The 57,671-nt window shown below is 46.1% G+C and carries 43 protein-coding genes (1 of these 43 running past the window's edge); 42 read left to right on the top strand and 1 reads right to left on the bottom strand.

The features are described 5' to 3' along the window. The 39 genes from lonB to ACFVU8_RS21720 form a co-directional block, all read left to right on the top strand. Positions 1–1,680: the 3' portion of an ATP-dependent protease LonB gene (lonB, locus tag ACFVU8_RS21910; RefSeq protein WP_387430199.1), read on the top strand. 30 nt of this gene lie to the left of the window's left edge; only the last 1,680 of its 1,710 coding nucleotides appear in the window; its start codon lies off the left edge, out of view; the stop codon is at positions 1,678–1,680. Positions 1,681–1,855: 175 nt separating this feature from the next. After that, on the top strand, positions 1,856–4,186 hold the full coding sequence (gene lon, locus ACFVU8_RS21905) for an endopeptidase La (protein WP_387430197.1): 2,331 nt from the start codon (positions 1,856–1,858) through the stop codon (positions 4,184–4,186). Between the two features lie 47 nt (positions 4,187–4,233). Next, complete coding sequence (gene yihA, locus ACFVU8_RS21900; protein WP_387430195.1) at positions 4,234–4,890, top strand: ribosome biogenesis GTP-binding protein YihA/YsxC; 657 nt, start codon at positions 4,234–4,236, stop codon at positions 4,888–4,890. Positions 4,891–4,973: 83 nt separating this feature from the next. Continuing rightward, positions 4,974–5,561 carry a non-ribosomal peptide synthetase module gene (locus tag ACFVU8_RS21895; RefSeq protein ID WP_387430193.1) on the top strand — a complete coding sequence of 196 codons (588 nt, stop codon included), beginning with the start codon at positions 4,974–4,976 and terminating at the stop codon, positions 5,559–5,561. Between the two features lie 100 nt (positions 5,562–5,661). Next, complete coding sequence (locus ACFVU8_RS21890; protein ID WP_387430191.1) at positions 5,662–6,444, top strand: tyrosine-protein phosphatase; 783 nt, start codon at positions 5,662–5,664, stop codon at positions 6,442–6,444. Positions 6,445–6,548: 104 nt separating this feature from the next. Beyond that, positions 6,549–8,594 carry an S-layer homology domain-containing protein gene (locus ACFVU8_RS21885; protein ID WP_387430189.1) on the top strand — a complete coding sequence of 682 codons (2,046 nt, stop codon included), beginning with the start codon at positions 6,549–6,551 and terminating at the stop codon, positions 8,592–8,594. An 87-nt stretch (positions 8,595–8,681) separates the two neighbouring features. Continuing rightward, positions 8,682–9,464 (top strand): YveK family protein, encoded by a 783-nt coding sequence (locus ACFVU8_RS21880; protein ID WP_175370303.1) that lies wholly within the window; start codon positions 8,682–8,684, stop codon positions 9,462–9,464. Further along, positions 9,445–10,134 (top strand): CpsD/CapB family tyrosine-protein kinase, encoded by a 690-nt coding sequence (locus ACFVU8_RS21875; protein ID WP_175370302.1) that lies wholly within the window; start codon positions 9,445–9,447, stop codon positions 10,132–10,134. Before ACFVU8_RS21880 ends, ACFVU8_RS21875 begins: the two co-directional genes overlap by 20 nt. Positions 10,135–10,175: 41 nt before the next feature. Further along, a complete protein-coding gene (locus ACFVU8_RS21870; protein ID WP_387430187.1) occupies positions 10,176–12,008 on the top strand; it encodes a polysaccharide biosynthesis protein in 1,833 nt (610 codons plus the stop codon). 32 nt (positions 12,009–12,040) lie between these two features. Beyond that, positions 12,041–12,706 carry a hypothetical protein gene (locus ACFVU8_RS21865; RefSeq protein ID WP_387430185.1) on the top strand — a complete coding sequence of 222 codons (666 nt, stop codon included), beginning with the start codon at positions 12,041–12,043 and terminating at the stop codon, positions 12,704–12,706. After that, positions 12,699–13,754, top strand: a complete 1,056-nt coding sequence (locus ACFVU8_RS21860) for a copper amine oxidase N-terminal domain-containing protein (protein ID WP_387430183.1) — start codon at positions 12,699–12,701, stop codon at positions 13,752–13,754. Before ACFVU8_RS21865 ends, ACFVU8_RS21860 begins: the two co-directional genes overlap by 8 nt. A gap of 91 nt (positions 13,755–13,845) precedes the next feature. Beyond that, on the top strand, positions 13,846–14,478 hold the full coding sequence (locus ACFVU8_RS21855; RefSeq protein WP_387430181.1) for a sugar transferase: 633 nt from the start codon (positions 13,846–13,848) through the stop codon (positions 14,476–14,478). Further along, the gene (locus ACFVU8_RS21850; protein WP_387430179.1) at positions 14,475–15,356 is read left to right on the top strand and encodes an NAD-dependent epimerase/dehydratase family protein; all 882 of its coding nucleotides are present in this window, start codon (positions 14,475–14,477) and stop codon (positions 15,354–15,356) included. The genes ACFVU8_RS21855 and ACFVU8_RS21850 overlap by 4 nt, the downstream gene beginning before the upstream one ends. A gap of 3 nt (positions 15,357–15,359) precedes the next feature. Further along, a complete protein-coding gene (locus ACFVU8_RS21845; RefSeq protein WP_387430177.1) occupies positions 15,360–16,481 on the top strand; it encodes a glycosyltransferase family 4 protein in 1,122 nt (373 codons plus the stop codon). A 66-nt stretch (positions 16,482–16,547) separates the two neighbouring features. After that, positions 16,548–17,672, top strand: a complete 1,125-nt coding sequence (locus ACFVU8_RS21840) for a glycosyltransferase family 1 protein (protein ID WP_387430175.1) — start codon at positions 16,548–16,550, stop codon at positions 17,670–17,672. Further along, positions 17,666–18,781 carry an EpsG family protein gene (locus ACFVU8_RS21835; RefSeq protein ID WP_387430173.1) on the top strand — a complete coding sequence of 372 codons (1,116 nt, stop codon included), beginning with the start codon at positions 17,666–17,668 and terminating at the stop codon, positions 18,779–18,781. The genes ACFVU8_RS21840 and ACFVU8_RS21835 overlap by 7 nt, the downstream gene beginning before the upstream one ends. 23 nt (positions 18,782–18,804) lie before the next feature. Next, positions 18,805–19,890, top strand: a complete 1,086-nt coding sequence (locus ACFVU8_RS21830; protein WP_387430171.1) for a glycosyltransferase family protein — start codon at positions 18,805–18,807, stop codon at positions 19,888–19,890. Between the two features lie 57 nt (positions 19,891–19,947). Then, on the top strand, positions 19,948–21,153 hold the full coding sequence (locus tag ACFVU8_RS21825) for a glycosyltransferase (protein WP_387430169.1): 1,206 nt from the start codon (positions 19,948–19,950) through the stop codon (positions 21,151–21,153). A 118-nt stretch (positions 21,154–21,271) separates the two neighbouring features. Continuing rightward, positions 21,272–22,180 carry an ATP-grasp fold amidoligase family protein gene (locus ACFVU8_RS21820; protein WP_387430168.1) on the top strand — a complete coding sequence of 303 codons (909 nt, stop codon included), beginning with the start codon at positions 21,272–21,274 and terminating at the stop codon, positions 22,178–22,180. Positions 22,181–22,230: 50 nt separating this feature from the next. Further along, positions 22,231–23,685 carry a lipopolysaccharide biosynthesis protein gene (locus tag ACFVU8_RS21815; RefSeq protein ID WP_387430166.1) on the top strand — a complete coding sequence of 485 codons (1,455 nt, stop codon included), beginning with the start codon at positions 22,231–22,233 and terminating at the stop codon, positions 23,683–23,685. 60 nt (positions 23,686–23,745) lie between these two features. Beyond that, a complete protein-coding gene (locus ACFVU8_RS21810) occupies positions 23,746–25,125 on the top strand; it encodes a UDP-glucose dehydrogenase family protein (RefSeq protein WP_387430164.1) in 1,380 nt (459 codons plus the stop codon). A 17-nt stretch (positions 25,126–25,142) separates the two neighbouring features. Beyond that, entirely contained in the window at positions 25,143–26,168 is a 1,026-nt protein-coding gene (locus ACFVU8_RS21805; RefSeq protein WP_387430162.1) for an SDR family NAD(P)-dependent oxidoreductase, read from the top strand. 58 nt (positions 26,169–26,226) lie between these two features. Further along, positions 26,227–26,877 carry a YdcF family protein gene (locus tag ACFVU8_RS21800; RefSeq protein WP_387430160.1) on the top strand — a complete coding sequence of 217 codons (651 nt, stop codon included), beginning with the start codon at positions 26,227–26,229 and terminating at the stop codon, positions 26,875–26,877. Positions 26,878–27,003: 126 nt separating this feature from the next. Further along, on the top strand, positions 27,004–29,226 hold the full coding sequence (locus tag ACFVU8_RS21795) for an S-layer homology domain-containing protein (protein WP_387430158.1): 2,223 nt from the start codon (positions 27,004–27,006) through the stop codon (positions 29,224–29,226). A gap of 373 nt (positions 29,227–29,599) precedes the next feature. Beyond that, positions 29,600–30,997 (top strand): glutamyl-tRNA reductase, encoded by a 1,398-nt coding sequence (gene hemA / locus ACFVU8_RS21790; RefSeq protein WP_379469979.1) that lies wholly within the window; start codon positions 29,600–29,602, stop codon positions 30,995–30,997. 4 nt (positions 30,998–31,001) lie between these two features. Then, entirely contained in the window at positions 31,002–31,826 is an 825-nt protein-coding gene (gene ccsA / locus ACFVU8_RS21785) for a cytochrome c biogenesis protein CcsA (RefSeq protein WP_066376924.1), read from the top strand. Between the two features lie 6 nt (positions 31,827–31,832). Then, complete coding sequence (locus ACFVU8_RS21780) at positions 31,833–32,480, top strand: precorrin-2 dehydrogenase/sirohydrochlorin ferrochelatase family protein (RefSeq protein WP_379469973.1); 648 nt, start codon at positions 31,833–31,835, stop codon at positions 32,478–32,480. A 3-nt stretch (positions 32,481–32,483) separates the two neighbouring features. Continuing rightward, entirely contained in the window at positions 32,484–33,461 is a 978-nt protein-coding gene (gene hemC, locus ACFVU8_RS21775; protein WP_379469971.1) for a hydroxymethylbilane synthase, read from the top strand. A 6-nt stretch (positions 33,462–33,467) separates the two neighbouring features. After that, complete coding sequence (gene cobA, locus ACFVU8_RS21770) at positions 33,468–35,027, top strand: uroporphyrinogen-III C-methyltransferase (RefSeq protein ID WP_387430156.1); 1,560 nt, start codon at positions 33,468–33,470, stop codon at positions 35,025–35,027. A 530-nt stretch (positions 35,028–35,557) separates the two neighbouring features. Next, the gene (hemB, locus tag ACFVU8_RS21765) at positions 35,558–36,556 is read left to right on the top strand and encodes a porphobilinogen synthase (protein WP_175370279.1); all 999 of its coding nucleotides are present in this window, start codon (positions 35,558–35,560) and stop codon (positions 36,554–36,556) included. A 240-nt stretch (positions 36,557–36,796) separates the two neighbouring features. Beyond that, on the top strand, positions 36,797–38,098 hold the full coding sequence (gene hemL / locus ACFVU8_RS21760) for a glutamate-1-semialdehyde 2,1-aminomutase (RefSeq protein ID WP_175370278.1): 1,302 nt from the start codon (positions 36,797–36,799) through the stop codon (positions 38,096–38,098). A gap of 17 nt (positions 38,099–38,115) precedes the next feature. Further along, on the top strand, positions 38,116–39,060 hold the full coding sequence (locus tag ACFVU8_RS21755) for an RluA family pseudouridine synthase (protein ID WP_387430529.1): 945 nt from the start codon (positions 38,116–38,118) through the stop codon (positions 39,058–39,060). A gap of 2,139 nt (positions 39,061–41,199) precedes the next feature. Beyond that, the gene (locus tag ACFVU8_RS21750) at positions 41,200–42,666 is read left to right on the top strand and encodes a LysM peptidoglycan-binding domain-containing protein (RefSeq protein WP_387430154.1); all 1,467 of its coding nucleotides are present in this window, start codon (positions 41,200–41,202) and stop codon (positions 42,664–42,666) included. 525 nt (positions 42,667–43,191) lie between these two features. Then, positions 43,192–45,828 (top strand): valine--tRNA ligase, encoded by a 2,637-nt coding sequence (locus ACFVU8_RS21745; RefSeq protein ID WP_387430527.1) that lies wholly within the window; start codon positions 43,192–43,194, stop codon positions 45,826–45,828. Between the two features lie 5 nt (positions 45,829–45,833). After that, positions 45,834–47,204 (top strand): bifunctional folylpolyglutamate synthase/dihydrofolate synthase, encoded by a 1,371-nt coding sequence (locus tag ACFVU8_RS21740; protein ID WP_175369729.1) that lies wholly within the window; start codon positions 45,834–45,836, stop codon positions 47,202–47,204. 7 nt (positions 47,205–47,211) lie between these two features. Next, positions 47,212–48,588 (top strand): UDP-N-acetylmuramate--L-alanine ligase, encoded by a 1,377-nt coding sequence (murC, locus tag ACFVU8_RS21735; RefSeq protein WP_387430152.1) that lies wholly within the window; start codon positions 47,212–47,214, stop codon positions 48,586–48,588. A 228-nt stretch (positions 48,589–48,816) separates the two neighbouring features. After that, on the top strand, positions 48,817–49,977 hold the full coding sequence (locus ACFVU8_RS21730) for a GGDEF domain-containing protein (RefSeq protein ID WP_387430150.1): 1,161 nt from the start codon (positions 48,817–48,819) through the stop codon (positions 49,975–49,977). Between the two features lie 119 nt (positions 49,978–50,096). Then, complete coding sequence (locus ACFVU8_RS21725) at positions 50,097–51,212, top strand: GGDEF domain-containing protein (RefSeq protein WP_387430148.1); 1,116 nt, start codon at positions 50,097–50,099, stop codon at positions 51,210–51,212. A gap of 265 nt (positions 51,213–51,477) precedes the next feature. Next, on the top strand, positions 51,478–52,659 hold the full coding sequence (locus ACFVU8_RS21720; protein WP_387430146.1) for a glycosyltransferase: 1,182 nt from the start codon (positions 51,478–51,480) through the stop codon (positions 52,657–52,659). Positions 52,660–52,744: 85 nt separating this feature from the next. Here ACFVU8_RS21720 and ACFVU8_RS21715 read toward each other — a convergent pair whose 3' ends face one another. Next, entirely contained in the window at positions 52,745–53,731 is a 987-nt protein-coding gene (locus tag ACFVU8_RS21715) for a diaminopimelate dehydrogenase (RefSeq protein WP_175369736.1), read from the bottom strand. Between the two features lie 267 nt (positions 53,732–53,998). On the opposite strand from ACFVU8_RS21715, the gene ACFVU8_RS21710 reads away from it, so the two are divergent. From ACFVU8_RS21710 to ACFVU8_RS21700, 3 genes are all read left to right on the top strand, one after another. Beyond that, on the top strand, positions 53,999–55,357 hold the full coding sequence (locus tag ACFVU8_RS21710; protein WP_387430144.1) for an SPOR domain-containing protein: 1,359 nt from the start codon (positions 53,999–54,001) through the stop codon (positions 55,355–55,357). Between the two features lie 139 nt (positions 55,358–55,496). Further along, positions 55,497–55,742: a DUF4321 domain-containing protein gene (locus tag ACFVU8_RS21705; RefSeq protein WP_379469949.1), complete on the top strand. Its 246-nt coding sequence runs from the start codon at positions 55,497–55,499 to the stop codon at positions 55,740–55,742. A gap of 361 nt (positions 55,743–56,103) precedes the next feature. Continuing rightward, positions 56,104–57,671: lectin-like domain-containing protein (locus tag ACFVU8_RS21700; RefSeq protein WP_483875057.1), on the top strand; the 1,568-nt coding region annotated here is incomplete at its 3' end.

Below are 57,671 nucleotides of genomic sequence, written 5' to 3'. Positions count from 1 at the left end.
CAGCTCTTTTTCGCGCTGGTTATCGGCGTTTATTTTTGGAATCTGCTGCGGGGACAGAAGACCAATAAGACGGCGGTAGACCGGGAATCGCGAAAAGAGCTGGATAAGCTGCGCAAAATGCGGATGGTCTCGCTGACCAAGCCGTTATCGGAAAAGACACGTCCGGCCTCTATCGGAGATATTGTCGGGCAGAAGGATGGCCTGCGGGCCTTGAAGGCCGCGCTGTGCAGTGCGAACCCGCAGCATGTCATCATTTACGGGCCGCCGGGTGTTGGCAAGACGGCCGCAGCGCGTGTAGTGATGGAAGAGGCGAAGAAGAACGTGCTCTCCCCGTTTAAAAACGATGCCAAATTCACAGAGATTGATGCTACTACGGCCCGTTTTGATGAACGGGGAATTGCTGACCCGCTGATCGGCTCCGTGCATGATCCTATCTATCAGGGAGCCGGGGCCATGGGTGTGGCTGGAGTGCCTCAGCCCAAGCCTGGTGCAGTCACGAAGGCGCATGGGGGGATTCTGTTTCTCGACGAGATCGGGGAGCTGCATCCCATCCAGATGAACAAGCTGCTCAAAGTGCTGGAGGACCGGAAGGTGCTGCTGGAGAGCGCCTATTACAATTCGGAAGACAGTAATACACCTGCGTATATTCATGATATTTTTCAAAATGGCCTGCCGGCCGATTTCCGTCTGGTAGGCGCAACAACGCGCTCGCCGGAGGAAATTCCGCCTGCGCTTCGCTCGCGCTGCATGGAGATCTATTTCCGGCCGCTGCTGCCGGAGGAGATTGCCGTCATTGCCCGTGATGCTATTCAGAAAATCGGGCTGAAGCCGAGCCCTGAGGCGGTCACCGTTATCCAGCAATATGCTACCAACGGGCGGGAAGCCGTCAACATGATCCAGTTGGCGGCTGGTCTTGCACTGACGGAGCAGCGCGAAACCCTAAGCGCGGCTGATGTAGAGTGGGTAGCAAGCAGTAGCCAGCTCCCGCTGCGCACCGAGCGCAAGATTCCCACAGCTCCGCAGGTGGGATTGGTCAACGGGCTGGCTGTTTACGGGCCGGGCATGGGCACGCTGCTGGAAATTGAAGTGTCGGCGGCGCCCGCTACGGGTGGTCAGGGCCGGCTCAACATCACCGGCGTTGTCGATGAAGAAGAGACACGAGGTGGCTCCCGCACGATCCGGCGCAAGAGTATGGCTAAGGGCTCGGTGGAGAATGTCCTGACCGTTCTGCGTACCATGAACCTGGAGCCGGATCGCTATGACCTGCACGTTAATTTCCCGGGTGGCACACCCATCGACGGGCCTTCCGCCGGGGTAGCGATGGCTGTGGCAATTGTCTCGGCTATCCGGGGGCTGCCCGTGGACAACACGGTGGCGATTACCGGAGAGATTGGGATTCATGGCCGGGTGAAGCCGGTCGGTGGCGTTATTGCCAAAGTGGAAGCCGCCTTCCAGGCTGGAGCCACCACGGTTTTGATTCCCAAGGACAACTGGCAATCCCTGTTCGAGGATCTCTCGCCACTGCGGGTCATTCCCGTGGAGACCGTTGAGGAAGTGTTCCGTCACCTCTTCGGCGCACATATCGCCGATGTAAGACTGCCGGCCGTATCCGGGGAAACGTTCTCGGGAGCGCCCTCGCTGCTCAAAGCCGATGCTTCCGGCGAAAGCGCCAATCTGTAGATTTTTTTATTTTGCAGATCCAATATCACCGCCAGTAGCTTGCAAAATAGATTGCAGTACAAACATAGCAAACACCGGCAGGCCGCATAAAAGCGGCCCGTTGGTGTTTTGATGCTGCTTTTGTTAAAATGAATGCATATGACATTACTTGAGAGCCATTGGGGGTGTGAAAGCGATGATACAGAACAAATCGAAAGGTCGTCGTTTTCCTTTATTGCCGCTTAGAGGCCTTCTTGTGTACCCAAGCATGGTGCTTCACCTGGACGTGGGCCGCGAGAAGTCAGTCAAAGCGCTGGAGAAGGCTATGGTTGAAGATAATTTAATCCTCCTTTGTTCTCAATCAGAAGTGAATATTGAGGAACCGGGTCAGGAAGATATTTTTCGGGTGGGTACCGTCGCCAACGTAAGGCAGATGCTGAAGCTGCCAAACGGCACAATCCGTGTGCTGGTAGAAGGTGTGGAACGGGCCGAAATCATTCATTATACGGATAATGAAGAGTATTATGAAGTAATGGCGCGCGAGCTGCCAGAGGAAGAGGGAGCCGATCAGGAGAGCGATGCCCTGATGCGCACTGTTCTGAATCAGTTCGAGCACTATATCACACTTTCCAAGAAAGTTACGCCAGAGACGCTTGCTGCGGTGTCCGATATTGAGGAGCCGGGGCGTTTGGCTGACGTGATCACCAGTCATTTGGCGCTGAAGATCAAGGATAAACAGGAGATCCTGGAGACCATTGATGTTCGCAAACGTCTGGAGAAATTGCTCGATATTCTCAACAATGAGCGTGAAGTGCTGGAACTGGAACGCAAGATCAACCAGCGTGTGAAGAAGCAGATGGAGAAGACGCAGAAGGAGTATTACCTGCGCGAGCAAATGAAAGCGATCCAGAAAGAGCTTGGCGAGAAGGAAGGCCGGGCAGGGGAAGCGGAAGAGCTGCGGGCCCAGATGGAAGAGAAGGATCTTCCGGAACGTGTCAAAGAGAAGATCGAGAAGGAGATCGACCGTCTGGAGAAAATGCCAGCCAGTTCCGCAGAAGGTGGCGTAATCCGCAACTATGTGGATTGGCTGCTTAGCCTCCCATGGAATGACTGGACCGAGGATGATCTTGATATCGTGAAGGCTGAAGAGGTGCTGGATGCCGACCATTATGGTCTGGAGAAGCCGAAGGAGCGGGTGCTGGAATATCTGGCGGTTCAACAGCTCGTCAAGAAGCTCAAGGGACCGATTCTTTGTCTTGTAGGGCCTCCGGGTGTCGGCAAAACATCGCTGGCCCGCTCGATCGCCCGTTCTCTGAATCGCAAATTCGTCCGCATCTCGCTCGGCGGTGTGCGGGATGAAGCTGAGATTCGCGGCCACCGCCGCACGTATGTCGGTGCCATGCCAGGCCGTATCATTCAAGGCATGAAGACAGCCGGCAGTACGAATCCGGTCTTCCTGCTGGATGAAATCGATAAGATGGCTGCGGATTTCCGCGGCGATCCTTCAGCCGCGCTGCTGGAGGTGTTAGACCCGGAGCAGAACAATACGTTCAGCGACCATTTTGTCGAGCTGCCATTTGACCTGTCCAACGTCATGTTCGTCACAACAGCTAATGCGGTGCACAACATCCCGCGTCCGCTTCTGGACCGGATGGAGATGCTGTTTATTCCGGGATACACCGAACTGGAGAAGCTGCAGATTGCTAGTCGATATCTTATGCCGAAGCAGAAGAAGAATCATGGCCTGGAAGAAGATCAGCTGAGCATACCGGAGGAGACCCTGCTTAAGATTATCCGTGAATATACGCGGGAATCCGGGGTGCGTAACCTGGAGCAGCAGATTGCCGCCTTGTGCCGCAAAGCTGCGAAGCAGCTGGTCTCGGCAGAGAAGGAAGTTGTAGTCATTCTTGAGGAAGACCTCAAGGATTACTTGGGGACCTCCAAATACCGTTATGGCATGGCCGAGCTAGAGGACCAGATCGGAACGGTCACAGGTCTGGCCTGGACCGAGGTTGGAGGAGATACGCTGCTGATTGAGGTGACGGTAGTTCCGGGCGCTGGCAAACTGATTCTGACCGGACAGCTAGGGGATGTCATGAAGGAATCGGCGCAAGCTGCTTTCAGCTACACCCGATCGAAAGCGGTGGAGCTGGGGCTGGAGCCTGATTTTTACGAGAAAAATGATATTCACATCCACATCCCGGAAGGTGCCATTCCGAAGGATGGACCATCCGCAGGTATCACGATCGCCACAGCGCTAATCTCTGCCTTGACCAAACGTTATGTCTCGAAGGATGTCGCCATGACTGGTGAGATTACGCTCCGCGGCCGTGTCCTGCCGATCGGTGGATTGAAGGAGAAATCGCTTGCGGCTCATCGTGCCGGGTATAAGAAGATTCTGCTGCCGAAGGACAATGAACGCGATTTGAAAGAAATTCCCGACAGCGTCAAAAAAGATGTAGAGTTCGTGCCGGTGTCCCATATGGACCAGGTGCTGCATCATGCGCTTGTCGAGCATCAGACCTGAAAATCAGCAGTGAGCCACGAAGTAGTGTGCATTAGAAAGGAAGTCCTATGAAAGTTAACAATGCCGAATTTATTATCAGTGCCGTTGGCCCTGATCAATACCCTGATGACGCCTTGCCAGAGATTGCTCTGGCAGGGCGCTCCAATGTAGGAAAGTCCTCTTTGATCAATCGTATGATTAACCGCAAGAATCTGGCCCGGACAAGCTCTACCCCGGGTAAGACGCAGCATATGAACTATTACCTAGTTAATGAGAACATGTATTTTGTGGACTTTCCAGGATACGGGTATGCCAAGGTGTCCAAGACCCAGCGTGCGACCTGGGGCAAAATGGTGGAAAAATATTTGGCCGAACGGGATACGCTGAAGCTTGTTCTGCTCGTCGTGGATCTTCGTCACCCGCCTACGAGCAATGACAAGATGATGTTCGACTGGCTGAAGCACTATGACATTCCACTTTGCGTGGTGGCCACCAAGGCGGACAAAATTCCGAAGACCCGCTGGCCGAAGCATGTCAAGATCATGAAGCAGGAGCTGGGCGTACTGCCTGGTGATCTGTTCATTCCATTTTCATCGGAAATCGGACTTGGCCGTGAGGAGCTGTGGGCACTGGTCGCCGAGTATATCCAGTCTACTGAGCAAGAAGTGGTAGAGGATGAAGCTGCCGTTCAAGAGCCGGATGCTGGTGAAGCTTCCGAAGTGTAGAGCGTGCAGAGTAGATGTGGAATGAAGCTCGTGTTCATTGTATAATCTTGCTAAACAGTGTTACCAAGAATTGAGGGATTAAGATGGCTCAGCGTCTGGCTACGGAATATGTGAATGCGACTTTGCAAATGACGGAATTTCAGATGAATCAGTTCCTACTCTCGGCAGATACCAGTTATATCAGTCACCGTGTGAAAGTGCTCGGCGGCGGAGAACAGGAGATTGTGCTGGAGGAGGCTGGTGGAGAGGAAGTTCATTTGTCCTTTGAACGCAAAGGTAGCATTTATGTCTGCAAGTTATCCTGCAGGGTGGTCAACCCCCATTTGAATAATGCGGTCCGCAAGCTGTTCGTGACCTACAAGGGAACAGGAACGGTGAACCGAATATACAAAGGCTTCACGATGATGTATTACTATGTGGCTGGCTCTGTCCGCCAAATTTCGGAAATTACGTCTAGTGGCAGCAAGCTGATCTACCAGCACAAGCATACGGCTGCGGAAATGCTGAAAATGTATCATTCCAACCTCGTAGAAGAGGAGATTGCTAGCCTCAGGCGGCAAGTGGATATGCTGCTGGATGCACGCAATGCCGCGGGATCGTTGTCCCGGATTGCAGAGATTGATGGTGAATTGAGCGCTGCTGCCGCAAGGTTTTTCCAATTGGAAGCATAATGAAAGTGTTACTGAAAGGTACAATCATTTCCAAGCGAAATGGTTGTATTTTTTTGTCGAAAAACTAAAGATATAGGAAGAAAGGACCGATAGTGAACTTATGATAGATATACATTGCCACATCTTACCCTTCGTGGATGACGGAGCTAGTGACTGGGATGCTGCGCTAGCGATGGCGAGTGATGCCCTGGCGGATGGAATCACCAGTGTAGTCGCCACACCACATCATGCCAACGGACAATATATGAACCCTGCAAGCCATACACTGCTAGCTGTGGAGGAGCTGAATGAGAGACTTCGGCGGGCCGGGAACCCGCTTAACGTTCTTCCGGGCCAGGAAGTCCGTGTCTATGGTGATCTTCTGGCTGATCTGGAGCAGGGAGAGCTTTTAACTTTGGCAGGTTCCCGTTATCTTTTGCTAGAGATGCCATCCTCACGTATCCCCCGCAACATGGAGGAAGTCTGCCATGAACTGATCATTCAGGGAATCGTTCCGATTATTGCACATCCGGAGCGCAATGCCGAGGTTGCGGCAGAGCCAGCCAAACTGCAAAAACTGACTGAAATAGGTGTGCTGGGTCAATTGACTGCGCAGAGTCTCGCGGGTACCTTTGGGAGCAAGCTGCAAAAGCTGTCGCTAGAGCTATGCCGTATGGGGGCTGTGCATATGATCGCCTCCGATGCCCATGACAGCGTGCACCGCCCGTTCGGCCTCAGCGAGGCATACAGGAAACTGGAGGCAGAAATGGGTGTAGAGGTCTGCGACTATTTCCGTGAAAATACGCAGAAAATTGTCATGAATGAGCAGGTATTTCAACAGCATTTTGTAAAAATACGAACAAAGCGTCAGAAATTGTTCGCTTTTTTTTCCCGAAAGGGCTGACCAATTGCTGGAATGATGGTAGAATGGTTTTTATTGGGTTGCAGACACCATGATTTTTCCAGTTGTACCAATTAAAAAAATACATAAGAAGAGGTGGATGAACAGTGACTTTGAAAAAGAAACTGGCAGTATCGACTTTGGCAGTCAGCTTGGCTGCAGCGTCTTTTGCAGGAATTCCGTTTAGCAGCGAGGGGCTGGCTAAGCAGCTTGGATTTACAGGAGTAGCGGCGGCTTCAGCAGTTACCCAAGATACTGTGAAGGATAAGATCAAGAAACTTTATGCCGAGCTTGATGAGGCAGGAAGAAAAAACTTGCTCGCTTACCAAAACGAAGCAAGCAGCATTACTACAACTCAATTTGAAAATATCTTCTCTGCATTCCTTAACAATGAGAAACTGGGCCTGAGTGCAGACAACAAAGATACACTGTATACAGCATTTGTTGGTGTATCCAGCGTTGTCTACGATGTATATGATGGCGATTATAGCAAAATTAAAGAGATTCGCACGAATGCCGAGAACATTAAACTGCTGAAGGAAATTGCAGTTAAAGCAAATGTTGCGGATTTAACTTTTGACGATGTGGTAGATTTCATCTTTGGTGAGAACGGTGTGGAAGCGACACTTCGTAGCCTCGTAAGCAGCAAAACCAAAGAGGAATTGATTGCGATTGCAACGAATCCTGCTGGACAGGAAGAACTGTTTAACGAAGCTATTGCTAAAGTCCTGAACACTAGAACTGGCTCTACCGGTGCAGCAACAGTAAGTCAAGTTGTATACAACCTTAATATCACTTCTGCTGATGTTAAAGCAACTTTGAAGACTTTCAATACAGAGATTAAATCTGCTAAACCTGCAGTACAATCACTAGTATTGGCATATATTCGCGCATTTGGCCTGGGTAATGGTGGACCTGTTGATCCAGGAACTCCTGGAACTAGCAACCCTGGTGGTGGAGACAGCTCCCCGGGTACACCGGCTGTTACAGTTGTTGTTAAAGACGGCGGTGTCTACGATGTGTCCAAGCTGGTATCCATTGTTGACGGCAAAGCTACGCTGAAGCTGGTTGACGCTGATGTACTGAAAGCCTTTGACGCACTTGTTGCAGCAGCTAAGGCCGCAGGTAAAGAAGCTAAGGATCTGACACTGACCCTGGATCTGGGTACTGTGAATGCTAAGACTGTGGAAGTGCCACTGTCCAAAGCAATTATCGATGCAGCTAAAGCTAAAGGTATCGCTAACATTGCAGTAACGTTCAACGGTCTGACTGTGACGATTCCTGTAGGACAATTCGATGCTGCAATTGCGCTGACAGTTTCCAATGTTGACGATGCAGTCGTAACTTCCGTAACCAAACTAAAACTGGCTTCCAGCGTATATGAATTCGGATTGACTGTAGACGGTAAAACCGTAACTACTTTCAAACAACCGATTACACTGAAGCTGCCATTGAAAAATACTGAAGGTCTGGACAAAGAGCTTCTGTCCGTAACCAAGCTGGTATATAACAGTCTCCAATTCCAAGGTGGTGTACTTGACGGAGATTACATCGTAGAACCGCGTGATACGTTCTCTTCTTATGCAGTACTTGAGAACAAAGTCTCCTTCAGCGATATTGCAAGTGTTCAGGCATGGGCTGGAAGACAAATTCAAGTTGTAGCTGCCAAGGGCGCGATTGAAGGCGTAGGCGACGGTAAATTTGCTCCTAAGAGCAACGTGACTCGCGCTGAATTCGCGAAGATGCTTATCCGTGGCTTGAACCTGGAGAACAGCTCTGCTACCCAATCTTTCAGCGATGTAAGAGCTAACGACTGGTTCGCACCTTATGTAGCAGTTGCTGCTGAGAAGGGCATTATCAATGGTCGTGGCGATAACAAGTTCGATCCGAACGCAACGATTACCCGTGCTGAGATGGCAACCATGATCTCCCGTGCGTTGAAATCTGTGAAGGACATCAAGGACACAGCTTCGCTGTCGGCTCTGAGCGCATTCAGTGATGCTGCCAAGATCAGTTCTACTCTGAAGGAAGGCGTTGCTTTTGCAGCAAGCCATGATCTGGTCATCGGCAATGCTGGTAAATTCAACCCTAACAATTCAGCTACTCGTGCTGAAGCAGCTGTAATTATCTACCGCACTATTAACTTCAAATAATATAGTAAATTGGAGAACCTCCTTTCATGCAGATGAGAGGAGGTCCTTCTCTGGGATATTCTAGAAACAACTTGGAGGTAATTTCACTTGTCATCACAAGAATTGGATCTTCGCGATTATTTCCGGATCGTCAGGAAGAGACTGTGGATGATCGTCAGTATTGTTGTAATCGTGTGTGCTCTTGCCGGGGTGTACAGCTTGTATATCAAGAAACCGGTGTATGAAGCATCCACCAAAATTATCGTCAACCAGACTCCGACCCAGTCGGCGATGACGCAGCTTGATCTTAATCAGATCAATACCAATATTCAACTGATTAATACGTATAAAGAAATTATCAAAACACCGGCTATTCTGGATACCGTTATCAAGAATTATCCGCAGTTCAACATTACTACCGAAGAGCTTCTAAAAAAGGTTAATGTCAGCTCCGTCAACAATACGCAGGTGATGACACTTGTCGTTCGAGATAATTCCTACACACAAGCCGCAGAAATCGTGAACGCCATTTCGCTTGTGTTCAAGCAGGAAATTCCATCGCTATTCAATGTTCAGAACGTATCGATCTTGAATGAAGCTAAAGTGAATCCTCCAGTTGAACCTGGACCGGTCGAACCCAATGTGTTGTTGAATATCGCCATCGCTTTTGTAGTGTCGTTGATGATTGGATTAGGCATCGCCTTCCTACTCGAATACATGGACGATACCATCAAGACGGAAGCGGATATTGAGAAATATCTGGGTCTGCCTACAATTGCAATGATTACAAGAGTGGGACAAGAGAATGGTGCCAAGCCCACTTCAAGACAGGCTCAAGTCCAAACTTCTGGAAAGGCAGGGGACCTTGAACATGTCACAGTCACCAAATAATCAACAACGTCACCTCATTACCGTTACCAACCCGCGCTCGCCTATATCGGAAGCATTCCGCGCGCTGCGTACGAATATTGATTTTTCTTCGGTGGATGAGAAGATCCAGATCATTATGATTACCTCCTCCGGTCCGGAAGAAGGTAAGTCCACTGTTTCGGCCAACCTGGCTGCCGCATATGCGCAGTCTGACAAGAAAGTGCTGTTAATTGATGGCGATTTGCGTAAGCCTACCGCCCATAAGACATTTAAGCTCAGCAATCGCTATGGACTATCATCTCTACTGTCCAAGCAAGCTGATCTGGAGGAGGTAGTACAGGAGTCGGGTGTACCTAACCTATCCCTGATCACTTCAGGACCGCTTCCGCCGAACCCGGCTGAGATGATGGCCTCCAACCGCATGACCACCGTGCTTCAGGAAATGCGTGAAGTATTTGATATTGTGATTATCGATACGCCTCCACTTCTGGCGGTGACCGATGCACAGATTGTCGCTTCCAAGAGCGATGGAGTAATTATGGTAGTCAGCTACGGCAAGGTTAAGCGAGATATTGCGATGAAAGCCAAGTCCGGCCTGGATCGGGTAGGGGCGAAAATGCTCGGCGTCGTGTTGAATAACGTCAAACGCAAGGCTAGCGAGGGTTATTACTATTACTATTACGGAAATTGACCAGAGTCGTAGGGAAAATGTTATTTTTGGAGGCACTGAAAATGACAGCGAAAACTAGAATAGTTGTATTATTCCTCGTAGACCTTGCCATCATCTGGTTCAGTATTGTGACATCCTATCTGTTCCGTTTTTATGATGATATGCCTAGGGAATATTACATTCAAATGTATCAATACGGGCTGATCTCTACCGTAACCTTCGGCGGGAGCCTGATTTACTTTGGCTTATATCGGCGAATGTGGCAGTATGCCAGCATCGGAGAAATCATATCAGTCATCAAGGCTATTCTGGTAGGGGCGCTGCTCTCTTACGGCATAGCCTTCATCATTTTACCGGAACGTGTGCCATTTGGCGTAGAAGTTCGTTCGGTGGAGACCATTTTGGTTCTGGTAGGCGGTGTGCGTTTCTTATGGAGGATGTTTCATAGAGAACGAATTAACTATAAGGATACGCAGACACATACCCTCATTGTAGGAGCAGGAGACTGCGGTACACTTATAGCCCGGGAAATGATGGGCCCAATGTTTGCTCACAGCAAAGTAGTAGGATTCATCGACGACAGTATCAATAAGTATCATATGTCGATATTGGGGATTCCTGTCCTGGGCAATCGTTATTCTATTCCTAGCATTGTGAAGGAAAGAAATATTCATGAGATTATCATTGCTATGCCTTCCGTCTCTCGCAAGGAGATTTCCGAAATCATTAACATTGCCAAGAAAACAGGAGCCAAGCTGAAGATAATCCCTGCACTCAATGATCTCATCGCTGGTAAAATATCTGTCAAGAAGCTGCGTGATGTCAGTGTAGAGGATTTGCTGGGGCGGGAGCCGATTGTCGCAGATATGAACGGTATTCTGGGGTATGTCTATGGCAGAAGTGTATTAGTTACTGGAGCAGGTGGGTCCATTGGTTCAGAACTTTGTCGGCAGATCCTGCCTTTCTCACCGGACAAGCTGCTCTTGCTAGGGCACGGAGAGAACAGTATCTATACGATTGAGATGGAGCTTCGCAAGAGCTTTCCCGAGGCACAGATCATTACAATCATTGCGGATGTACAGGACCGAACCCGGATGATGGATGTCTTCCGCAGTCATAGACCGCAAGTGGTCTTTCATGCAGCAGCACATAAACACGTTCCCTTGATGGAGCGGAATCCTTCTGAAGCGATCAAGAATAACGTGTTCGGCACACGCAACGTGGCAGATTGTGCCGACAGATATGGCGCTCAGCGCTTCGTGATGATCTCTTCAGACAAAGCCGTGAACCCAACCAGTGTAATGGGAGCGACCAAGCGGATTGCAGAGATGTATGTGCAGAGCCTGAGTGCGACGAGTCAGACCAAGTTCTCGGCAGTGCGCTTCGGTAACGTGTTAGGCAGCCGAGGCAGCGTGATTCCGGCATTCAAGCAGCAGATTGCAGCAGGTGGACCGGTAACGGTAACACATCCCGAGATGGTACGTTATTTCATGACCATTCCGGAAGCTGTGCAACTCGTCATCCAGTCCGGGGCTTTTGCCAAAGGTGGAGAAGTGTTTGTCCTGGATATGGGAGAACCGGTGAAGATTCTTACTTTGGCTGAAGATTTAATTACGCTATCCGGGTACGAGCCGTATGTAGATATTGAGATTAAGTTCTCAGGAATTCGTGAAGGTGAAAAGCTGTACGAAGAACTCCTGACGGATGAAGAGAATCTGGGTGCGACCCAGCATAACCGGATTTTCATAGGAAAACCGGAGATTATGAACCAGAACCAGCTTGAACTTGAATTCAAGCGGCTGGAGCGTGTACTGCCCGAGGAGCCAGAAGCCATTCGGGAAGTCATTAACCAGATTGTCCCCATGCAGCCGGTCGCACAAGCCGCGATTAGTTGACTAATCTAACTTATAGCAGGGGGAACCCCATAATGGTAAAGAAAAAGAAGTGGAAGAAAATTGTATTCTGGACTCTCTCCATAATCATTGTACTAGGTGTTGGTGGCGCATTCGCAGCTAATTATGCCGTTGACAAGCTTATGAATTCCATGGCAGATGGATTTGATCTGGATGCAGAAGACCCTGTTGTAGCTGATGGATCAGGTAACGATAAATCACCAGATGTGCCTGACTCTGCTAACACTGTTCCAGCACAGGAAACAGACTCTTCTAATGCAAGCCCTTCCGAGGGAGGAAATGGAACTGCGCCAACGAAGAAGCCTGCTGAAGGTGCTTCAGGGACAGGTTCAGCTGGAGACAAAGCTACTACTGGAACATCTAAAGATGGCTATACCGCGGAAGTCTCCAAAGACAAGGCTAAGGAAATTCAACAGAGTATCACTGTGAAAGATAAAGCAGATGTCGTATCTATTGTTCTCGGTCAACTCAGCGCCTCAGATATTAAACGGCTGCAAGAGCTTGCACAAGGCGGCTTAACCGTCGAAAAGAAAAAGGAAGCGCGCAGCATTATTCTTGGCAAGGTAAGCGAAGAACAATACAATGAGCTGTCGAAAATCGCCAAGAAATACGGGGTTAGCCAAGGGAAAACGCGTGATCAAGTCATCGAAGAAGAGAAGGACGTGACCAAGAGTGAGTAAATTAAAAGTTTCAGCCGTTATGTTGAGCCTGGCAGTGTTAATCAATGTCGCGCCATTGTCTGTATCCGCCCCGGCTTCGGTAGCTGCGGCATCCACAACAACCAAGACTAGTTCCATTAAAGTACAGACTGTTGATGTGAAAATGGTGTTTGACGGCGTATCCCTGCAGCCGCCAGCAGGACAACATGTATTTATGTACAACAATTCTACCTATGTACCACTTCGCTTCATGTCTTATGCACTTCAAAAATCGGTGAGCTGGGATGGCAAGAACCTGAAGGTGACTGTAGCTGAACCAAGTAGTTCTGAGCTAGTTGTAATCAAGGAGTTCTTGATGAATGCATCTGGCAATCAAGCCAGTTCCGCAGCTGCAAAAAATATTACTTTAAATAGCATCGATGCAAGTTATGTATTTGGCGGTTCAGCCAAGAAATTGCCTGCGGGCCAATCCAGCTATATCCTGAATGGCTCCGTATATGTACCACTACGTTTTTTATCGGAATCTGTCGGTAAATCTATTAGCTGGGATCAGAAAACAAAGACAATTACCGCGGCATCTTCAGCCGTCAACGAACAAGAGGGCAAGAACAACTCAGGCTCCAATCAGCCTGCTAGCACTAAATCCCCTACAGCGACTACTGCACCATCTGCAACACCAGTTCCAACAGGCGCAGCAGGAGGTAATGCAGGCGGTAGCGGCGGTACAGGTGGCGGAGGAACAGGAAGCGATAAAGTTTCCTATGAATCCATTACTAGCGCAACGGAAACAAAGCTGAATGCGCTCAAAGCTGAGAGTGAATCTGCATTATTCAGTACGGCTATGGAGTACATCGCAGCTAAAGATGATGCCGAGAAGAAAAAGGACATCAAGGCAAAGGGCTTGCAGCAACTTAATTCTTTCCGAGCAACCTTCAATAGCATAATTGCAGATGCTGAACAAAAACTGAACGCGAACGGCTATAGCACGGCTATTATCAGCGACTATAGAAGCGCTTTTGAAGAGACTTTAAAACGAGGAATGGCATTGGCGGAAGGATTGGCGGGTTAATCTAAACAGATGAATAAGGCTGTCCCCTTCAGGTCTTTAGAAGATGGTAGGGGACAGAATAAAGACAAAGAAATAAGGATCAGGTGAAGGAATGCGACCCTATACTTTTATAAAACCAATAATTGATTTTGTACTGGCTTTAATCGGAATGCTCCTGTTATGGCCTTTTTTCTTGATCATTGCCTTAGCAATCAAATTGAGTTCCAAGGGTCCTGTTTTCTTCAAGCAAAAGCGGTTAGGTAAGAACAAACGTGAGTTCTATATCCTAAAATTCCGAACGATGCGGACAGATGCTCCTAAGGATATGCCCACGCATTTGCTGAAAGATCCTGAGTATTACATAACTAAGATTGGGAAGTTCCTGCGAAAAACAAGCCTGGATGAGCTGCCTCAAATTATTAATATCCTGAAAGGCGATATGAGTATTATCGGGCCGAGACCCGCGCTTTGGAATCAATATGATTTGATCGCTGAAAGAGATAAGTATGGAGCGAATGATATCAAGCCTGGATTGACAGGCTGGGCGCAGATTAATGGGCGGGATGAGATTCCCAATGAAGTTAAGGCCAGGCTCGATGGGGAATATGTAAGAAAGTTATCTTTTATATTTGATGTTAAGGTGTTTTTATCGACGGTATTCAGTGTTCTTAAATCTGAAGGTATAAGAGAAGGGGCAACTGACTCGGATGCATCATCAGTAACAAAAGGGGTCTCACTAGAATGACAAAAAAGAGAATACTAATAACAGGTAAGGGCAGCTATGTAGGAACTAATTTTAAGAAATGGGTACAGCAGTGGCCTGACCAGTATGAGGTGGAAGAGTTATCGGTGAGGGATGAGTATTGGAAAGAACATGACTTCTCTCAATATAATGCAATAATACATGTTGCTGCTGTTGTCCACAAAAGAGAGCTTCCAGAAAATGAGCATTTATATTTTAGTGTGAATAGAGATCTGGCTATATCTATTGCCAAAAAGGCTCAACAAGATGGAGTAAGACAATTCCTTTTTATGAGTAGTATGTCAGTCTATGGGCTTGAAGGGTATATTGGAAAAGATGTAATTATTAATGAGGATACTCATTGCAACCCAACTTCTTATTATGGGAGAAGTAAACTAGAAGCTGAGCAATCTATATTAAAAATGAACTCAAGTGACTTTAAAATATCTATAATAAGAGCTCCTATGATTTATGGGAAAGATTGTCCTGGAAATTATGCGCGTCTAAGGAAGCTGGTTATGAAAACGCCGTTCTTTCCGGAAGTGGAAAATATGAGAAGTATGATCTTTATAGATAACCTATCAGAATTTATACGATGGTTGATCAACAGTACTAAAGAGGGGATTTTTTTTCCCCAGAATAAAGATTTAGTATCTACTAAGGAATTAGTTTATTTGATATCGTGTGCCAATAATAAAAAAATACTTTTTTCGAAAATATTATCTATTCCTATAAATATAATAGGCAACAAAGTTATTGTAATAAGAAAGCTATTTGGGAATTTACAATATGATCTTACCATTTCATTACACGACGAATATGATTATTGTCTCAGTGATCTAGAGCATTCTGTTAAAAAAATTGAAATAGATGGTGCATAAAACATGAAGAAAGTATTATTCACTGCAACAGTAGATAGCCATATTATGAATTTTCATACTCCATATTTAAAATATTTTAAAGATAATGGATTTGAAGTTCATGTAGCAAGTAACGGAACAACAGAAATTCCATCAACAGATTTCAAGTATAATATATCTTTTGCAAGATCACCTTTTCAATTAGATAACTTAAAGGCTTATAAAGAATTAAAGAGAATTTTAAACTCTCACAAGTTTGATTTGATTCATTGCCATACTCCTATGGGGGCGGTAATTACTAGAATTGCTGCTAGGAAACATAGGAAGCATGGAACCAAAATCATATATACCGCTCATGGGTTCCATTTTTTCAAAGGAGCTCCTGTAGTGAATTGGTTATTTTTTTACCCTATTGAAAGATGGCTTTCACGTTACACTGATTGTTTGATAACTATTAATAATGAAGACTATAGATTAGCTAAAAAGAAATTTAAAGCACATGAAGTGAAGTTAATTAATGGAGTTGGAATAGATTTAGATAAATTCAGACCTCAAACAGTAGAAGCAAAGAAAGAAGAGAGAGCTAAGTATGGTTATGATTTGAATGACTTTATTTTAATATATGTTGGTGAGTTAAGTCATAGAAAACATCAGGATTTATTAATTGAAAGTATTTCTTTACTGAAAAATAAGATACCGAATATAAGACTATTACTTGTTGGAAATGGCGATAAATTAGAAGAGTATCAAGTACTAGTCTCTAGACTTCTAGTAGAGGAACACGTTAAGTTTCTAGGGTATCGTAATGATATAAATAAATTAATGATATTATCAGATATAGCAATTTCCTCTTCTAGGCAAGAAGGACTTCCTGTAAATATCATGGAAGCTATAGCAGTGGGTTTACCCCTTATAGTTTCTAATTCCCGTGGAAATAGAGACTTAGTTAGTAATGAGAGAAATGGTTTTATTTTTGAGAAAAATAATATCCAGCAAATTATTAGAATGGTTGAAAAGTTATACTTGTCAAAAGACTTAAAAGAAGACTATCAGGAACACAACATGAGACTTAGAGAGAACTACTCTATAGAGATTGCTCTTCAATCTATGAGTAGTATATATGAGGCAAGTTTGAGCGGGAAATGATTATGAATTTATTATTATTGTATGTAACCGGAAATGAAATTCTTTGAAACGATGTGGGAATATATAATGGATAGGAAAATCAGAGTTTTACATGTTGTAAGTTGTCTAGGAACGGGAGGCGTTGAAAAATTCCTCTTAAATATTTATAGAAGTATGGATAAAAATTCAATACAATTTGACTTTTTAACACATCGAGATGGAACGTTAGTGGAAAAAGAATTTATTTCGTTAGGGTCACAAGTATATCAATTATCTTTTAGACGGAAACATCCATTTAAATCTGCAATTCAAGCTTATAAAATATTTAAAAATACTGAATACGATATTATACATTTTCATGGGAACATAGAGAGTGTATTACAAATGTTTATGGCTTTTTTAGCAGGTAAAAAAATCAGAATATGTCATACACATACTTTTTTTATTTCCCCAAGCTTTAAGAAAAAGATTATAAATTGGATCTCACAAAGACTGCTTAGTCTAGTGGGAACGCATTATTTTTCTTGCTCAAGAAGCGCAGGTGAATGGGGAATTGGTAAAAGGTTTAAGGAGACTGGAAAATGTAAAGTTATTTACAGTGGAATAAATATCGATGAGTTTAAATTTAATGAAGAAATGCGAAAGAGAACACGGGAAAAATTAGGGGTGAAACAAAATTTTGTTTTAGGACATATCGGAAGATTTATGGATGAAAAAAATCATGAATTTGTTATTAAGGTCTTTGCGGATATTGCTGGAAAATATGATAACTCCATTTTGCTCTTAATAGGAGAAGGGGAAACTAAAAAAAATGTTGAAAACGAAATTCCTATTCATTTAAAAGAAAAGGTCTTTTTTCTCGGTGAAAGAACAGATATTAATGAATTACTCATGGCTATGGATGTATTCATCTTCCCTTCCAAAAACGAGGGACTTGGTATGGTTTTAATTGAAGCTCAGGCTACAGGACTAAGCTGTTACGTTTCTGAAAATGTACCAACAGATGTGAAAATATCTAATCTAGTAACATTCCTTCCGATAAATAAAGGGCATGAACTCTGGAGTGAAGCTATAAAAATTCAAAGTACTATTAGAAGATGGGACTATAATAGCTATATAAAAAATAGCGGGTTTGATATTACTAAAGGAAGTGGCTATTTACAAGAAATATATAATAAGATCTTACATGGTGAGGATTTGAGTAAATGCTGATATATATATTTATATTTCTGAGTCTTTCAATAATATCATTCATTGAGATATTTAGTAATAAATATCAAATGAAAATAAAAAAAACAATAGTTACAATTATCAGTTTATTTTTTTTGGTATTATCAACTATTAGATGGCAAAGAGGTACAGATTGGAATCCATATTTCAATTTTTTTTCGAACATACAAAATATCCCTCTAGAGAATAATAATTTGTTTGAAGTTGGCTATAAATATTTAAACTATTTTGTTAGCTTGATAAGTAAGGAGTATACGTTTTTTCTTTTTATTTGTGCGTTGATAGTATTTATTTTCCAGAGAAAAGCAATTATTAATTTGTCTTCTATTACAGCATCTAAGGACGACGGTGTTACATATCCTTTAACAATGCTATTTATAATGTGGTCTTTATATTTAGGGAATATATTCACTGTAAGAAGTACTTTGGCCTATATAATTTTATTACACTCAATTATATACATCAGGGATAAGAAAAAAGTGCAATTCATAATTTTTGTTATAATCGCCACACTCTTCCACAGATCATCTATCATATTCTTTCTTGCCTATTTTATTTATCATTTTAGATTAACTAAAATAACGATTATTTCTTGTATTATTACAATTCCTTTGATATTACATTTTTCAAGCGATATATTAATACTACTTTCAAAAATTTTGGGAGGTAGTTATGAATATAAAGTGTTTAACTATATTTATAATGATAGACAAGGAAGCGAATATGCAGGTCTAATCAATACTGTTTTTTTATTATTTGTTTTTCTTTTTATTTATTGGAGAAATGATAGATCAGATTCTCACTTTTTAGGAATGTTTAATTTATTTTTCTTTGGAGCGATTTTATATTTTGGAACTTATCTGAATTCAGTATCTTTAACAAGGATGGCATTACCATTTATGATGTGTCAAATTTATTTGATTCCTTATATCTTCAATGTTGTTAAGAATAACAAAATTAAAATAATTGTTTTTTTGGTGTTTTTTGTTTATTTAGCAATGAGATATTATTCAGTGCTTTCTGTGTATTGGGATTTATACATACCTTTTAAGACTATTTTTAATCTGAATTTAGATGTAAATGTTTATTAACTACGTAGGATAGGAGATATTTTGTGAAAATATTATTCATTGATTTAATGTCCCCTATGGGACACAAAAACTACAATTATGGGATCCTCAAAGCTTTGAGTAAGCATGGGGTAATTGATGTGATTTTAAGAAGAGATTTTTTGGATTTTGAAAATAACGGTATTAACGTTAACGAAATGATTTTTATCCCAGATAACTATATACCTGAAATATTGATAAATAAATATAAAAATCTAAGATTCTTCAAGATTGGATACAGGATTAATCAAATAAAATGTTTGAAGTGGATAAAAGATAAAATAGATTTAAATAAATACGATTTAGTTTTTTTTAGCTCTGTTGATATTATTTCGTTTTCATTAGTTTCTCGATTTCTAAAATGCAGATGTGTTTTTGTAGATCATGCAATTTCGGATATTGATTACAGTTATTTGAAAAGAAAGGCTTGGACTCTTCTTAATGAAAATCTTGAAATTATTGTTCTTGAACCATATATCGAGGATTATTTAAGAGAAGAGATTGGAGTGAAAAACAAAATATGGACGCTACCTCATCCTTTGCCGAATATAAAAGAAATAGACTCTTTTCAGCAAAATCCAAAGAATGAAAAAAGAAAAGTAATATTTGCGCCTAGTCTTAGTAACAATGAAGAATTTATAGAAGAGCTAATTGAGAAGAGTGGGTTTATTCCTGATGATGTGTATATTGTTATAAAAAGTAAAAAAAATAGTTTGGAGTCAAAAAATATCAAGGTATATAATTCAAGGATAAGTGATGAAGAATATTATCATTTAATGCATACTTGTGACTTTATGTTATTAGCATACGATAATAAATACAATTATAAAACAAGTGGGATATTTTTTGAGTCTGCTAAACTGAAAAAACCAATCATTTTAAGCGCAAACAATACTCTTATGTTTTATAAAAATAAATATTCAGGAATAATAAATGAATTCAATGAATTTATAGATTTTTTAGATGTTTTAAACCATCTAGATGAAATTAATGAGATACAGAAAAAAAATGAAGATTTTGGAAAAGTATTATTTGATTATTCTGATGAAGTTATTAGTAATAAAATATTCGAAATTTTAATGAACAACTAGAAAGATGATTTGATTGAAAAAGTTGCTTATTTTAAATATTAAACATTGGAGCTAAAAATGAAAATATTAATTATTAATGATTATTTGGTGTATGGTGGTGCGGAAATACAAACTTTAAGAGAGAAACAAATACTTGAAAAAAACGGACATGAGGTATATTTAATCACTTTAGATAATAATATTTCTGAAAATGATCAGATATACAATTCCTTAAAGAATTTTATAAATATACCTACTAATTATAATTACATAAGAAGAAATTTGCATCGTATTGGAATTCTTAAAATTAAATCAAAACTGAAAGCGGATATTACGAGAGTTTTGAAGGAATTTTCCCCTGACGTAGTACACTTGAATAATCTGAATAAAGAACCATTCACGGTTTATAAAGCTGTCGAGAAATTTAAAGTAGTACAGACATTACGTGATTACTCTGCAGTATGTCCTTTAGGAACATGCATAAAACCAGACGGTACTATATGCCAAGGATCAGAGTATAACAATTGTATTAAAGTATGTGGAGATACATTACCTAAAAGGATGAGATTTACGCTGTGGAAAAAGATCCATCAATATCGTAAAAAAAACATAAAAAAATATATAGCGCCAAGTTTAAAACTAACTGAGATATGCCAGAAAAATGGATACGATATAGAGTGTATTAACAATTCATTTGATTTTGAAAAATATAAAAATGTTGAGAAAAAAACTGACTTTAATACAAAAAGATTTCTTTATTATGGTGCTGTAAATATTAATAAAGGAATAATGGAGCTTTTAAATGCTTTTGAAATATTCCAGGAAAATAAAAACGTAGAACTTTTAATTGCCGGTAAGCTTTTTGAAGATGTTAAACCTTTTTTAAACGAGAAAATTATGCAGAATAATAAAATAAAGTATATCGGTTATCTAAATTATTCTGAAATGATGAAAACTTTGGAAAATATTCATACAATAGTAGTACCCTCTGTGTGGATGGAAAATTACCCAAACACTGTTCTGGAGGGGCTTAGTATGGAGATCTTTGTTATAGGCAGTAATAGAGGTGGAATACCTGAAATGCTAGCTAATAACAGGGGATATACATTTGATATAGGAAATTACAATGACATTATTGATAAGTTGGAAAAAGCCTATAATCTCTCTGAGGAAGACTATAGCTTTATTACTAAAAACAATAAAAATTATACAGTTGATAACAACTCTTTGGATAAATATTATTCTAGATTAATAAAGAATTTTAAAAGAATTAGTGGTTCCTAAAGGGGACTACCTTAATTTTAGAGTTTATTATTTTTATTTTAGAAAAGATACTTTTAGAAGCTTTTTTACATGATTTTGTTTTGAATAATTTAAATAGAATTTTATTTGAGGTGAATTGATGGGAACTTTTAAAAGGCTAATATCTGCAATTAAACAACCTGGGAAAATAATTATGTATGCAGATTATAAGGGATGGTTAAAAAAAATTCCAGATAGATTTTATTTAAAACTTATGTTTTGGCTCAGAATAAGAAAAAAATTGAATTTGAAAAACCCAATTACTTTTAATGAAAAGTTGCAATGGTTGAAGCTCAATGATAAGCAAGAACGTTATAATGTTTATGTAGATAAATATGAAGTCAGAAAATTAGTTGAGAAAACAATTGGCTCTGAGTACTTAGTTAAATTATATGGAGTTTATGATAGTTTTGAGGAAATAGATTTTAACGAACTTCCGAAATCTTTTGTAATGAAATGTACTCATGATTCAGGGGGGGTTGTAATTTGTGAAAATAAGTATTCTTTTGATAAAGCCTCTGCTCAACAGAAGCTCAATAAAAGCCTTAAGAAAAATTATTTCTTTAATGGAAGAGAGTGGCCATACAAGAATATTAAACCTAGGATTATTTGTGAAGAGTATTTAGAAAGCGATGTTACAAGTGAACTTCTAGATTACAAGTTTATGTGTTTTAATGGAAAAGTAAAGTGTTCTTTTATATGTTCAAATAGAAATTCGGTCGACGGATTAAAAGTAGATTTTTATGATTTGGATTGGAATGAAATGGATTTCGAGAGATATTATCCAAAAAGCAAAATGAAATTCACTAAACCTCAAAATTATTGCAAAATGATTGAATTTTCAGAAAGATTTGCGAAGGAAATTCCATTTATAAGAGTTGACTTTTATGAAGTCGACGGTAAGCTATATTTTGGTGAATTGACGTTATATCCTGGGTCAGGTTTTGAAAGCTTCAATCCTGAAAAATACGATAGGATCTTGGGCGATTGGATATCCTTGCCCCTATAGAATAAAGTGAGTTACGACTTAATATATGGAAGATGAAAAGAGGCAAAACATTGAAGGATGGAGAATTATCCTTACAGATCCAAAATGCTATAAAGTGGTCAACACTTACAGAGGTATTGTCAAAGCTCATTACTCCTATTACTAATATGATTCTTGCTAGAATCATAGCTCCAGAGGCGTTTGGGATTATTGCGACTATAAGTATGATCATCAGTTTTGCAGATTTAGTTTCAGATGCTGGATTTCAAAAGTATATAATACAACATGTGTTTAAAGATGAGAAAGAAAAAAGTAATAATGTGTCAGTAGCGTTTTGGACTAATTTATTACTCGCGTTTTTTTTATGGGGCGCTATAATCTTATTCTCTAATCCCCTTGCTGGATTACTCGGCAGTCCTAATATGGGAAATGTTATTGCTATAGCATGTGTTCAACTTCCATTAATGGCTTTCTCAAGCATACCAATGGCGTTGTATAAGAAAAATTTGGATTTTAAAAGTTTGTTTCAGATGCGTCTGTTATCCATTTTTATACCATTAATAATAACCATACCTTTAGCATTAAATGGTTTTAGCTATTGGTCAATAATACTAGGAACTATTGCTATTCAGGTATCAAATGCGGTTGTTATATTTATAAAAACGAGATGGAAGCCAAGTCTTTTTTTTGACTTCAAATTATTAAAAGAAATGATATCTTTCAGTGTTTGGTCGTTATTTGAATCAATATCAATTTGGTTTACACTTTGGATTGACACATTAATAATATCAAGTGCTCTGAATATGTATTATTTAGGGTTATACAAAACATCTTTAAACATGGTTAACTCATTGATGGCTATAATAACAGCAACTGTGACAACAGTTTTATTCTCAGCGCTTTCTCGTCTTCAGAATGATAATAAATCTTTTAATGATATGTTTTATAAAGCACAAAAAATACTTGCTTACATCACACTTCCTCTAGGTGTAATTGTCTTTTTATTTAGTGATATAGCAACAAGCATTTTGTTAGGCAGTAAGTGGATAGAAGCGAGTAATATTATTGGGATTTGGGGATTAACTTCAGCCTTTTCTATTGTTTTTTCTAATATAAACAGTGAGGTATATCGTTCAAAAGGAAAACCAAAGTTATCATTTATCCAGCAAATTATACATTTGGCGTTTTTAGTACCTACTTGTTTAATTAGTTTAAAGTTTGGATTTTGGACGTTTGTATATGCCCGGGCTTTAATTAGATTCCAAGCAATTATTGTGGGCTTCTTTATTATGAATTATTCTATGAAATTTTCTACAAGGAGTATATTAAATAATACTACTAAACCTCTTGGGTTCACTTTGATAATGGGGATTTTAGCAATGATCTTGAAAAGAATCAGTGATTCAGTCATTTGGAGTGTTTTCTCAATTATTATTTGCATCATTTTTTATGGGTTTTTAATTTTTTTATTTGCAAAGAAAGACCTGAGATATTTCGAAAATATTATAAAGAAAAACGGTTTTTAAAAAATATTAGCTTTATCAAATGAAAAATTCAAAATGAATTTCTGTTGAGGAGAAATTAAAATGAGTATTGAGTGTGAAAGTGAAAATACAAGTTTTAAAATAGCAGTAGCAGGAACTGGTTATGTCGGCCTTGTAGCAGGTGTTTGTTTTGCAGAAGTCGGGCATCAAGTGACTTGTGTAGATATTGATAAAGACAAAGTTCAACTAATGAAATCTGGTGTTTCACCAATCTATGAAGCTGATTTAGAAGAGCTTATGCAAAAAAATTATGCAGCAGGTAGACTTGAATATACTACTGATTATAAATCAGCATACAGAGAAGCAGATGCTATATTTATAGGAGTTGGAACTCCTGAGCAGCCTGATGGATCTGCTAATCTTTCATACATAGCTACAGTAGCAAGACAAATAGCAGAAACTATAGAAAAAGATTGCCTTGTTGTGGTTAAATCTACTGTTCCAGTAGGCACCAATGATAAAGTGCAGCAGTTTATACATGATTTTCTTCCCCGTGAAGGAGAGAAGACTACTAGTAACGGTGCAGGTAGGAGCATCAGAGTTGAAGTAGCATCTAATCCAGAGTTCTTAGCGCAGGGTACTGCAGTTAGAGATACTCTCCAAGCAGCAAGAATCATAATTGGAACAGATAGCAAATGGGCTGAAGATATCCTTATGAAGATCTATGAGCCGTTCAATATTCCGATTGTATCTGTTCAGAGAAGATCTGCTGAAATGATTAAGTATGCCTCTAATGATTTCCTTGCCCTTAAAATTTCTTATATGAACGATATTGCGAATCTTTGCGAATTGGTAGGAGCAGATATTGAGGATGTAGCTAGAGGTATGTCCTTCGATGAACGAATCGGAAGCAAGTTCTTAAATGCAGGTATTGGTTACGGAGGTAGCTGTTTCCCTAAGGATACTAAGGCATTGGAATACTTAGCAAGGCAACATGGTTATGAGCTAAAAACAGTTAAAGCAGCTATTGATGTAAATACTGACCAAAAGACAATCCTTTATAAGAAAGCATCCAAAAGACTTATTACATTTAACGGTCTAAAGGTGGCGGTGTTAGGACTGACGTTTAAGCCTGGGACAGATGATTTAAGAGAAGCAGCTTCTCTTGAGAATGTTCCTTTATTGCTAGATCAGGGAGCAGAAATCTATGCTTATGATCCTGTAGGAAAATCTAATTTTTCTAAGAAGTATCCAGAAGGTCGCAACGGCAAGGGAAGCATCAAATATGTTGAAAACATACAAGAAGCTCTGGATGGTGCTAATGTCTGTTTTGTTTATACCGAGTGGGGAGAGATTAGAGAAATAAAGCCGGAAGTTTATAAAGAACTAATGAGAACACCTTTGGTGTACGATGGTAGAAATTTGTATGGGATTCAAGAGATGGAAGAAGCTGGTGTTGAGTATTATTCGATTGGAAGATAGTGAAAGGGGATAGCTTGTTGAGCAATGTGTCTATTGATACCTCGAAAACATATCTAATTACTGGAGCAGCAGGCTTTATTGGATTTTACTTATCGAAAAGGTTATTAGAGCAAGGCTGTCGGGTGGTTAGTGTTGATAATATTAATGATTATTATGATATTAAACTCAAACATTTTCGACTAGAGCAACTTCAATCATTTAGCCGATTTGAATTTATTAAAGCTGACATATCAGATAAAGATTTGATTACAAAGATCTTTGAAGAATATAAGCCGAACATAGTTGTGAATCTAGCAGCACAAGCTGGGGTGCGATACTCCATAGAGAATCCTGATGTTTATATTCAAAGTAATATTATGGGTTTTTTCAATATCCTTGAAGCTTGCAGAAACTATCCAGTTGATCATCTTGTGTATGCTTCATCCAGTTCTGTTTATGGATCTAATAAAAAGGTTCCTTTTGAAGAATCAGATGTTGTAGATCATCCAGAATCGCTCTATGCAGCTACCAAAAAGTCAAATGAATTAATGGCGCACACCTATAGTCATCTCTATAAGATACCGGCTACTGGATTACGCTTCTTTACTGTTTATGGACCATTGGGTCGACCGGATATGGCATACTTCGGATTTACTCAGAAATATTTTGCTGGTGAGTCTATTAAGATATTTAATAACGGTGATTTTCAGAACGATCTTTATCGAGACTTTACATACGTAGACGACATTATAGAGGGCATCGAGAGGCTTTTAAGTAAAGCACCTTCGGATGCGGTTCCACATAAGGTCTTCAATATCGGAAATAACAGTCCTGAGAAGTTGATGGTGTTTATTGAAACACTAGAGAAATGTTTAAGTAAGTCCACTGGTAGGACGGTGACATTTAATAAAGTATTTGAGCCAATTAAACCAGGAGATGTACCTGCTACGTATGCTTCTACAGATTTATTACAACAAGCTGTAGGGTTTAAGCCGAAGACCTCCATAGAGGAAGGATTGCAAAAATTTACTGACTGGTATGTAGAGTATTATGAAGTCAGATAATACTGATTACCTAAAAAATAAGCTTTATTTTACTGCGTATGTGGGATAGGATTTTAACATGAATAACAATACAGCTAAATTGAAAACGAGAAGAAAAAGATCTATTTCGCTTTACGTACTTCTTTTGGCGATGTTCTTGTTGCTGCTCACAGCCTTCCTCACTGCCGGCCCCTTCCTCCCCCTCAACCAAACACCGAAACAAGCCAAGGCCATCATCGCCCTAAGCGGTGGCCCGGGCCGTCTGGAGGAAGCAGCCAAGCTCTACAAGGAAGGCTATGCTCCTTATCTAATCTTGTCTAATGCTAAGGAAGCAATTAGCTCGTCAGGCGATATGCTCCAAAGCGCTCTCGCCCTCGGCATCCCGCAAGATGCAATCCTAACAGAGAAAGAGGCAGAAAGCACCTATCAAAACGCTGAGTTCACTCTTCCAATAATGAAGGAGTACGGTTTTACCTCTGCGATTGTCGTCTCCTCCGATTTTCACATGCGGCGAGTGAAATTCATCTTTGATCGTGTGTATAAGAAATCGGGGATTGAGCTTACGTATATAGGCTCCGATTCTGGCTACCACGCCGGGCGTTGGTGGGGAGATCGCTACAGTCGTGAGACGACATTTAATGAATATGTGAAGATGATCGGGAATGCCTTTGGATATAACGGTCCAGAAGCGAAGGATGTGCTTAATCAGATCAAGGCCTGGTTTCGGTGAGATTTCTCCGGGATCGGGTCTTTTGTGTCCTTACACCTATTACATTTGACCCACTTCCTGTATAATAATTCCTTGGAAATCCTTCTCTGCTCTTGATAGATGATAGATACTGAGAGTAGAAGAACTATGGATGAAGATAGTGGAGGCGATGGGGTAGTGAAGGGGAAAAGTATTCGTTATGCGGCAGTATGGTTGATGCTGCTTAGTCTGTTTTTTGGCGGGGTTGCTAACGCAGCTACGGTTGTGCAGCAGAGCAGCTCATATGTTTTTGTTGATGTGAAGACTACATACTGGGCGAATGAAGCGATTGAGAGTATGGCTAGTCAGGGGATTATTACCGGGAACCCGGATGGTACGTTTAAGCCTGAAGCGCCGATTACACGTGAGCAGCTGGCAAAGCTGATTACGTTGACGTTTGGTCTGGATTTGGTGGAAGCTGAGGAGCAGACGTTCTCTGATGTGTCCCCCTCTTCCTGGGCCTATAAATATGTGGAGTCCTCCAAGGACTACCTGACAGGTTACTTCCCTATGAAGGGCAAGCCGTTCTTTGATCCGCAGGCGAAGGCTACCCGTGAAGATGTGGCGGTAGCGCTGGTGCGGGCTATGGGTCTGGCTACTGAAGGTGTGGATGCGGAGAGCGCACTGCGCTGGAAGTTCAATGACTATGGTGATATTTCTCCGCAGCTTGCCCAAGAGGTAGCCGTGGCGGTGGACAAGAAGCTGATTCAAGGCTTCCCGGATGGAAGCTTCAAGCCGAGCGCTCCAATTAACAGAGCCTCTGTGGCTACGCTGCTGTATCGGGTGCTGAAGTCCTCTTACACCAATGCGAGCAAAGATGTACAACTGGATGTTCAGGTGCCTGCTAACGTATCCGAAGCGACGATCAAGATTACGGGCAAAGTCAATGCGGACGCCAAGGTGTACATTAATGAGGATGAAGTGGAGAACAACAACGGTTCTTTTGCGGAAGCCTACAGTTTGGATGAAGGGGAGAAAGTATACGAGTTTGTGTTCAAGGCTGTACTCCCTAACGGACGCTCCAAAATCGTAAAGAAACAGGTTACCTTCGAGACAACGGGACCGAAGCTGACCGTTCAAGCGCCTGATACGACCAATAAGCCATCCGCGCAAATCAGCGGTACGGTTAGAGACAGCAGTGATTCGCCTGCGACAGTATGGATCAACGATAAAGGTGTACATGTGTCTTATAACGGTGAGTGGAGTGCGGATATTCTCCTGAAAGAGGGAGTCAACAAGATCGTTGTGACTGCCAAGAATAAGTACGGTAAAACAGCAGTGGTGGAGAAGCAAATCACATTCTCACTGGCTGGACCGAATCTGGTAATTGATGCTACTCCTGAAAAGACGAATAAAAACACCATTACGCTTAGCGGTACGGCAACGGATAAGAACGACAATTCCCCGAAGATCTATATGAATGACCAGCTGGTAGGCAGCTACGGCTCCTTCAACAAGACAGTTACGCTTAACGAAGGCGAGAATGTGTTTACCTTTAAGGCAACGAATAATATTGGCAAAAGCTCGGCAACGATCACCAAGAAGATTACCTTCTTGTCGTACCGACCGGAGCTTGTTCTGGATCTGGTACCAGAAACCAGCAATGATGCCACCATCACCCTGAGCGGGACGGCGACAGATAACAATGACAGCGCTCCGAAGATCTATATGAATGATCAACTGGTAGGCAGCTACGGCTCCTTCAATAAGACAGTTACGCTTAAGGAAGGCGAGAACGTGTTTATCTTTAAGGCAACGAATAGTCTTGGCAAAATCTCAGAAACGATTACCAAAAAGATTATCTTCTCTGTGGGTGGACCGGAGCTTGTTCTGGATTTGGTACCGGAAACCAGCAATGATGCCACCATCACCCTGAGCGGGACGGCAACAGATAAGAATGACAGTTCTCCGAAGATCTATATGAATGATCAACTGGTAGGCAGCTACGGCTCCTTCAACAAGACAGTTACGCTTAAGGAAGGCGAGAATGTGTTTACCTTCAAGGCAACAAATAATCTTGGCAAAAGCTCAGCAACGATCAAAAAGATTGTAGTATTTACAATTGCTGCGCCAGAGCTTCAATTAGACTACATTCCTGAGACGACCAGTAATGGACAGATTACGTTAAGCGGTAATACTACAGATGCCAATGACAGCTCTCCGAAAATTTATCTTAATGATCAACTGGTAGGCAGCTATGGCTCTTTCAACAAGATGGTCACGCTTAAGGAAGGCAGTAACAGCTTTATCTTCAAGGTTACTAACAAATATGGTAAGTTTACAACGGTTGAAAAAACGGTAGTATATACACCGGAAGAGGCCAAAGAATAATCGGAACCTCATTTCTTAATATCTAAGTTCCGGCTTATGGCAAGCGGCGGACAGAAGCAAGCAACTTCTGTTTCGCCGTTTTTTTTGCAGAAATTTGTTAGACAGATTAGTTTGAGGCAGTTTGGTGAATCACTAATAAAAAAAACAAATTTTCCCCATCCTAACCATAGAATTTCCATTGGTTTTTATTTATAATAATTATTATCTGGAGTTCATAAACCGTTCAAAAAATATGTAAAAAGTCGTAATTTCGTGTGATATACTTAACACAGCGTTTATGGATGATGTGAAAGAGTCGTCATTCAGAATGAGTATGAGATCGTGACACAGCAGTGATTACAGCAATAAATGAGACTAGGATGGTGAACTTGCGATGCACATCGTCGTCGTTGGACTGAATTATCGTACGGCGCCCGTAGAGGTGAGGGAGCAGTTCGCTTTTGCGGAACAAGACTTACCGGAAGCGCTTCACCAATTAATGGGAACGAAGAGCGTTCTGGAGGGTGTCGTAGTTGCCACCTGCAACCGGACTGAGATATACGTGGTCGTGGACCGTCTCCATATGTGCGGATATTTCATCCGCAGCTTCATGGAACAGTGGTTCGGGGTAAGAAGTGAGCAATTTACGCAGCATATGTATATATATGAAGACGAGCAGGCGATCGCACATTTGTTCCGTGTGACTTGCGGTTTAGATTCAATGGTAATAGGCGAGACGCAGATCCTGGGACAGGTGCGCAGCGCTTTTTTGACTGCACAGGGTGAAGGGGCTACGGGAACGTGGTTCAATAAGTTGTTTAAGCAGGCGGTTACGCTCGGCAAGCGGGCTCATAGTGAGACTTCGATCGGCGAGAGCGCAGTGTCGGTCAGCTATGCGGCTGTGGAGCTGGGCAAGCGTATTTTTGGCATGTTCACTGGTAAAAGAGTACTCATTCTTGGCGCCGGCAAAATGAGCGAACTAACCGTGAAGCACCTCTATAGCAGCGGTGCTGCCGAGGTGATTGTAGCTAACCGCACACTGTCGCGGGCGGCAGAACTGGCCGAGAAGTTCTCTGGCAAGCCGAGCACGATTGAGGACGCGCTGAAGCATCTCGATGAGGTCGATATTGTGATCAGCTCTACGGGGGCAGCAGGTTATGTGCTTACGGCCCAGCAGGTAGCGGAAGGCATGAAGCGCCGCCCTTCGCGGCCGCTGTTCATGATTGATATTGCGGTTCCGCGGGATATTGATCCCGAGGCGGCCAATGTATCCGGTGTGTTCCTGTATGATATTGACGATCTGGAGGGCATTGTAGAGAACAATCTGGAGATGCGCCGCAGCGAAGCTGCCAAGATCGAGGTCATGATTGGTGAGGAAATGGACGAGTTTCAGCTCTGGCTCAAGACGCTGGGTGTTCGTCCGGTGATCCGTGCGCTCCAGGATAAATCGAATGCGATTCATGAAGAGACGATGGAGAGCTTGTTCAACAAGCTGCCGGAGCTGGATGATCATCAGCGCAAGGTAATCCGCCGTTTGACGAAGAGCATCGTGAACCAGATGATGCATGATCCGATTAATGTGATCAAGGAGATGTCCGGGGGCAAGCAGGGAAGTGAAGCCTTGGATTATTTCTCTAAAATCTTCGCGCTGCAGGGTCATATCGATGAAGGCCCGCAGGGTGGAGGATCCCCATCTACCAATCCGGCCCATGGTAAACAAGTAACAGGCGCAGCTGCCAATGTAGTACTGCCAGGAACAACGCTTGCTTCGGCTGGCCTGCTGGGCAGGTGAGCAGATGCTGTTGAACGGAATATATGATGCCGCTCTGCTGGTGTATGCCTTGAGCCTGCTGTTTGTTTTCTCGGATTGCCTTCGGCGGAGTCCGAGTGAAAAACGGCTGGGCACAGGGCTTCTTGTTGTTGTCAGCCTGCTTCAGCTTACGGGCCTCGGTATCCGCTTCTCCGAGGAGGGCGGGCTGCCGATTTTTACCCCGTATGATTTCTTGTTCTGGTTCTCGTTCAGTATTGTGTTGACCTCACTTGGGATAGCATTGACACGAAGATCGGAGTTTACGATTCTTTTGCTCAGCGTGGCGGGATTTAGCGTATTCCTGCTCAACCGGGTCTGGCTAACGGCCGAGGATCATACGCTACAGAGCTGGAGTGCGGTACACGGCTGGCTGGCCGTGCATATTATTTTGGCGAATTTGAGCTTTGCGGCACTGACATTGGGGACGGCGTTTGCGATCATGTATCTGTTCCTGCATTCCCGCTTGAAGAACAAGAAGTGGAGTGACAGAATTCGCCGTCTGCCAAGCCTTGAGGTGCTTGATAAATACACTTATTATTCGGTGCTGGCTGGAACCCCGTTACTGGTCTTTTCGCTAGTAATGGCAGGACTTTCAATTGTCGTAGAAGGACGTCTGATGTTGTTTCAGGATTTAAAAGTGCTGACGACATTGATCGGTCTGGGGATTTACATAGCTTATCTTATATTAAAGCGGTCTGGTCAGAATAGCGGAGTGTTGATGGCCCGCTGGGCTATCTCAGGATATGGATTCATTATCCTCAACTTCCTGCTGAACTCCTGGTCGAATTTCCACCGCTGGGGCGGGGAGTGAGATCACATGCCACTCTATTTGCCGATAATGCTGGACTGTTCAGGACAACACTGTGTTGTGATCGGCGGCGGAGCTGTAGCGGAACGCAGGGTGCTTGGTCTGCTGGAAGCCGGTGCGGTAATCACGGTAATCAGTCCTGAATTGACAGCGGCATTGACCGTACTCGCTGAAACAGGTCGCTTGATCTGGCTAAGCCGCCACTATGCTCCCGGTGATACCCGCGGAGCCTTTCTCGTATATGCGGCTAGCAATGATGAGCAGGTGAATGGGGAAGTGGCTCATGAGGCCAGAGTGCAGGGGGTTCCCGTGAATGTGGTCAGTCATGGGGAGGCCGGAACTTTTATTACACCTGCTGTTCTTCGGCGGGGGAGGTTAACCGTTGCCGTATCCGCATCGGGAGCCGGTCCCGGAGCGGTCACAAAGATCAGGGAACAGCTGGAGGAGTTACTGGGTGATGAATACGAGCCCTATCTGGATTTTCTGTACCGGATGCGAGGAGAGATTAAGCGCAGGGAGCCATCTTCGTCGGTTCGCAGGCAGCTTCTCCGCAGGCTGGAAGGGCTTGATGTGTTGGATCAGATGAGACAGGGAACCTTTATAGAGTGGAGTCCGGAGGTCATAGACACCTGGATTGCCGACAACCGGGAGGAATAAAGAATGCGAAAGATTATTGTGGGCAGCAGACAAAGTGCACTGGCACTGACACAAACCGGACAGGTGATTGCCGATCTGGAGCGGCTGAGTGAGGAGCATGGACTGGAATTTACGTTTGAAGTGAAGAAAATCGTCACCAAAGGTGACCAAATTCTCGATGTTACGCTGTCCAAGGTGGGCGGCAAGGGCCTCTTCGTCAAAGAAATTGAGCAGGCTATGCTGAACAAAGAAATCGACATGGCTGTACACAGTATGAAGGACATGCCTGCCGTGCTTCCGGAAGGCTTGATCAATGGCGCTGTACCGCAGCGCCAGGACCCGCGTGACTGCCTGATCACCGGGGATGGCGCGGGCCTGGAGAGTCTGCCGCCAGGCGCACGCGTCGGGACGAGCAGCCTGCGGCGCTCCAGCCAGCTCGCGGCGCTGCGGCCGGATCTGGTCATTGAGCCGGTCCGCGGGAATATTGACTCGCGGCTGCGCAAGCTGGAGAGCGGGGAGTATGACGCGATCCTTTTGGCGGCGGCTGGACTTGCGCGGATGGGCTGGCAGGACCGGGTCAGCGCGTATTTGCCGCCGGAAGTGTGTCTGCCCGCTGTCGGGCAAGGCGCGCTGGGCATTGAGTGTCGTGAGGATGATGCCGAGCTGCGGCAGCTTCTGGATTTGTATAACGATCCTCAAACCGCTGTGACGGTGACGGCGGAGCGGACGTTCCTTGGGGTGCTAAACGGCGGCTGTCAGGTGCCGATCGGTGCTTTTGCCGTACTGAATGAATGTGGGGAAGAGCAGCAAAATGTTGTTGAACGCACAGCGGATCAGGGCCGGCCTGTGATATCGTTGACAGGAATGGTGGGAACACCGGACGGCTCGACGATCCTGAAGGAGACTTGTACAGGGGATGACCCGGTGCAGGTTGGGAAAGAGGTTGCGCAGCGGCTGATTGCTAAGGGAGCGGAGAAGATTCTGGCTGAAGCAAGGGGATGAGGGGAAATGACGGGGAAGGTCTATCTGGTAGGTGCAGGACCCGGGGATGCGAAGCTGATCACGGTTAAAGGACTCGAATGTATCCAAAAAGCGGACGTGCTGGTGTACGACAGGCTGGCTAGTCCAAGGTTGCTGAAGAAGATGAAGCCGGGCGGGGACAAGGTCTATGTAGGCAAGCTGCCTGACCGCCACACGATGAAGCAGGAAGAAATCAACCAGCTGCTGGTAGATCTTGCGTCACAAGGAAAGACGGTGGTGCGGCTTAAGGGCGGCGATCCGACGATTTTTGGCCGGGTGGGTGAGGAAGCGGGACTGCTGCGTCAGCATGGCATTCCTTACGAGATCATCCCTGGCATTACCTCGGCAATCAGTGTTCCGGCTTACGCTGGCATTCCTGTGACGCACCGGGATCATGCTTCTTCCCTGTCGATCATCACGGGCCACGAAAGCCCGGATAAGCTGGATCATTCCATTCATTGGGATAAAGTAACAAATGCAACGGGTACACTCGTCTTCCTGATGGGTGTGGCCAAAATCGGATATATCAGCAATCAATTGATCAAACATGGCCGACCGCCGGAGACACCGGTGGCCCTCGTGCGCTGGGGCACTCGTGCCGAGCAGGAGACGCTCGTTGGCACGCTGGCCGACATTGAGGCCAAGGTGCGGGCGGCGGATTTTCAGCCGCCGGCGGTGATTGTTGTTGGCGATGTCGTGCTGCAGCGCGAGGAGCTGATGTGGGCGGAGGCGCTGCCGCTATTCGGCAAGCGCATCCTGGTCACCCGCTCGCGCAGTCAGGCTAGCGAGCTGGTGGACCGCATTGAGGAACTCGGCGGGGAACCGTACGAGTTCCCGGTGATCGAGACGATCATGCCGGAGGGCGATGAGAAGAAGGCCATCATCGCCGAAGCGCTGGGCGCGCTGGAGGCGTATGATTGGGTCTTCTTCACGAGTGTGAACGGCGTGGAGTTCTTTTTCCGCCACCTGGAGGAGCTGGGGGCGGACATCCGGCGGCTGTACCGCGCGCGGATTGCGGCGGTGGGGCCGGCGACAGCCAGGGCGCTGGCGCAGCGCGGCCTGGTGAGCGAAGCCCTTCCGGAGCGGTTCCAGGCGGAAGGGATGGTCGAGAAGTTCGGCGCCGAGCTGCAGCCGGGCCAGAAGGTGTTGCTGCCGCGCGGCGATCTGGCGCGCGACTGGCTGCCGGACAAGCTGAAGGAGCTGGGCCTGCAAGTGACGGAAGCCGACACGTACGAGACGGTGGTCACTGGCGAGGACGATGATGAACTGCTCAAGCTGCTGGAGGAAGGCCGCATACATGCCGTTACCTTCACCAGTTCGTCCACAGTACGTAATTTCCTGACCATCCTGAAACGGATGGGTGTGCAGGACCCACTACCATTATTAGCAAATGTTAAGGTGGCCTGTATCGGTCCGCTAACCCAAAAAACCGCGGTAGAAGCCGGATTAACCCCGGGACTTCTGGCAGAAGAATCAACGCTGGAAGCGCTGGTGCAGGAGCTTTGCCGTTGGAATGCAGAGACCCGGACAAGGCTTCAGTCTATATAGCCTTGGGAAAATAAGTGCAAATCTGTACCTTAATTTGATTGAAGTTAGGCTTATTCAGCATTTAACGGCAAAAATGTCGCTTAATTTCTTAGATTGGCGTTTGAGAACTGCTAATATGGGGAATTAAGGTGCATTTTTGCTCTTAATATCCAGAAATACATGATTTAGCTAAAAATAAGGTACATTTTTGCCTTTATTTTCATCCGACTACCTTTGTATGAGATACAGCTACTCTGGCTGTGATATAGCTACTCTGTATGAGATATAGCTACTCTGGCTGGGATTTAGCTTTGTTAACAGTAATTTAGCAGTTTAGTCTGTTGAGGATAACCATACTAAGAGAGTAAGCCTTTCTTTAAGGCGCTCTGTATGCAACTTATAACACAAAATACACAACAACACACAACAAAATATATAACGAACAACAAAACATATAACGCACAAAACACAAAACACAAAACACAAAACACAAAACACAAAACACAAAACACAAAACACAAAACACAACTAACCTATTCGGAGGGATCGATATGAGTTTTCCAATCATGCGGCACCGTCGTCTGCGTGGCACCGCTGGGATTCGCGGAATGGTGCGCGAGACGGTATTGAATGTACTGGACTTTATACAGCCGATTTTTGTGACGTACGGGACTGGTGTGAAGAATGAGATTAGCTCCATGCCAGGGGTTTATCATTTTTCATTGGATACTTTGAAGGAAGAGGTTGATGAGATTGCAGCGCTGGGAATTCCGGCAGTTCTGCTGTTCGGGATTCCAGAAACCAAGGATGCCATCGGTTCTTCCGGGTTCGCAGAGGATGGTATTGTACAGGAGGCAACTCGTCTGATTAAGCAGTGGTACCCTGAGCTGCTGGTCGTTGCTGATACATGTTTGTGCGAATTCACAGACCACGGACACTGCGGTATGGTCCATACCCATACTGTTAATGGTGTGGTGCATGGAGACGTGCTGAATGATGCCTCACTGGAGCTGCTGACTCGTACGGCGGTATCCCAGGCGAAGGCTGGTGCGGATATAATTGCTCCGTCCAATATGATGGATGGCTTTGTGCAGGCGATTCGCGCCGGGCTGGACGAGAACGGTTTTGAGCATGTGCCGATTATGTCTTATTCGGTCAAATATGCTTCGGCGTTCTACGGCCCGTTCCGTGAGGCTGCTGATTCTGCACCGCAGTTCGGCAATCGTAAGACCTATCAGATGGACCCGGCTAATCTGCGGGAAGCGATCCGTGAGGCGGATTCGGACGTACTGGAAGGTGCAGATATGCTGATGGTAAAACCTGCGCTGGCTTATCTGGACGTGATCCGTACGATCCGTGACCAGTTTGATCTGCCGCTGGTTGCTTACAATGTGAGTGGTGAATATTCGATGGTCAAAGCAGCAGCCCAGCAGGGCTGGATTGACGAGCAGGCCGTAGTGCTGGAGATGCTGACTGGTATGAAACGTGCGGGTGCGGACATTATCATTACTTATTTTGCGAAGGATGCCGCCCGCTGGTTGCGCGGTTAAAAGGCTGTACTGATGCAACAAGCAAAGCAAAGGACATCTGCTTGTCTAGAGTCGCTAGTTGTGCGATTAATAGTCTATACTGATGCATCGAGTGAAGCAATGAACATCTTTTTGTCTAGGCTCCCTGGCTGCATGGTTAATAGCTGTATGGGTGAGCAATGAAATGCTAAGCAACGAAGTGCTAAGAACATCTGGCGTCTGCCGGGTGTAAACATATTCATGAACAGGAGTGAAGATAGAATGGGTAATGTGCCACTGGCGCGCCGGGAAGAGGCTTCCCGGAAGGCTTTTGATGAAGCGAAGCAGTATATCCCCGGTGGGGTGAACAGCCCTGTGCGGGCTTTTAAATCGGTAGGACTGACGCCGGTCTATGTTGATCGTGCAGCAGGTTCGCGTATTTATGATATCGACGGCAACACATTTATTGACTATGTCTGTTCGTGGGGACCGCTGATTATGGGTCATGCCCATCCGGAAGTGGTACAGGCTCTGCAAGAGACTGCAGCTAAAGGAACCAGCTTCGGTGCGCCTACTTTATTGGAGACAGAAATGGCTAAAACCGTAGTTGAACGTGTGCCGTCTGTAGACATTGTGCGTATGGTCAACTCTGGTACAGAAGCGACGATGAGTGCCATTCGTTTGGCCCGCGGTTATACCGGACGCAGTAAAATTTTGAAGTTCGAAGGCTCGTACCACGGCCATGCCGACAGTCTATTGATCAAAGCGGGTTCTGGTGTAGCAACACTCGGACTGCCCGATAGCCCTGGGGTCCCGGAAGGAGTGGCAGCGAATACCATTACCGTTCCTTATAATGATCTGGAATCTGTGAGAGTGGCTTTTGAACGGTTTGGCGAAGAGATTGCTGCGATTATTGTGGAGCCGATTGCGGGTAATATGGGGGTTGTTTTGCCTCAGCCGGGCTTCCTGGAAGGTCTGCGTGAAGTGACGACTAACTATGGAGCGTTGCTGATCTTTGATGAGGTTATGACTGGCTTCCGGGTCAATCGTAGCTGTGCACAAGGTCTTTTCGGCATTACACCTGATCTGACCTGTTTCGGCAAAGTCATTGGTGGCGGTCTTCCAGTTGGCGCTTATGGCGGCAAAAGAGAGATCATGGAGCAGATGGCTCCATCCGGACCGATCTATCAAGCGGGTACGCTCAGTGGTAATCCACTGGCCATGGCAGCAGGGTTTACGACGCTGAAGCTGTTGACCCCGGAAGTATATGATCATCTGGAGAAAATGGGTGCCAGGCTGGAAGCAGGAATGAAACGAAATGCCGAAGAAGCCGGCATCCCGCTGACGATCAACCGGGTGGGCTCCATGGTGTGTCCATTCTTCACTGAAGGTCCGGTTGTCAATTATGACACGGCCAAAGCCAGCAGCCTCGACACGTTCCGTCGTTATTTCGGAGAAATGCTGACTCGTGGCATTAATGTGGCACCGTCGCAGTTTGAGGGCATGTTCGTATCAGCAGCGCACAGTGAGCAGGATATTGATGACACCATCGAGTGCCATTACAATGCCCTGAAGGCTTTGTGACAGCGGTGAACGGGGGGATTACCGGCGGCGGTTCCTGGGTTAAGCGCGGGGAGTGGCTGGAAGCCATGCCGGGCCGGGTTCTGACAGGCGCGGAGGATAAGGAAGCCGCCATCGACAATTGGCTACTGACTACGGTGGGCATGCCTCAGAAGCTGCATATGCGGCTGCGCCATGAGAAGGGTATCCTGATAAAAGGGGACCGGCTGCGGCTGGCCCTTTTTCCCTTCCGGGAGGCCGGGATTGAAGCCGTGTGGCAGCCTCTTGATGTCCTCTTCGAGGATGATTTTTGCCTCGTTGTGCACAAACCAGCAGGCATGGCGGTCCATCCTGATGGCAGCAGCAATGAGGTTACGCTGGACCATCTGGTTGCAGGGCATTATGCTGCTTCCGGGGGCGGGGTTGCTGTTCGTCATATCCACCGGCTGGATAAAGACACGACGGGTCCCGTATTATATGCCAAGAATGAATTTGCCCAGCTCGTCCTTGACAGCAACATGCGCGACAAGTTGATCTCGCGGCATTATGTTGCCATCGCTGAGGGCAAGGTTTCGCCTGGCCTTAAGGTGATCGATGACCCAATCGGGCGCGATCGGCATCATGCGGCACGCAGAAGGGTCTCGCCAACCGGTCAGCCTGCAGTAACGCTGATTACCGGGCGAGAACAGCTGCACGGAGGCACTGTGCTGCGTGTGCAGCTGGAGACTGGCCGGACGCACCAGATTCGCGTCCATCTCAGCCATGCCGGGCATCCGCTGTTTGGGGATGCCCTGTATGGCGGGCCTGCCTGGAAGCGGGACAGCGCGGCACCGGGGAGCAGCTCATTAGCAGGCCGTCAGGCGCTGCACGGGGAGCTACTGGCCTTCCGGCACCCCTGGACCGGAGAAGAGCTTGCGATCAGCGACCCATGGCCAGCGGATATGCTGGAGTTGCGCGAACTGCTGATGGATGTTTGGCAGGCGTAAGCCACTTGGGAGGATAAGAATACTAGGGGACTGTCCCAAAATAGTTATATTCCTTGATGAGAAGTAAGCCCAGCTGCTTAAAAATAATGCGGAAAATAGAACATGGCGGTGCTCAGGAGGATTCCTGAACCGCCATGTTTTTTTGTGATTGACGGCTTCCCCTTTTGGAGCAAGGGATAGGGAAGACACGGGCAAGATACCGGCGAGAGATAGGCAAGAGATAGGCAAGAGACAGGCAAGAGACGGGCAAGAGACAGGCAAGAGACGTTCAAAAGATAAGCAAGCCCAAAGCCACTTGCCTTCAACGTGCGTGCGAATCCGGTAAAGTAGAAGTGAATGTCACCAGTCTTTAAACAACTGGAAATACTCCTATTAATTTTCGAAAATGGAGGGTTTCCAAATAATAACGGGAAACACTCCCGTTAATTTCTAAGATCCTCCCCAAATTTCTTATAACAGGGTGAAATAACTGGATAATTTCCTTTAAATTCGAGCGAAACTCTTGAAAGGGGAGAATTAACGGGAGATTTTCCTGCTAAATTAGTGCCAAGCTCCAAGGGTAGGTCGTGAGGACCTGCACCGGGCTCTGACAAGTCCGACATGTGTGCTACAGGCTCTGACAAGTCCACCATGTGTGCTACAGGCTCTGACGAGTCCACTATGTGTGCTACACGCTCTGACAAGTCTACTATGCAGTGCAACATGCAGCTCCCCTTTTTATTTATAATTCCTGAGCTTCAGACCCTGCGTTTGAGATGGAGCCTGCTCTACCGCATCAACTTTTTGGATTATGGAAGTGTAATTAACGGCATTTTTGTACCTTAAATTCTCTGCTGCTGAGGGTTAGAGGAGATTAAGTGCAATATTGTACCTTAAATCTTCCAGAATACCGCATACAACGTGCTTTTTCGGAAAATAAGATACAAAAATGCCCTTATTTCCCTCATTTGCCTATAATGAAGAAAAATAAGGTACAAAAATGCCGTTAGTTGGGAGGTGGTCCCTCTTTTTTACTGTTAAGATGTCTGGTGAAGGGGAGCATACCGCTTCTATTGGTTGAAATCTGTGACAGTCTATGTTCCGTGCTAGCTTTCCTATGGAAATCTTTCAGCAGATCGCTTTACACCTAAAGTTCCAAACTTCCCCGTTCGCTCATCTTTGCTCTTGTTTACTTCATTTGTTCGGCTTATATAAGATAATAAAGCTCCTCCTGGCATAGCAGGTGTATGATTATATCTGTCTACCGAAAGGGGCGCGTCTCCGTTTAGGATCAATGCTGCTGTAATGAGAGTTTATTCTACTGCCTACTTGAAGGTGACCGTTCACTTTTGAGGTAACCCATATTAGGTCAACCAGAGATTATTGGCGAGGCTTTTTTGGCACACCGGTGCGGTCAGAGTAGCACTAGTGTCTGATTCTTTTTTGGCACACCGGTGCGGTCAGAGTAGCACTAGTGTCTGATTCTTTTTTGGCACACCCGGTGTGGTCAGTGTGGCGTAAGCTTCCGGTCCTTTTTTGGCGGCGTATCCCTCAGCGTCGGGCCCCTTTATAGCACAACTGGTTACCCAAGAGTATCCCCAACGTCTAGCCCCTTTTCAGCACAACTTGTTACCCCAGAGCAGCCCCCGCGTCTAGCTCCTTTTTAGCACAACTGGTTACTCTAGAGTAGCCCCAACATCAGGCCCCTTTTAGCACAACTAGTTACCCCAGAGTATCCCCCGCGTCAGGCCCCTTTATAGCACAACTAGTTACTCTAGAGTAGCCCCAACATCAGGCGCCTTTATAGCACAACTTGTTACCCAAGAGTATCCCCGCGCCTAGCCCCTTTTTCAGCACAACTTGTTACCCCGGTGTATCCCCCGCGCCTGTTCCCTTTTTGACACAGCCTGTTCCGCCTGGTGTTACTTCCAGCAGCCATTCAACCCTTCTTCAAATGCGGCACTTACCCGTAACCCGCGGAATCGTGAAGGCATACAATACGTTGTTGTAATGGCTTTTTAAATTATCCTGTCCACCCAGTAGCAGCCAAAGTTGTCATGCCTCTCTATTTGAAGCATATACATGAGGGGAGTAACATTTTGGGCTTATGCTCTGGGCTTGTCTCAGGGTTAGATTATGCCAAGAAGGAGGACATTTCCCGTGTTTGACCAGTCCCACGGCTTGCGGTTTGATATTTATGAACGGATTCACCTGCCGGCAGAGCTGCCTGGAATAGCAGAACTGGAAGAGGTTGAGCTGCTTCCTGACATCCAGGTAATTCAGCGGGAGGACCGGGCTGAGCTATACGGCCAACTGCTGCTTACCGGTCTTTACCGGAGCGAAGACGATGTGACACAGCGTCTGGACCATGCGATTCCCGTTGAAATTACAGTTCCGCTGACACGGATCAGCTCGCTTGAAGACATAGGGGTGGAGATTGAGAATTTCGATATCGATCTGCTCACGATGCGTACGGTGAATATTACAGGTGTACTGTCGCTGCGAGGCATCGAAGGCACAGAAGCTGTGCCAGCCTGGCAGGAAGAAGAGTACACAGTGGCTTATTCCTCCTCTGCTGAGCAGAGACCGGTCCAGGAGTCTGCCGAGAACCCGCCCGAAGGGGATGCACTGTACGAGAATTCGATCTGGACCTTTGGTGAAGGTGCAGCCGAGGAGACTTCGATAGAGGAGCGGGAGAATACTGTTGCGTCAGCGGATAATCTGGCGTTTACCGGTGCTGAGCCTGTGGCTTTCGCAGCATCGCCCGAACCTGTTAATGCTGAGGCACCTGCCGTTCATTCACAGGGCAAAGCGAAGGAACCCCGGGTGTTCACACATAGTTTGGAGTCGACAACAAATCTGCAGTCTGGCAATCCCCAGTTCGCTGAAACTCAATTCACTGAAGCTCAATTTACTGAGGCTCAGTTCACCGAAGCCCAGTTCACTGAAGCTCAGTTCACTGAAGCCCAGTCAACTGGAGCACCGTCCGCACCTGCAGATAACTGGCTCAATTCCGAGCATTGGAATCGCGAGGAGACCGGACAGCCCGCGACCGAGCATCTTTCCCCGGAAGTGGAGAACAATGCTGCCGCTGTCAGCGAATCTAATGCGGAGGTAGCAAAAGAGCCATCACAGGCTGCTGTACATTCCTCTGAACAAGCTGAGGCGAATCAGGCGGAGACGGCGGCCCCCGAGGCGCAGCCTGTTCCATTAGCAGATTCGGTGTCCCACGAAAGTGAGGCTTCCCCTGAGGAGAAACAGGATCTCAAGGTTGCGCTGGGCAGCAAGAAGGAAGAAGCCGCGAAGGAAAAAGAACATCTTACGTTCTCTTCGTTGTTAAGCTCCAGCAAGAGCCGCAAGGAGCAGGAGGTTCTTCAGGCTGAGGAGTCAGTTTCGGAGGATGCGGCTGTACCTGAGGTCGGCAATGATACGGAGTGGAAAAGCCGGTTCATCAGTTCTTCGGGCAGCAGCAACCTGTTCCGTAAAGTCCGGCTATGCATTGTACAGCGGGAAGAGACGCTCGATACGATTGCCGAAAAGTACCAGCTCAGCGCCCGTGAACTGGGTCTCTATAACCGGCTCAGCGGACAGAACGTTGAAGAGGGTCAAGTTTTATATATTCCGTAATAAACGCTGCACTTGCCCAGGTTGACTATGTTTAACTCTAAATGTATTATGGAGTAAGCACTATTTAGTCAAAGACTGGGAACGGGAAGAGTAGGCGGTAAGCCCTTCAGAGAGCGGAATTGCAAGTGCTGTGAAATTCCGCAGGATCCAGCCCCCGAAGTCGCCCCGGAGTCGCCCCTCTGAGCTTGTCTTTCATTCTGTGGAATCCAGGTTAGGAAGTGGCCGGTAGCAGCCGTTATCTGTACGAGGTGTCGCACTGGGTTTCTGACCTATTTAGGGTCAAGAAGCGGAGTTTTATTTTTCCATTGGTGCGAAACAAAGGTGGTACCGCGAAAGAATGGCCTTTCGTCCTTTGAGACGAGGGGCCTTTTTTGTTTTTTTTCAATCTAAAACAGGTATAACTGTAATCAAACGATGTAAACGGAGGGTATAGAAATGGCTGAACACAATAACAATTCATCCGAGGAGCTGTCGGGCCAGCAGGATTCAGCGGCAGAGAACGCAGCCCAGGATTCCAAGAACGGTATGCCGACAACATATGATCCCAAGGCAGCGGAGGATAAGTGGTACCGCTACTGGATAGAAAATGAGTTTTTTAAGGCTGGATTACGTCCGGAAGCAGAACCCTACAGTATTGTCATTCCCCCGCCGAATGTAACGGGCATGCTGCATATTGGCCATACGCTCGTTAATACACTGCAGGACATCCTTATTCGTACGAAACGCATGCAGGGTTACGATACACTGTGGCTACCGGGAACGGACCATGCCGGTATCGCCACTCAGACGAGAGTGGAACAGAAGCTGCGCGAGCAGGGAATTAGCCGCTATGATCTTGGACGTGAGAAGTTCCTGGAGCAAGTGTGGGAGTGGAAAGACCAATATGCTGATGTCATTCATGAGCAGTGGGCAAAAATGGGGCTGTCGCTTGATTACTCACGCGAACGCTTTACGCTGGATGAGGGCATGTCCCACGCGGTGCGCCACGTCTTTGTCAAGCTTTATGAGAAGGGCCTGATCTACAGAGGCAAGCGGATCATTAACTGGGACCCGGCTGCCCGCACAGCGCTGTCTGATATCGAAGTAGAGTATAAGGAAGTTAACGGCCATTTGTACCACCTCCGTTATCCACTTAAGGATGGCAGTGGTTATATTACGGTAGCTACCACCCGTCCGGAGACGATGCTGGGCGATACAGCGGTAGCGGTGCATCCAGAGGATGAGCGTTACACAGATATGATCGGGAAGACGCTGATTCTGCCAATTATTGGACGCGAGATTCCGGTTATTGCTGATGAGTATGTTGACAAAGAGTTCGGTAGCGGCGCGGTGAAAATTACACCGGCACATGATCCGAACGACTTCGAAGTAGGACTACGCCACGATCTGCCACAGATCAACGTGATGGACGAGAGCGGCACCATGAACGCTGAGGCGGGTCCATATCAAGGCCAGGATCGTAGCGATGCCCGCAAGGCAATTACGGCTGATCTCAAGGAACAGGGTGTCCTTATATCCATCGAAGATCATGTGCATCAGGTGGGTCACAGCGAGCGTTCAGGCGCCGTGATTGAGCCGTATCTGTCCACCCAATGGTTTGTAAAAATGCAGCCTCTGGCAGAGGAAGCGATCAACGCGCAGAAGGATGGAACAGGCGTTAACTTTGTACCTGAGCGCTTTGAGAAGACCTACATGAACTGGATCGAAAATGTTCGCGATTGGTGTATCTCTCGTCAGCTCTGGTGGGGACATAGAATTCCAGCCTGGTATTCCGAATCTACTGGCGAAGTATTCGTAGCCATGAGCGAGGAGGAAGCGCAAGCAGCAAGCGGCCTGAATGACCTGAAGCAGGATGAGGACGTACTGGATACCTGGTTCAGCTCGAATCTGTGGCCGTTCGCCACACTCGGCTGGCCGGATGAGACGAGTAGCGATCTGGCTCGTTATTTCCCGAACAATGTGCTCGTTACCGGCTATGACATTATCTACTTCTGGGTAGCGCGGATGATTTTCTCCTCTCAGGAATTCACTGGCAAGAAGCCGTTCAAGGATGTGTTGATTCACGGACTTGTACGTGATGCCGAAGGACGCAAAATGTCCAAATCGCTTGGTAACGGTATCGACCCACTTGAGGTTATCGAGAAGTACGGCGCGGATGCATTACGCTACATGATCTCCACAGGTATTACTGCTGGACAGGATCTGCGCTTCCGTATAGAGAAGGTAGAGCAAGCGCGTAATTTCGCCAACAAGATCTGGAATGCGTCGCGCTTTGCACTGATGAATCTGGAGGGTGTTTCCTTCGAGGATATCGACATTACAGGTGATTTGAGCACAGCAGATCATTGGATTCTGCACCGCCTGAACGAAACTTCTCGCGAAATTACGCGTCTAATTGACGCGTACGAATACGGCGAGACGGGCCGTGTGCTTTACAATTTCATCTGGGACGATCTCTGCGACTGGTATATCGAGTTCGCCAAATTGAATCTGTACGGCACGAATGAAGCCGCCAAATCGAAGACGCAATCGGTTCTGGCTTATACGCTTGATCGTACACTGCGTCTGATTCATCCGTTCATGCCGTTCATCTCGGAAGAGATCTGGCAGCATCTGCCGCATGAAGGAGAGACGATCACTCTTGCAGCTTGGCCGGAATATGACCAGGCACTGGAGAACGCCGAAGCTGTTGCGGAGATGAATATCCTGATGGATATTATCCGCGCTGTCCGTAATATCCGGGCGGAAGTGAACGTGCCGATGAGCAAGAAAGTTGACCTCATCATTAAAGCCGGAAATGAAGACATTCTGGGCATCATTCAGCGCAATGACAATTACATCAGCCGCTTCTGTAACACCTCCTCGTTCGCAGCCGGCCTGAATCCGGTAACCGAAGGTAAGGTGATGTCGGCTGTAGTTACTGGCGCTGAGCTGCTGCTGCCGCTGTCCGGGCTGATTGATATTGATCAGGAAATTGCCCGACTGGAAAAAGAAGTGCAGACGCTGAACAGCGAAGTTGAGCGTGTGGAGAAGAAGCTGAGCAACCTAGGCTTCGTAGCCAAGGCTCCAGCAAAAGTCATCGAAGAGGAACGGGCGAAACAGGCCGATTATTCCGCCAAACGGGAAAAGGTTCTTGCCCGCATCGCAGAGCTGAGAGGATAAACGACATGGAAGACATGATCCGGGGCGGAGGCACCGCCCCTCTTGGAACATATAGAGAAGCTGTGGACTGGATTAACGGTCTGATTCCATTCGGTATTCGCCCAGGAATGGAGCGGATTCTAGCGATGATGGAAAAGCTGGGCAATCCGCACCGCAAGCTTAAGTTTATTCATGTAGCGGGAACGAACGGCAAAGGTTCGACCTGCGCTTTTTTGACAAGCACCTTGCTACAAAGTGGTTATTCCGTTGGGACATTCACTTCACCGTATATAACGAAATTTACGAACCGGTTTCAATATAACGGGGAGGACATTTCTGAGGAGACTTTGACAGCAGTAGCGAATACCCTGCATCCGTTGGTAGAAGAGATCGCAGCGAGTGAGCTTGGTTCGCCTACCATGTTCGAGGTAGCCACAGCACTAGCGATTGTCTACTATGCGGAGCATGCCTATCCCGACGTTGTCGTATGGGAGACGGGGCTTGGGGGAAGGCTGGATGTAACGAACATCGTTACCCCTATCGTCTCGATCATCACCAACGTGGGCTTCGATCATACGGATGTCCTTGGAGATACCCTGGAGCAGATTGCCACAGAGAAGGCCGGAATCATTAAGCCCGGCGTCCCTGTGGTTAGCTGTGTGACTCAGCCGGAAGCAGTAGCGGTGCTCAAGAAAAAGGCGGCGGAATGCCGCTCCAAACTCTACCTTGCCGGAGAAGACTTCAGCTATGAAGTCACCGGAATCCGCGAGGGTCTGCAGACCTTTATGTTCAAAGGTCCTTTCCGATCGATTGAGATTGGCATCGGCTTGAAGGGCGAGCATCAATGCAGTAATGCTGCCGGGGCCATGATGGCTCTGGAATCCTTGCGGCAGTATATGGCATTCATGCTGGATGATGAAGATGTGCAGGAAGGCTTCCGCCGCACTTTCTGGGCCGGAAGACTGGAAGAAGTGTCTCCAAGGATTGTGCTGGACGGCGCCCATAATCCGGAGGGGGCGGAAACGCTCGCCAAGAGCCTCCCGCAGTTCTATAAATACGATAAATTAAATTTGCTTATGGGTATGCTGGCAAATAAGCATCATGAATCGTATTTCAAGCATATACTGCCTATAGTGGATACGCTCATCCTGACCGAACCGGATTTCCGGAAGAAAATGGACGCGGAAGACCTGCGGGCGATTGCAGAGAGCTTGCGGGAGAAATATGCCAAAGAAAATTTGGTGATTATAGTAGAACGTGATTGGGACAAAGCGCTGCAATTGCTGAAGTCGACTACAACTCAGGAAGACCTGGCTGTAGTCTCCGGCACGCTGTATTTAATATCTGATGTGCGCGGTGCGATTTTGCAGCAACCCGATTCTGAAAAAGGCTGGTGACGAACTGTTGGATACTACTGAACGTGTGCATTTTATAGGGATCGGCGGCTACGGTATGAGCGCGATTGCCCGGGTAATGCTAGAAATGGGATATACAGTGACGGGCTCTGATGTCGCGTCGCAAGAATTAACGGATAAATTGATTGCAAAAGGCGCGAAGGTCTATATTGGACATACCGCTGAGCAGGTAAAGGGCGCGGATTTGGTCGTCTACTCTACCGCTTTGTCCAACGACAATGTGGAATGGGTCGAGGCGGAACGGCTGAAGATTCCGGTTCTGCACCGCTCGCAGATGCTGGGCCGGCTGCTGAATGAACGGAAAGGCGTAGCTGTTGCTGGCGCCCATGGTAAGACCACAACCTCCTCCATGATCGCTCTGGTTATGGAAGAATGCGGTGTGGACCCTACGTATATCATCGGTGGGGAAATTATGAATATCGGTACGAATGCCAAGGCCGGACAAGGGGAGTATGTCGTTGCAGAAGCGGATGAGAGTGATGGCTCATTCCTGCAGTACCACCCTTGGCTTGGCATTGTCACGAATATCGAAGCTGACCACCTGGAGAACTACGGCGGGGACTTTGGCCGTCTGAAGGCTGCTTACGTGCAGTTTATGAACCAACTACGTGAAGATGGCACTGCTATCGTATGCTCGGATGACGAGAATGTTATCTCTCTGTTGCCTGAAGTGAAGGGTAATGTAACGACTTACGGTATCCATTCACCGACCGCAGACTACACTGCGACTGACATTGTGTTAGGCGATAGACAGGTGTCCTTCACGATGAACGGCTATGGCGAGGTGCTAGGCCGGATTGAATTGTCCGTACCTGGACAGCACAACCTGTACAATGCGATGGCTACGGTTATTACCTGTCTCAAAGCAGGGATACCGTTCGAGGATATTGCCAAAGCCATTGTCAATTTCCATGGTGCCAAGCGCCGCTTCCAGGTTCTCGGCGAGGTGGATGATATCCTAGTCATCGATGACTATGCACATCACCCGACTGAGATTCAGGCGACCATCAGTGCAGCCAAGGCAACTGGCAAGCGGATCATTGCCGTATTCCAGCCGCAGCGGTATACTCGAACCTTCTTCTTACTGGATGCCTTCAGCAGAGCTTTCAGTGAAGCGGATGAGGTTATTATTACCGACATCTACTCCCCGGCTGGGGAGAAGCAGATCGAAGGCGTAACCTCGGCGAAGCTGGTAGAGCTGATCAAGCAGAACAGCAATGCGGGCGCACGTCATCTGCCGACCAAGGAAGATGTTGTGGCCGATTTGCAAGACCGGATTGCGTCCGGCGACCTTGTGATTACGATGGGCGCAGGCGATATCTGGAAAGTGGGTTACACGCTGGCGGATCAACTGAAGAAACGCTAGTATGAGGCAGAAGCCAACCAGAGAATCAGGGATTTTCGTTTGAATCACACCCCTTAAAGGTTACCCGGGATAACAGTTGTTATTCCGTTACCTTTAAGGGGTGTTTTTTGTAGTTAGAGAATTATTTGAAATTAGAAGTGAACAAACATTGTTTTTTTGCCGATAAAGCCTTAGGATACATCTTGGAATTGATAAATGAGTGACTTTCTCGTACATGGTGGTGTACTAATGAGCTTTCAGATTGAGATAGAAAGTATGATCACTGCGTTTATTTTTGGTAATTTATTCACTATTCTTCTTGCAACCTCTTATCAGTTTCGTTCTCCCAGAGATTCTGCTTCCCGCCTGTTTACCTTCTCCAAATGGTTGCAGCTCGGTTACTGGAGCTCTCTGCTGGTCTGGGATGATCTCCCCCATGGCTTCATCATACCAGTCAGCAATGGCCTGATGCTCTGCGGAGGTTGTCTGGAAATGCTGGCCTTGCTCAAAATGCTAGGATTGCTGGGGGACAAGGTGAAGATATATTACACTGTATTTATCGTTGGCAGTGTACTGAGCTATGTTATTGTCGCGTTGTTTTTTAACCAATCTGGTCTGCGCATTGCTACGGCCTCATTGTGGGTCATGTTATTCATTCTTTATCCGGCTCGTCTGTTGACAGCCGACAAATACGCTTCGCCACTGCAAAAAATGATGGGATCACTATTCTATGTCTATGCCATCATTTTAGGAGTAAGGGCAGTGGTTGCTTTTGAAGAGCCGAGGATGACTGTGTTCAGCGGCAATCTATCTCAGGAATTATATTACATCGGCCTGTATTTGCTGATGATTTTATACAATGCTGGCTTTTATCTGCTGTCGAATGAGCAATCCCATGAGAGGTTAAAACGAATTGCAGCCTATGACGAGCTTACCGGAATTCTGAGCCGCCGGGCTTTTATGAGTGAGACCAGGGTGAAGCTGGATCTTGCTGCGAAAAGACAAGCATGGATCTCTTTTCTCCTGCTGGATATTGATCATTTTAAGCAAGTGAATGACAGCTGGGGGCATAATATAGGAGACAAGGTACTCCAAAGCTTTGCGTATACCACACAAGACAAGCTGGGTTTGGGCGATTTGTTCGGCAGGCTCGGCGGGGAAGAATTCGCTATTTTGCTCGAGGGGGCGAATGAAGAAGAAAGTAGCCGCAAGGCGGAGAATATCCGGCTCGCCATAATGAACTCCACCTATCCGGATCTTTCACTGCAATATACGGTTAGTATTGGCGTTATTACCATTCGGCCTCAGGGCAACTCTGATTTGGACAAACTTTACACAATCTCCGATAGGGCGCTGTATCAGGCAAAGCAGAACGGGAGAAACCAGGTGGTTCGCTCTAAATGGACCTGAGAGTTCAAGTGCATATGAAGAAGTACCCAGCTTGTTAACGCATAGGGGGTGAAATTATCAACATCAACTTTAATCTGAATACACTTCTGTTCTGCCTGATGCTCGGGAACCTGTTTACAGTGCTGCTTATCTTGGCCTATCGGTCCCGTTATCACAAGGATATGACCTATTCCGTATTTATTGGTGGCAAAGGTCTGCAATTGGCACTGCTGATCATGTTGATGCTGAGAGATTTCATTCCCTCCAAATGGATAATTCCTCTCGTTGCCTTATTCGGTATCAGTAGTGGAATAGTGGAGGCCCTGGCCCTGTTATTGCTTCTGGATGCCTCCAGTCATGCGCTCCAGAAACGTTACTGTACATGGGGAGGAGTTGCCGCTGTTCTTCTGTTGCTTCTCCATGTAGCCTTTGGGCAGGAACGTGTCCTCTTGGCGGGACCGGCTGTGATCAGTGCAATTGCACTACTGTACCCAACTTACAGACTGGCAGTGAAGAGTAAGGATTCCCCTTTGCAGAAAATGATGGGTCTGCTGTACAGCATAGCCATTGCCGCTCTTGGCTGCGGTGCTTTTACCATTCTATATCCTGAAAATTTGTTGAGTGCGCAAGCGGAACAAGGCCTGCAGATGCTCTTTCGAATGGGAATTTATTTGCTGATGTTCCTGGGAACGGCCGGCTTTATGCTGCTCTCGAGGGAACAGTCTTACGCTGAACTGGAACGGGTAGCGAGCTATGACGAGCTGACGGGTATTCTTAACCGCAGATCGTTTGCCTTGCGCGCTCGCAGGCTGATCGTTACGGCAGCGAAGGAAGTCACGCCGTTTTCGTTCCTGCTGCTGGATATTGACCATTTCAAGAATGTGAATGATACATACGGGCATGACACTGGGGATAAGGTGTTGAAGGATTTTGCTGCCAAAATAGTACAACAGCTAAGGAATGAGGATCTCTTCGGCCGGTTCGGCGGGGAGGAGTTCGCTGTGCTTCTTGGGCAGGCGGACGAAGCAGCAAGCGATGAAATTGCCGAACGGCTACGAACTTCCGTGTCGGGGGCGGTGATCAATGGCGTCCAGTTCGATTATTCCGTCAGCATTGGGATCATTACCGTGCAATCAAGTGAGCGGATTTCGCTCAATGCGTTGTATAAGCTGACCGATAGTGCACTTTATCAAGCAAAACAAAGCGGCCGCAATCGTGTGGTGCGAAGTCAAGACAACAGCTCTCATCTGCACTAAGGCAGATGGGGGCTGTTTGTGCCTCTCTCTGTAAAAAGTGGAGGTGATGTAAGACCGTCTGGGACAAATTATATAGCATCTATCTAAATCTTGATAAAAATAATTCTTTTATCCTATAAATCGACACCCTTTTGGCGAAAGATGAGTTACTATAGATATGCATCTAAAGTTTCATATCAGAAGTAGGATGCCTTTTATCCTGCTTTTTTGTGCACGAATAGCTTGGGGAGCATTATTTCTATAGAGCAACAAGGAGTCGAAATTCATGCGTAAGAGATTATTATTCCTATCCGCCCGTACTCATAGTCAGGAAGATGGCGAAGGCTGGATCAGGACGAGAAGTATTCTTGAGATTTTACTGGAGAAATATGATGTTGATCTGCTGTTGTATGGCAATTATCATACGATTGATCTCCCGGAAGCGGGGAGCTCACTCACGGTTCATCAGGTTAAGATGACGGGGCCTTTACGGGGGAAGAAGCTGGGGTCGCTATATACGCCGGGAAGACGGTTCTATCCGGGAAATATGAGTAAAGAAATGAAGCTCGCCATCGCCGAGCTTTGCCATATGAATTCATACAGTCATGCCTTCTTGTCTTATAATTTACCTGGAAGTTATCTGGATATTCTCAATCGGGTACAGCCTGGGATTACTTTGATCATGGATGCCTTCCAGCCACGGACTGGACGTACTTATCTAAAGACGGGCAGAAAGAGAATCTTTATTAAGCCCTATGACCATCTGAATGCTGCGCGGTTGCGCAAGGACATGCAGCGGACGATGAACAAGACGGCGCTGCTGCTGGCTGCTTCAGAATGGGATGCTCTTTCGTTCAAAGCGGTATCCTTTGAGGATGCTGGCAAGGTACAGGTGCTCCCCTCGTTTATCAATCTTGATAGATATGAGAAAGCGGAACCAGTGGGTAAAGTGGACGGGGTTGTTCTTCATTGGAATATGAGTACCCCACAGGGGAAACGTGCTGCACTACTCTTTCAGCAGAATATTCTGCCGGCGGTTCGTGAGAAGGTACCCGGCGCTAAATTCTATATCACCAGTCATACACTGGAACCTGAAATTTTGGAGTCGCTTAAGGAAGAAAAGAATGTATTCATTGCAGACTCTGCCGAAGAGGCAATTCATTACATACGCCAATCCAAGGTTTTGTTTGCGCCTTTGCTTGAAGGGATAGAGGCCCGTCCAGAAATTCTGGAGTCATGGGCGTTAAAAACTCCTGTTGTCACGACGTTTCGTGGGTCAGAGACCCTAATCTGCGAGCATAAGCAGAATATCCTGACTGCAAAGACCATCGAGGAGATCGCACAAAGTATTGTAACCCTGCTGCAGGACCAAGAACTGGGTGCCATTATCGCTGACCGGGCATTTCAGACCTTGCTGAAGCATTACGAATTCACGGATATCAAGCAGAAAGTACTTAGCCTTGTCTAAGAATGGGCTGACGTTATAAATAAAATAACCCGCACAGAAAGGCAAGAGTCTTGCCGTCTGTTGCGGGTTGTTTATATAGCTGGGATTACAGCAGATTACGGCGCAGTTCTTCCGCCGATTTCGGCGAGAGATGTCCCAGTGGGATATCGAACACGGTTTTAGCTCCGCTTTGGCCTTCGTTGCTTAGGCGGACAGCGGCTCTAGCATAAGCTACGAGAACGCTGGCTGTGAATTCAGGATTGCTTTCCAGCTTGAGGCCGAACTCAACAATTTGTTTTGTGCCTTCGCCGGTAACACCACTGCGAATGACAAAGCCGCCATGTGGAATTCCGCTGTGTTGTGCGGCCAGCTCTTCCTCCGTGATGAAGGTAACTGTAGTATCATAGTCAGCAAAATAGTTAGGCATGTTGACGATTTCGGCACGGATCGCTTCGCGGTCTGCACCTTCCTCTGCTACAACATAACATTCTCTAAGATGCTTCTCGCGTGTAGTCAGTTCCGGTGTTTCTCCGGAACGGATGGCATCGATAACTTCTTGGACAGGAACGGTATATTGTACGCCGGCTTTGACGCCTTGTACCCGGCGGATCGCATCGGAGTGGCCTTGGCTGACGCCTTTGCCCCAGAAGGTATATTCCTTGCCCTCAGGCAGGATGGATTCGGCCAGCAGGCGGTTCATTGAGAAGAGGCCTGGGTCCCAGCCAGTAGAGATTACGCTGAGTGTGCCGCCTTGCTTAGCTGCGGCATCTACGGTAGCAAAGAATTCAGGAATTTTGGCATGTGTATCGAAGCTGTCCACTGTATTGAACAGGCTCGCGATCGCAGGAGTCTGTTCCGGCAGATCGGTAGCAGAGCCACCACATAGAATCATGACATCAACTTTACCTTTATACTGCTCAACGGCCGAAATATGCTCGAATTTCACACCGGCTTCACCGGCTTCCACTTGTCCGGGTTCCCGGCGAGTGAAAATTGCTACGAGTTCGATATCCGCGCTTTGGGCAATCGCCTTGCGCACACCTTTTCCAAGATTGCCATAGCCTACGATTGCTGCTTTGATTGACTGTTGCAGAAGAAGCCCTCCTAATGTGATAGAAAATGTAAGATTAACCCCTAGAATGTTGACTATCGGGATCAAGATTAAGCTTGCGCCCTCAACGTAACACACGGTGTTATTTTAACATAATATGCGAAGAGAGCGCACACGTAAAGGGGACAAGCTTGTATTTTTCAAATGGTAAGAGGCCTTCAGAATAGAGGTGAATTCTAAAAATATAGCATATCTCCCTATCTTCTATCATATCTTCTGATATAGAACAGATAAGGTGAGGTGCGGGCAGTGAATAACGGGAGAATGACATTCCGGTTCGATGTTGACAAGGACAAGCCGTGGCCGAAAGAAGAAGAACGCCGCTCCAGTAGCAATGTCGGGACGGCTCAGGAAAGTAAGACTGAACCGCTGAAGCAGGAGGACGATTTTCTGGACCACGGTTGGGTGTTCGAGCCGGAACCGCTCACCATACGTGAAACCGTGTCCCAGCCTACTTACGGCTATTCATCAGGCATGAAGGACCACCGCTGGCAGGATATAGAGAAGATAGAGGAGGATGGTGGCATATTGCCGAGGCGGCAGACTTTCTTTCATGGCAACACGCCTCCTGACCTGTGGGATTCCCGCCGCCCTCCACTCCCTTTTGTCGAAGAAGAGGAAGAAGAGGAATGGCGTTCGCGCAAAATTCCAACCCAGGCCGGATACGACCCTGTTCCCGAACAATATGAATACAATGGTGAAAAGGAGATTGGCGGGTACGGTGGTGCTTATCATACTCGCCGTCCCTCATATTGGTGGAAATTTGCGCTCTCCGTCGCCGGAGCGTTAGGAACGGGACTGCTGCTAGGTTACACTGCTCTTTCCTTCTTCGGCGGGGGTGGCCCGGGCGCTGGTGGTAATGCACCTGTCAATGGCCAAGCTGCCGTACAGAATCCGAACAGTGACAAGGCTGCGGATCCTGCTGGCGTAGGGACTTCGGGGCTGCCCTTAGCGGAGAATGGAAATCCCAGTGTGAACACGATTCCCGTGCACATTACGCAACAGAGCTACTACTTACTCCAGTATGGCGTTTTCAGCTCACCGGACGGTGCTTCCCAAGCTCGGAAGGAACTGCTTGGCGCTGGTCTTGCCGCAGGGATTGACCCGGATGACGGCAACCGGGTATATGCGGGTCTGTCGCCGGACCGGGAACAGGCCAAGCTGCTTAGCGGCGGCTTGAAGAATCAGGGCATTGAGCTGTACGTGCGGGAAGTCACCCTGCCGGCTGCAGAGCGGCTAGCCTATGCCGGGAACGCCGAGACAGTGGAAGGCTACTTCACAGCCAGCGACAAATTACTGGGGGAACTTAGCAGTCTGTCTGCTGCACTACTCAGCACGGGACAGGTCGATACAGCAGGAGCTGCCGCTGTCAGCGATATCCATCTCCAGTGGAAGGAGGCCGCCAAAGGGCTGGAGCAGTCCCTTCCGCCGGAGACACAGGCGCTCTTGGCCTCGCTGGAGAAGTCGATGAACCAGGGTATCTCAGCGCTCGCTGAGTATAACAAGAGCAAAGCTAGCGGACTGCTATGGGAAGTACAAGGCTCGATGATGGACTTTCTAACCGGTCAGAAAAAACTGTTGGCCGCCATGGGGGCCAGTTCCTCTTAACCTATAAATCCTTTCTATTAGGCAAGTGCTAATAGGGAGGATTTTTTGTATACCAGGGAATCGGGATTTAGAGTTTGTATTGAAATCTGTTTCACCGTATAATAATTAGGATGTAAAAAAATGGTGAGGGAAGACGGACATGAAGAAGAAAAATGTAGGAATACTGCTGTTATTTCTAATTCTGGGCTGGCTGACTGGCGCTTGGATTGCCAAGCTGCTGGAACCTGTAAAGGCGCTATCTTTTCTTACAAAATCGACGCTGCTAAAATGGTCGCCGCAAGCTGATCTTGACATCATTAGTTACGACATCACTATTCAATTTAAACTGTGCATATTAAGTCTCGCGGGTATCATTATTGCTGTTTGGCTGTACCGCCGGCGGTGATTTACTTACCATCAACGAATTTACAAACCTAAAGCAAGAAGATCTGGGGATTGCACCAATGTAGTCTATACTAGGAATATTATCCCGGATATACAGCGGCAGCGCCGACGATGAGTCGTAGGCGTAAGCCGCTTTTTTGTTGCTCAGAATCTGCTCAGAATGGTGTGCTATGGTTAAAAAGTTCCGGTAGAAATAGGGAAAAAAGAACTATTTTCGACAGAAAGGGTGTGGAGTTGTCGACTCGAGATTTCGTATTTAGCAAAATAAAAAGTCGTGCGAACAAGGTTTGTACATTAACTTAAGCAATAGGTTTGAATCGACTCATGCTGTTGCTTTAAAGGGAAGAGAGGGTTGAAGTATTATGGAACGAGCGTTTAAAAAATTTATATCGTATGTCCTGTTATCGGTGTTGTTCTTTGGTATAATCACCCCCGCTTTGCCGGCAGGAGCCGCTCCAGCGGCTACAACCAAGTGGGTGACATTCAAATATGATGATTTTTCTGACACCAATATTAGTAATGTATTATCTCTAAACGGCAAAAGTGCGGTTGTATCCGATGCAGGTGCCAATCCCAAACGCATCCTTCGTTTAAATTCAGCAGCGGATGGTCGTACCGGATTCAGTTCCGGCGGGTCCTATGGCACTGTATTCAGCAAGCAGAAAATTTATAGTCAAAATAGTTTTTCCTTCAGTACCTATTTTACCTTTCGGTTTACCGAGCAAGGATTTGCCAGCGGATTTAATGCTGCGGTGAATAATCCTTCGGGAATAGCTGGTGCTGACGGGATTACTTTTACTGTTCAAACCATGCAGAGCAATGCCGGGACACCCGGCGGCGGAATTGGATATAGCGGGATTACTCCGAGCTTTGCAGTTAAGTTCGATACTTACAGGAATGTGGAACTAGGTGATCCGAGTGATAGCTATGTCGGGCTTGGCGTAAACGGTAATATAAATAATACACTTCCGACCTACAACTTACTTCCGATTGGATACAAGTTAAAGGACGGTTCAGTCTATCACGCTTGGGTAGACTATGATGGCTCTACAAAGAATGTGAAAGTGTATATTAATAAGGGTTCTAATAATAGAAACACGGCAATAAAGGCACTAGATGTGAACAGCGTCGATCTGGGGGCGATTTTTAGGAACCAGGATGCCGTTTTTGCTGGGTTTACGGCTTCGACTGGTGGAGCTTGGGAGAATCACGATATCTTGAATTGGTATTTTACCAATAATGTTGATCCGATTGATACGGCTGATCCTAATACAAAATACCAGCAAGCACCTATTTCCGTTACAATGGCAACTGCTGCTAATAGCAAGCCAGGCAAAACACAATTGACAGTGACGGCGAAGGATTCAAGTGGTAATCCAGTAGGAAACGTTCCTATTACAATTAAAGCGAATAGTGGAACCATTGAAGATATTAACGGACAACCGATTACACCTGTACCAGCAGTAATAAGTGCGAATGCTAATGGACAGGCACAGGTGTTACTGAATATGGGCTCTACACCTAACACGAATCCTGGTAGCGTAACGGCAATTGTCGAGGGGGGAGCATATAGTGTTCAGGATATTCCAGCTTCTCCTATAAACTTGACGAAAAGCGCTGTAACTAATACAGGGGCTACGTTAACTTGGAGCGCTGTGACGGGTGCAACTTCGTATCAGTTATTTGATAACGGAACACTGCTTACTACCGTGAATAACACGAGTTATGCTGTAACAGGTCTGGCTGCAGGAACAAATCATACTTACACGGTAACGACCGTGAAGAACAATGTACAATCAGCATCTTCAGCATCCGTTATTGTCGATATTCCAGGACCTGCGCCAACATTGCCAGCATCGCCATTGCCGGGAACCGGTCCGAATACGACGAAGGTAACGGCAAGCGCAGGAGCGGGCAATCACCTCGTCAC

This window comes from Paenibacillus sp. NPDC058177 (genome assembly GCF_042883835.1).
In the GTDB taxonomy this organism is placed as follows: Bacteria; Bacillota; Bacilli; order Paenibacillales; family Paenibacillaceae; genus Paenibacillus_AQ; species Paenibacillus_AQ agri.
Note: the sequence above shows the minus strand (reverse complement) of the source record. Positions and strands in the feature narration are given on the sequence as shown.

Coding starts and splice junctions, on each gene's coding strand:
- lon (WP_387430197.1), top strand. CDS start 1,856: ATGATACAGAACAAATCGAAAGGTCGTCGTTTTCCTTTATTGCCGCTT.
- yihA (WP_387430195.1), top strand. CDS start 4,234: ATGAAAGTTAACAATGCCGAATTTATTATCAGTGCCGTTGGCCCTGAT.
- ACFVU8_RS21895 (WP_387430193.1), top strand. CDS start 4,974: ATGGCTCAGCGTCTGGCTACGGAATATGTGAATGCGACTTTGCAAATG.
- ACFVU8_RS21890 (WP_387430191.1), top strand. CDS start 5,662: ATGATAGATATACATTGCCACATCTTACCCTTCGTGGATGACGGAGCT.
- ACFVU8_RS21875 (WP_175370302.1), top strand. CDS start 9,445: ATGTCACAGTCACCAAATAATCAACAACGTCACCTCATTACCGTTACC.
- ACFVU8_RS21870 (WP_387430187.1), top strand. CDS start 10,176: ATGACAGCGAAAACTAGAATAGTTGTATTATTCCTCGTAGACCTTGCC.
- ACFVU8_RS21865 (WP_387430185.1), top strand. CDS start 12,041: ATGGTAAAGAAAAAGAAGTGGAAGAAAATTGTATTCTGGACTCTCTCC.
- ACFVU8_RS21855 (WP_387430181.1), top strand. CDS start 13,846: ATGCGACCCTATACTTTTATAAAACCAATAATTGATTTTGTACTGGCT.
- ACFVU8_RS21850 (WP_387430179.1), top strand. CDS start 14,475: ATGACAAAAAAGAGAATACTAATAACAGGTAAGGGCAGCTATGTAGGA.
- ACFVU8_RS21845 (WP_387430177.1), top strand. CDS start 15,360: ATGAAGAAAGTATTATTCACTGCAACAGTAGATAGCCATATTATGAAT.
- ACFVU8_RS21840 (WP_387430175.1), top strand. CDS start 16,548: ATGGATAGGAAAATCAGAGTTTTACATGTTGTAAGTTGTCTAGGAACG.
- ACFVU8_RS21835 (WP_387430173.1), top strand. CDS start 17,666: ATGCTGATATATATATTTATATTTCTGAGTCTTTCAATAATATCATTC.
- ACFVU8_RS21825 (WP_387430169.1), top strand. CDS start 19,948: ATGAAAATATTAATTATTAATGATTATTTGGTGTATGGTGGTGCGGAA.
- ACFVU8_RS21820 (WP_387430168.1), top strand. CDS start 21,272: ATGGGAACTTTTAAAAGGCTAATATCTGCAATTAAACAACCTGGGAAA.
- ACFVU8_RS21810 (WP_387430164.1), top strand. CDS start 23,746: ATGAGTATTGAGTGTGAAAGTGAAAATACAAGTTTTAAAATAGCAGTA.
- ACFVU8_RS21800 (WP_387430160.1), top strand. CDS start 26,227: ATGAATAACAATACAGCTAAATTGAAAACGAGAAGAAAAAGATCTATT.
- ACFVU8_RS21795 (WP_387430158.1), top strand. CDS start 27,004: ATGGATGAAGATAGTGGAGGCGATGGGGTAGTGAAGGGGAAAAGTATT.
- hemA (WP_379469979.1), top strand. CDS start 29,600: ATGCACATCGTCGTCGTTGGACTGAATTATCGTACGGCGCCCGTAGAG.
- ccsA (WP_066376924.1), top strand. CDS start 31,002: ATGCTGTTGAACGGAATATATGATGCCGCTCTGCTGGTGTATGCCTTG.
- ACFVU8_RS21780 (WP_379469973.1), top strand. CDS start 31,833: ATGCCACTCTATTTGCCGATAATGCTGGACTGTTCAGGACAACACTGT.
- hemC (WP_379469971.1), top strand. CDS start 32,484: ATGCGAAAGATTATTGTGGGCAGCAGACAAAGTGCACTGGCACTGACA.
- cobA (WP_387430156.1), top strand. CDS start 33,468: ATGACGGGGAAGGTCTATCTGGTAGGTGCAGGACCCGGGGATGCGAAG.
- hemB (WP_175370279.1), top strand. CDS start 35,558: ATGAGTTTTCCAATCATGCGGCACCGTCGTCTGCGTGGCACCGCTGGG.
- hemL (WP_175370278.1), top strand. CDS start 36,797: ATGGGTAATGTGCCACTGGCGCGCCGGGAAGAGGCTTCCCGGAAGGCT.
- ACFVU8_RS21745 (WP_387430527.1), top strand. CDS start 43,192: ATGCCGACAACATATGATCCCAAGGCAGCGGAGGATAAGTGGTACCGC.
- ACFVU8_RS21740 (WP_175369729.1), top strand. CDS start 45,834: ATGGAAGACATGATCCGGGGCGGAGGCACCGCCCCTCTTGGAACATAT.
- ACFVU8_RS21730 (WP_387430150.1), top strand. CDS start 48,817: ATGAGCTTTCAGATTGAGATAGAAAGTATGATCACTGCGTTTATTTTT.
- ACFVU8_RS21720 (WP_387430146.1), top strand. CDS start 51,478: ATGCGTAAGAGATTATTATTCCTATCCGCCCGTACTCATAGTCAGGAA.
- ACFVU8_RS21705 (WP_379469949.1), top strand. CDS start 55,497: ATGAAGAAGAAAAATGTAGGAATACTGCTGTTATTTCTAATTCTGGGC.